Below are 57,671 nucleotides of genomic sequence, written 5' to 3' on the forward strand. Positions count from 1 at the left end.
ATAGGCGATCTCCATGACATTCAAAAAAATCAGTAAATAAGTGCTCAATATAATCGAGCGTTGTCGGTCGTTCTGCATGACGAGCAATTTGCACACGGTCCCATACTTTCATATTGCCGTATATATCTTCCTCTAAATTTTCTAGCTTGTCTTCCAAAATACGAATCTCCTCACTGAAGTCCATCTGGCTGTTTTTCGTATAGTCTTTCAGTTCACGGATCTTATTTCTTAGCTCAACAACTGGTTTTTCAAATTCTAGCTCTGCCATACAGCCATTTCCCCTCCTTGATGAACTTCTAAAATCTTACGAAGTGATTCTTTCATATCATCACGATGCACAACCGCATCTAATTGACCATGGTCTAGTAAAAATTCTGCCGTTTGGAAATCTTCCGGTAGTTTCTCACGCACTGTTTGTTCAATTACACGTCTACCAGCAAATCCGATAAGTGCACCTGGCTCTGCAAGATTATAATCACCAAGTGAAGCAAAACTCGCTGAAACCCCGCCCGTCGTTGGGTGAGTCATAACAGAAATAAATAACCCTCCTGCATTACTATGCTTTTTCAAAGCTACGCTTGTTTTTGCCATTTGCATTAAACTTAATATACCTTCTTGCATACGGGCACCACCCGAAGCAGTAAAGATAATAAATGGAACTTGTAAGTCGTATGCCTTTTCAACCGCACGGGCAATTTTTTCTCCTACAACAGAGCCCATGCTCCCCATTCGAAAACGAGAATCCATTACTGCAACAACAACAAGCATGTCATCAATTGTTCCTTCACCAGTTACAACCGCTTCATTCAATTCAGTCTTCTTACGATCGTTCTCTAATTTCTCTTCATATCCCGGAAACTCGAGTGGATTTAATGAAACCATTTCTTTGTCATACTCACGGAATGACCCTTCGTCCAATATACTATCAAGGCGCTCCCATGCATTCATAGGATGATGATATCCACAGTTCACACATACTTTTAAATTTTTCAGAAGTTCTTTCGTATACATGATTTTTTTACATTTCGGACATTTTGTCATAACGCCATCTGGTACATCTTTTCGTACTTGTTCTGAAGGTATTGCAGCATACTTTTTCTTTTTCACGAATAAATCTCTTAGCACAATTTGACCCCCTTCGTTGAGAGCTAAGGTTAGCGTAAGAAGAAAATGGGGCTAACACCAATGTTTGATGTTAGCCTTATCTTCTCAATCTGTCTAATAACCTCTCTCTTTACGTTTAACTTTAACCGCTATGCGGTAGAATGTTTGTCATAACGTGTCATGGTCATTTCGACAAATTTTATACATTACGAGTGAAACTGTATATTCTCTACTAATTCATCGTAAATTTTTAGTGCATCATTTTCTTGTTTTTCTTCCAAAGTAGCATAAAGCTTTCTATACATATCGATAGAATCTCCTGAAACTTTACAAGAAAGAGTTGCTACGTAATCATTTACGATCATCCAAATGCGATATAGTAAATAATTATCGACTTGTTCAATTAGTGTTTTAAAGAACGTTTGGTGAAGCATTGGAATCGAACTTTCATTTTCTTCAAGCACTTTCTGTAATCTACTTAGCACTTTAGAAAATGTTTCTTTCGGTAAATTACATACAATTCGAATCATATCTTTCTCAAGCAATCGTTTTGTTTGTAATAAATCACGAATTGTTTTCTCATCTTGCAATAGAAACGGAGCAATTAGTTGTACAAGACCGTTATCGTAAAAGTTTCGAATAAACGTCCCTTCACCACGTCTCGTTTCAATTAACCCTACCAGTTCTAAAGCACGCAATGCTTCTCTTACAGATGAGCGTCCTACGTTTAAGCGTGAACTTAGCTCCCGCTCAGACGGCAAACGATCCCCTGCTACCAATCCATCCTCTTCCATAATGGAACGGATTTTTTTTACAATTTCGAGATATACTTTTGTATTTGATGATGTCAATGGAAATTCCTCGCTTATTCTTTACCAATCAGCGCTAATTGTTTTGTTTTCTCAGCAACTTCATTTGGATCTACTTGACGACGAGCTACTCCTGTCTCCATTGCTGCTTTCGCAACGTAAGCTGCCACTCGAGGCGCTACACGCGCGTCAAACGGTGCCGGAATGATATAGTCTGCATTCAACTCATCTTCTGCTACAAGCTCAGCAATAGCCTGTACAGCTGCCATCTTCATTTCTTCGTTAATTTGTGTCGCATGTACGTCAAGTGCACCGCGGAAAATACCAGGGAACGCTAGTACATTATTTACTTGGTTCGGGAAGTCAGAACGACCTGTTCCAACAACAGCTGCGCCCGCTGCTTTTGCCAATTCTGGCATAATTTCCGGAACCGGATTCGCCATTGCAAAAATAATCGCATTGTCATTCATAGTACGAACCATCTCTTCTGTTAATGCACCTTCTGCAGATACACCAATGAATACGTCCGCACCTTGTACAACATCAGCTAAAGAACCTTCTATACGATTCTTATTTGTATATTTTGCAACTTCATCTTTCACTGGATTCATACCAGTAGGACGACCATCATAGATTGCACCTTTACGGTCACACATAATAATGTCGCGTACTCCATAGCGATATAAAAGTTTAATAATTGCAATACCTGCTGCACCTGCGCCATTTGCGACAACTTTAATGTCAGACATTTTCTTTCCAACTAATTTCAGCGCATTCACAAGGCCCGCTACTGTTACGATAGCTGTTCCGTGTTGATCATCATGGAAGATAGGAATATTTGTTTCTTTCTTCAAACGTTCTTCAATAATGAAGCAGTTTGGTGCTGCGATATCTTCTAAGTTAACGCCGCCAAAAGTTGGCTCCATTAATTTTACAGTTTCAACAATTTTATCTACATCGTTTGTATTTAAGGCGATTGGGAATGCATCTACACCAGCAAAGCTCTTGAATAATACAGCTTTACCTTCCATTACTGGAAGAGATGCTTCAGGTCCAATGTTACCAAGACCGAGTACAGCCGTTCCATCCGTCACAACTGCTACCATATTTCCCTTCATCGTATATTCATATACCTTACTTTTATCGTCATAAATTTCTTTACAAGGCTCTGCAACCCCTGGAGAATATGCAAGACTTAAATCTTTTGCATTTTCTACTTTTACTTTTGATACAGTTTCTAATTTTCCTTGATGCACTTTATGCATGTGAAGTGCTTCTTCACGAAGTGTTGACAAACTATCCACTCTCCTCAAATTATTCTAGCTGGTATCAATTTCTCCAAGTGGTCTGACCACGAACACTACTACTATAATAATCGAAGTGTAGGGAAATTGTCCATTATATTTTCACAACTACATTCTCTTCCCCGACAATTTCACGAAGTGTTCCTAAGCATTTTTCACTTGGATGAATCGATAAACTTCGAGATAATTGTACCATTTTATGTTCCTTTTCATAATAAATTAGTACTTTCGCAAAACCCGAATAGTCAAACAATATTTTTGTAACCTGATTCAAAAGCTTTTTTTCATACTGAGACGGCAATTTCACGTAAACAGATGCATCTTTCTTTTCTTCATAAACATCCATTTCTTCTAACGGATATAGTCCGTTTACAATCCATTGCAGCTTATGATTTCTTAGCTCAATCGTACCGTCAACTAAAACAATTGCCCCTTCTTGTAACTTGTCTGAGAAATGTATATACGTGTCCGGGAAAACAACCGCTTCCATTTCATCATTTTGATCACAGAATGTAATAAACGCCATCTTTTGCAATTTTTTCGTACGAATGACTCTCACACTTGTTATATACACGATAGCCCTTTGTACTTTTTTCTTATTTCGCATCGCCTGAGCGAGAGATGGAATTTCTAATTCTTTTGCTAACTTCACATACTGCGCTGTCGGATAGCTTGATAAATAAAAGCCAAGTGCTTCCTTCTCTTTATTTAACTGTTCAATAAAAGAGAGCTCTTCTCCTTGTACATATTTTGATTTTGGAACAGCATCCCCTAAATCACGGGCAAGATTTGCGTACTCTAACGCTCCTTTAAGGCTTTTCCATAAATTCGTTCTCGAAATACCAAAATCGTCAAAACATCCCGACCAGACGAACGCCTCTAAATTTCGTTCTGTTACAAACTTCGCTGGCATACGAAGACAAAATTCAAATAAATCCTCAAACATTTTGCTCTCTCGTTCTTCTAACAATGCCGTCACTGTAGCCATTCCGATATTTCGAATTGAAAGTAAGCTGTAACGTATCGCATTCCCTTCTATTTGGAAGTTGTAACCACTCTTCTGAAGTGACGGTGGCAAAACGTGGAAACCTTTCCGCTTCGTTTCTCGTATATACTGCACAATCTTATCTTCATTTCCAATTGCACTTGATAATAATGCTGTCATAAATTCCAACGTATAATTCGCTTTTAAGTAGGCAAGCTGATATCCGATCATACTGTAAGCTACAGCGTGACTTCGGTTAAAACCGTAATTCGCAAATCTTACAATTAAATCGTAAATTTTATCTGCTGATGTCTCATCGTATCCGTTTCGCAAACAACCTTGCACGAAATGCTGACGTTCCTGATCTAAAATATCACGATTTTTTTTACTCACTGCTCGGCGTAATAAATCCGCTTCTCCGAGCGAAAACCCTGCTAACTTCGATGCAATTTGCATAATTTGTTCTTGGTATACAATTACACCGTATGTTCTTTCTAAAATCGGCTTTAAATCCGGATGTAAATATTCAATTTTTCTTTTTCCGTGCTTCGATTCAATAAAGGTTGGGATTTGCTCCATCGGTCCTGGTCTGTATAACGAGTTAACAGCGACAATGTCTTCAAACTCATTCGGTTTTAATCCGCGAAGTACATTTCGCATACCACCTGATTCAAGCTGGAATACCCCCGTTGTATCCCCTCTCCCTAGCAATTGGAACGTCTTTTCATCTTGGAGAGGTAAATTCCTTATATCAATTTCTTTCCCCGTTTTTTTCACAATAAACTTTATAATATTTTCAAGTAACGTTAAATTACGTAAGCCTAAAAAGTCCATCTTGAGCAACCCGAGTTCTTCTAATGCATCAGCAGGATATTGCGTAACATAAACATCGTTATGTCCTTCTTGAATTGCTACACTACCTGTTAACGGTTCTTGACTCATAATAACGCCAGCGGCATGAATAGACGTATGACGAGGTAAGCCTTCTACACGTTTTGCAATTTCAAACACACGCTCATGAAGAAGATTCCCTTGTATAAACTCACGGAGTGATTGTGATTCTTCATATGCATCTTTTAACGTTATACCAAGCTTTGATGGAATAAGTTTTGAAAATATGTCAATGTCTCGCGGCGGAAGCCCCATTACACGAGCAATATCTCTAATTGCTGCTTTCGCTGCAAGCGTCCCAAACGTTACAATTTGCGCCACGCGGAGCTGACCATACTTATCTTTCACATATCGGATCATCTCATCACGTCTTATATCTGGAAAATCGATATCAATGTCCGGAAGGGTCACACGTTCGGGATTTAAAAATCTTTCAAATAACAAATCGTATTCAATCGGATCAATATCTGTAATTTCTAATACGTACGAAACGAGTGAGCCAGCTGCCGATCCACGGCCTGGTCCTGTTAAAATATGATTTTCATGTGCATACTTCATAAAGTCCCATACGATGAGAAAATAATCACTAAATCCCATACTAGAAATGACGTTTAGTTCATGATTCAAACGCTTTATATGCACTTCTTTTGGCGTACCATAACGTTTATGCAAGCCTTCTTCACAAACACGGCGTAAGTAAATATCATTCGTCTCGTTAGATGGAACAGGAAATTTCGGTAATTGATTTACATGAAACGGTATTTCTACTTTACAACGTTCTGCAATTTTTACAGTGTTGTAAATCGCCTCTTCCGTGTGAGAAAATAGTGCTTCCATTTCATCCGATGACTTTAAATAATATTGATCCGTTTTGAGCCTCGGCCTGTCTGGATCAGTCATTTTCGTTCCACTTTCAACTGATAGTAAACATTCGTGAACGAGCGCGTCACTTTGATTAATATAGCGCACATCATTTGTTGCAACGACTGGAATATTAACCCTACTAATAAATTCAGGTAGTTTCTCTTGTAAAAGCAACTCATCTTGAATCGCATGATGCTGCAAACTCATATAAAAATGGCCGAACATATTTTGATATGTGCGAGCTACTTCTTCAGCCTGACTCTCATTGTCTTCTAGTAATAATTGCTCAATTTCGCCATCTTTACCTGGTGAAATAGCAATTAATCCTTTCGCATAATGCGCAAGCCACTTCTTCGGAATACCCTCTTTTGACTTCGTCATAATGCTACTAGAAATCTTTAATAAATTTTGATAGCCTATTTCATCTTCAGCAAGTAAGACGAGCGGATAAGACTTTTCTTCTTCTTCACTAAAAATAGAAGCTGTTAAGCCGATAATAGGCTGTATACCATGTTTCTTACATGCTTTATAAAACGGAATAACGCCATACATAACATTTTCATCCGTAATAGCCAACGATGAAAAACCAAGCTCTTTCGCCCTGACTACAAGCTCATCAATTTTACAAGCACTTTTTAATAAACTAAAAACGGTTTGACATTGTAAATGCACAAACTTCACTGTTGTACCCTCTCTTTACCTATTTGACTACTTTCATTATAGGTGATGAGGAAAGCGGAAATCAAAACATACTTCTCATACTTTGTCCATATATATGAAGAAGAAAGGGGAATGACGATGGATGTAAGAGAACATACTTTTTTCTCTCTGCTTATTATTAGTTATTTTATTGCCTTTGGGGTTATACTTGGCGGTTCATTAATTGGTGGATTTGGTGCGTTTCTTATCGGAAAACCAGCTCTAACTTACATTAATCAATTCGCCCAAAATTTAAGAATTTGGGCACTCGTTGCAGCAATCGGCGGAACATTCGATACCTTTTATAGCTTTGAAAGAAGTTTCTTTGGCGGAGATATGAAAGATATCGTAAAACAAATTCTCCTTATTTTTTTCGCAACTGGCGGTATGCAAACAGGTCTTATTATTATTAAATGGCTAACGCAGGAACATGTATGAGAGTGCCAAGTGCCAATACAGCAAAAAGATGGTACTTAGTTTTAGCTGGTGCTGCTGTTGGAGGCGTGTTGAGCTGGTTTATTTTTTTGTACATATACGGTGTTTTTCAAGAAGAACAAGCTAGTAAAATAGCAGAACAAAGAGAAATTATAGAAAAACAAGAAGCAAAGCTCCACGTCCTTCTCGAAGATCAAGAAAAGTTGAACACAGAAAATAAACGTCTCTTAACAATTCAAGAGATTAAAATAAAAATAATAAATCGAGAAAAATATGATTTAGACAATCTAACACTCGAAAATATGACCACTTCTATCCATAATGACCTCCAGCATCTTTTAACGAAAAACATTCAAAGTATCGCAAAAAATAAAGACCTACTCAAAAAAGCAATCGAAAACAAAACGTACAAACATTACGATCGTATATACCGCTTTAAAGTCGATACAATTTCTTTTGATACTGTACTTGAAATTAGTATTGATATAGAGAAAGAAAAATAAAGAAGGAGGGCTTAAGCGCCGCTCCTTCTTTTCGTTTTAACATATACTCTCTTATTTACAAATATCACGTAAATCAGCAAACAGACGATCCGCTTCTTCCCAAGAAGATGCTTTTGCACCAGAAGCCATCGGATGTCCTCCGCCGTTATATTGCATTGCTAATTTATTTATAACTGGCCCTTTTGAACGAAGGCGAACACGAATTACATCGTCTTCCTCTAAAAATAGAACCCATGCCTTTAATCCGTCAATATTACCAAGAGCTCCAACAACACCAGATGCTTCAGAAGGAAGTACATCAAATTCTTCTAATACTTCTTTCGTTAATTTAATGTAAGCTGCTCCTTCTTCTACCATCGTAAAGTTTTGTAAAATATAGCCATTTAAACGAGCGATTTTTTCTTTTGTCTTATACATTTCATTGTATAAATCTGTGAATTTCACACCCATATCAACAAGCTCACTTACGTAAAGGAGTGTTTTTGCTGTTGTATTCGGGAATAAGAAACGACCTGTATCCCCAACAATCCCTGCTAAAATAAGGCGAGCTGCTTCTTTTGTTATTTTTAATCCTTTATCTTTTCCATAGTTATAAAACTCATAAATCATTTCACTTGTAGAACTTGCTGTCGTATCTACCCACGTAATATCTCCGTACGGATCTTCATTTGGATGATGATCAATTTTGATTAATATCTTCCCTTTTGTATAGCGTTGATCGTCAACACGTTCTTGGTTCGCAGTATCACAAACGATAACAAGTGCATTTTCGTATACGCTATCTTCAATATTATCCATTACTCGTAAGTATGCTAGTGACGGTTCATTGTACCCAACCGTATAAATATTTTTCTCTGGAAACGATTCTTGCAAAATCGTACCAAGACCGCCTTGTGAACCTAACGCATCTGGATCCGGACGCACATGACGATGAATAATAATTGTCTCAAATTCTTTAATTGCTCCTAAAATTTGCTCATGCATATGTATAATCTCCTTTTTATTCAACTTCTTCACTTTATCCTCCATTATAACGGAAAGTATTTCATACATGCGAACAATTGCTTTATAATAAAAATTAGAAAGTTTAGATATTTCTTTTTTCTTCACTATAATTTTTCACAAAGCGATGGGAGTGTGCATTATGCCAGTATTAGTCTTCTGTATTATCGTCTCATTTATGTTGTACCTCTTCTACAAAACAAAATACTTTCGTACAAACCGCCCAATGGAAAAAGGTTGGCTCTCAGGAAAATCCGCAATGGCACTCGGTTCATTCGTCTTATTCTTCGGGATAAACCAATTCTTTTTAGAACTTTCAACCGCTCGTATGATCGTCGGTGTTTTATTCGTTCTATTTGGTAGTGCGAGTGCATTTAATGGATTTCGCCAATATAAACATTTCTTTCCATTAGCAGTTAAAGAAGCAGAAGCTTATGAAGCAACGTAAAAAAGCATCACCATTGTGATGCTTTTTTACGTCCTCTACTTTTTAAAATCATATATGCAACAAACGCAGAAGGTATATTAAATAGGTTGCCTTGCACATGAAAATGTAATTGTTCCTCTTCAAAAGACATTTTTTCATATAGTTCTCGCTGAGATAATCCTGTACGTTTCCTTTTTTCATGTAAACCTTGTAAATATAAATATTGGATCGGTATCATTACAAGAAAGTAAAATAGTGCGATACCACCAAAGAAGATTATTTCTGATGACATATTGCATACCGCCTCCTCAAAATCCATTTTCTTACAATATAATTGTAACATAGTCTACCATCTAAATAAATTAATATTCTGTCATTTAATATTATATAAATCACTCTCTACATAAAAAAAGATGGAACAAATCAAAACGATTTGTTCCATCTTTTTATTTATCAATCAATTGCACCATAAGTAATGCTTTTCCAACAACATTACCTTCATGGTGTACTTCTACATCAACCTTACCAAATTTACGGCCAATTTCTAATACTTTCGGATGAACGGATACAACATTATCAATCTGAACCGGCTTTACAAAATAAATTGTTAAGTTCTCAACAATTGAATCACTCTTCTTCTGAGCACGAATGACACGGTTTGTTGCTTCTGTCACAATTGTTGTAAATACACCGTAAGATAATGTTCCGATTGAATTCGTCATTTGTGGTGTCACTGAAAATTGATACAAATGCTCATTTTTTGCTTCTTTCGGCGTCATAAATTGATTCGTTACAATATCATCAATCGTTTCACCAACTTGTGGTTGACGCTGAATCATCTGTAATGCCTGAAGTACATCTTGACGACTAATGATACCTTGCAATTTATTTCCATCTTCCACAACAGGAAGTAATTCAATACCTTCCCATACCATCATACGCGCTGCAGCTGCGACAGACATCTTTCCATTTACCGTAATAGGGTGTTTCGTCATCACTTTATCAATTGGTGTATCTTTCGCAACACCAATCATATCTTTCGAAGTTACGATACCTAACACCTTTTTATTTTCATCCACAATTGGATAACGTCCATGCATCGTCTCTTCATTGTACTCATGCCATTTCTGCACGATATCACTAGGCTTTAAATATAGTGTTTCTTCAATCGGTGTTAAAATATCTTCAACGAGTACAATTTCTTTCTTAATAAGTTGATCATAAATTGCGCGGTTAATTAACGTTGCGACCGTAAATGTATCATAGCTACTCGAAATAATTGGCAACTTCAATTCGTCTGCTAACTTTTTCACATGCTCTTCTGTATCAAATCCACCTGTAATTAATACAGCGGCCCCTGTTTCTAATGCTAATTGATGTGCATTCGTACGGTTCCCGATGATAAGCAAGTTCCCCGCTTCTGTATAGCGCATCATCGCTTCTAATTTCATAGCCCCGATTACGAATTTATTTAATGTTTTATGTAGTCCTTCTCTGCCTCCAAGTACTTGACCATCGACAATGTTAACGACTTCTGCATATGTTAGTTTTTCGATATTTTCTTTCTTCTTTTGTTCAATTCGAATTGTTCCGACACGTTCAATTGTACTAACATATCCTTTATTTTCTGCATCTTTAATCGCACGGTAAGCTGTCCCTTCACTTACACTCAAATCTTTCGCAATTTGCCTTACAGAAATTTTATGCCCTACCGGTAGGCTATTAATATGTTCTAAAATTTGATTATGTTTGGTAGCCAAATGGTTTCACCATACTTTCTTTTCCCTAAATTCTTCATGTGTTGTATTCCCAGTATACTATATTTTCAAAACTGTTACACTCTCTCTTTGTATATCTGTACTATTTTTTTTATAACAAAATGACCCTTACATTCCACTAGTCATTCCATTACAACAATGTAATGCTATTGTCATCTCGTTCGATAGTTCGTCCACACACTTCCATATACAATTATGACAAGAAATGAAACAAAGGAGCGAATACATGATGAAAAAAATTTTAGAGGTTATAGGCGCAGTATTTTTAGCTTGTGTAGATGGGAAAAAAGTTGCAATGGATTTGAATGAAACTCCTGAACAGCCGCGTTCAAAAAGAGAAGAGTCAACTAAACAAATACAGACTTTAAAAGCTGTACTACACGCATAAAAAGCCCTTCACTTGTCTTTTCAAATGAAGGGTATCTGTTTTATAGCGTAATACTTTCTCCAACTTCTAATACTTTCCCTGTACAATTTTGTAGTTTTTCTACAAATTGATATGGATCCTGTTCAATAACTGGGAACGTATTGTAATGCATCGGTACAACAGTTTTCGCATGAATCCATTTTGCTGCTAAAACAGCATCTTCTGGTCCCATTGTGAAATTATCACCAATTGGTAAAAACGCTATATCTATATCATTCAGTTCCCCAATTAACTTCATATCAGAGAATAGAGCCGTATCCCCTGCATGGTAAACCGTTTTCTCTTCTGCTGTAAATAAAATACCCGCTGGCATACCTGTATATGTAATCGTCTTATTTTCTTCATCAATATAACTAGAGCCGTGGAATGCTTGTGTAAACTTCACTTTTCCGAAGTCAAATTCATGTGAACCACCAATATGCATCGGATGTGTTTCTACACCTTGCCAACTTAAAAATGTCGCTAGTTCAAATGGCGCCACAACAACTGCATTATTTTTCTTCGCAAGCTCTACTGTATCTCCAACATGATCACCATGACCGTGCGATAAAAGAATTGCATCTACTTTTACATCTTCAGCCTTTAAATCTGTTTTCGGATTTCCCGTTAAATATGGATCAATTAAAATCACTTTTCCATTCGTTTCAATCTTTACAACTGAATGCCCATGATAAGATACTTTCATTATTACATTCCTCCCCTATTCACATTCTCACTTTTTATTCTACATGATTTTTCAATTCCCTGTCTTTTCTAACATCTATTTACTTGTCATAACGCTTTCTTCCGAGGTAAAGTTATATTTGTAATTAAATATCTCGGGGGTGCCAATCGATGAATGCTAGATTAGAAAATTTAATGCAATGGCTAAAAGAAAAAAACGTAGAAGCCGCGTTCTTAACTTCTACACCAAACGTTTTCTACATGACAAACTTCCACTGTGAACCACACGAAAGACTACTTGGTATGTTTGTATTCCAAGAAAAAGAGCCTATTTTAATTTGCCCTAAAATGGAAGAAGGCCAAGCACGTAACGCTGGATGGGCACATGAAATTATCGGATTTACTGATACTGACAGACCATGGGATATGATTGCAAAAGCAATTAAAGACCGTGGCATCAATGCAAATGCAGTTGCAATTGAAAAAGAACATTTAAACGTAGAACGTTACGAAGAATTAACAAAATTATTCCCAAGTGCAGCTTTCAAATCAGCAGAGGAAAAAGTTCGCGAGCTTCGTTTAATTAAGGATGAAAAAGAACTTTCTATTTTACGTGAAGCAGCTAAAATGGCAGACTATGCTGTTGAAGTTGGGGTAAATGCAATTAAAGAAAACCGCAGCGAACTAGAAGTATTAGCAATTATTGAACACGAATTAAAAACAAAAGGCATACATAAAATGTCATTTGATACGATGGTATTAGCAGGTGCTAACTCTGCTCTTCCACACGGTATTCCAGGTGCTAACAAAATGAAGCGCGGCGATTTCGTACTATTTGATTTAGGCGTAATTATTGACGGTTATTGCTCTGATATTACACGTACAGTAGCATTCGGTGAACTTTCTGAAGAACAAACTCGCATTTACAACACTGTACTTGCTGGACAACTACAAGCAGTTGAAGCATGTAAACCAGGCGTTACACTTGGCGCAATTGATAATGCTGCTCGTTCTGTTATCGCGGATGCAGGTTACGGAGACTTCTTCCCACACCGACTTGGTCACGGACTTGGAATTAGCGTTCACGAATATCCAGATGTAAAAGAAGGCAACGATTCTCTATTAAAAGAAGGTATGGTCTTCACAATCGAACCAGGTATTTACGTACCAAACGTAGGTGGCGTTCGTATTGAAGATGATATTTACATCACAAAAGACGGATCAGAAATTTTAACGAAATTCCCGAAAGAATTACAATTTGTAAAATAAGAAAAAGGCAGCTTAATTGCTGCCTTTTTCTATTTTTCTACTACTTTAAATTTCTCTACAATCATTTGTCCTGGGTAACTTTCAAGTATGTGAGAAGACCATACTTTTATTTTATCTCCTGTTTTTAATTGATTAGATGCGTTTTTCTCCTTAAAGCTCAACACTATATCTGATGGATGTTCTTTATTCATTTGTTGTTCTATATAATGTTGCAACTCTACTTTTGTATTAAACGTTTTATCACCGACAAAAAATACCGCATCATTTCTTACTATGACATACCCTTCTTCAGGTACTTTTTTTACCTCTACTTGTTTTGTAGTACACGCTGATAATATGATTAGAAATACACTAAAAAATATATACATAGAAACTCTCATATTCCTACTCATTTTTATCCCTCACTCTATGTTTGCTATTTCCGCTTTAAAACCATCTTCTCTTCATACTTATCATCCCATTTAATCACAATCTCTATCGGTTCATCTTTAGATAGAGGCGCACAACTTACACAAGAAGATTTCATTTCAATCCTTGCTCCTTTATGAACTTCTGACGTTTCTGTCATTGTACTAAAGGTCCCATGAATAGAAATCTCCAAATTTTTAAATTCTGTATTTCCATCTCCGCCCTTATACTGAAACGTAAATATTCCATCTTCACTGTCATCCTTAATATGCCCTTTATATTGCCCCGTCCAACTTTTGCTCTCGCTAGAAAAAGTAACATACGAAATCGAACAACTTCCTAAAAAGAAAATACTTATAAAAAAGAATAATGCTCTCTTCATAATGCCCTCCATTCAAAAGCACTTATTTATCCCGCATTAACGGGCAGTAAGACTCCCTACCTCAAAATTCGGTGAAAGCAAAGAAGTTAGGTGGGGGATGAATACCCCCTACTGATTAAAGCTTCACTTTATTTTCTATTTCTTCCTTTTATTACATTATTAAAATGCAGAATTTTCTAAAATAGGAGGTTTATATGTTACAACAACAGTTAGAAGAAATTCGTAATAATAATTACATACTGGACAACACAATTCATATCAATTCTTTAAGTTCCAATATGCTTGAACATATCGGTGTTACTGATAGTTATTTAAGGGATAAACTTATTTACTCTACTTTTTATCATCTCATCAAGAAGGGCTATATTTCACACTCACACTTGCAGAAACTATTATTAGAAAGCATCAGTGATAAATATTTATTGTATAAGATTCATTCGGATGACGAAGATGCGGTATTTACCCGTGCATTTACGACATTATTAATTGCGCTCATTATTGATGCGGATACAAATCATAATTTCTTATCACAGACTGATATATTAAATGTAAAAGATCAATTAATTTTATATATGAACAAAGAGCACGACTTACGAGGCTATGTCCAAGAACGTGGCTGGGCGCATAGTGTCGCTCATGCTTCCGATACATTTGAAGCGCTTGTGAATAGTCCTAAACTGGAAAATTTATATTACGAAGAAATATTACAAACTTTATTAAACAAAGTTTGTGTTCATTCCATCTATTACAAATACGAAGAAGATGAGCGTCTCGTTTATCCAATTGTCGCAATGCTGCAAAATGGCCTAAAGGAAGAAGTACTCATATTAGCCCTTCGTGATTTAGCAACTCAATTACAAGTTCAAAAATCAACGCTACATATTGAATCATACGAATTTCTATACGGAAATATAAAAGCTTTCTTACGTAGCTTATTTTTCAGATTACGTACAATATCTATATGTAAGGAAACTGAATACGAAATTGAAAAATTACTACAAGGACTTCGCCAATATTACTAAAAAAGAAGGCCCTTTAAAAAGTGCCTTCTTCTATTTCACTAATATTTAATTGAAATTTTACGATCCAAACTGAGAAAAGGTGGACAAGAAGCGCAAACGCCATACATGCTCCGCTTAAAAAAGTTAGTATAGGATGCGAATACACGTGCCCCAATCCATAGGATATCGCCACGAAAAACATTGTTATGTAAATATAAATTGCTCCATGTATTTGCCTCATATAAACCTCCTTTTCCCATATTATAACATAAATTTTCTGATTATTCACATTAATTACTTGTAATCAATATTTCTCAACTGTTACACCTCTAACAGCAACCTTAATATACGGTAACCCTTGTAAACTTTGTAAATCCTCTATTTTTCCTGTTACGACTACACCGTATATTGGTAGGTCTTTTCATTATAGTTTGTCCTAAAATGCTCTTGAAATCCCCCTTTATTTTCACTGAAAAATATCTAAATACAGCTTTTCTTTTTTAAAATTTTGCATAATAAAAAGCACATCTATTTTAATGTGCTTCTCCAAAAAACACTATTCTATTATTTCATCGCTTCCTTCACAACATCTTGAATCATAACAACTTCTGTTTTCATATCAACAGACGGTGCTTCTTCATCAATACACTCATACCAAAACGCTACATGCTTTTTATCAATTTCATGATGAGAATTTTCGACAAGAGCCCCGCCTTCTCCTTGCACAGAATACCAATATAAGTACTCTTCTCCATCTCTTATTTCCCGGAAAATTGTCTCAACATACATCTTTTCGTCGTTTAATGTCAAAAGGACTTCTTTCATATTGTCATTAAGAAGCTGCATCCATTCATCTACTCGATGACTCTTACCAGGCTTAACTTTAAATCTCGTTAATTCTACATTCATTTTTATTCCCCCGTTTTCTTACGTACAAACTATATTCTATTGGATGATAAAAACTTAATTTACTAGCTAATTTTCGTGAAGGAATATTGTCTACATAACAATCCCAGCTCGGTATAATATCATTTTGCATGCAATGTTCAATGAACCGTTTTGCAACAGCTTGAGCTAATCCTTTCCCTTGATGCGCTTCATGTGTTGCAATATCTATTTCAGCAAAACCATTCCCGCTAAATATTGAGACGCATTCAGCTACAATTATCCCACCTTGTTCTATACAAAATCCAAAACCACTATTCAAAAACGTTTCTTTTGATCCCCAATATTCTTTGTAGTACTCCTCTTTAAATTCACTGCTTCGCTCTATATCTCTTCTATCAATACGCTTCACTTCATATGTATTTTTGTTACAATCTCGCTTTCTCTCTTCAAAGGTTACTCTTTGAAATTTCATTCGCGGGATTTTCCGAAGCACATTACTAAAACGCTCTTCTAACATCATTTCCCATTCTTCACTTGAAGTGAACAATGTAAATCTCTTCTCTGTTTTTTCAATGGCCGTTTTTATATACGAAAATTCATCTTCGTTATAACTTTTCTCTTGCGTATTACCAAATAAATAATAAATGCCATTAGCTGTGATAATTAGTCCTGCTGTTAACTCCTCGTTTGCAAAAACCCTACCATCTATCGTTTGATCACATACTGCATAAGCAAAAGTTGTGGTTCTTGTATTACTTTCTAAAATCGAAAGTATTTTTCTATACTGGGCTACAGATAATTCCCTCATAATTGCTCCACTATAATCGTATCAGCCTCTATATTTTCAAAACAAAGATTTACAGTTCTCTTGAATGCTCTCGTTCTATGAATCGTACATGCTGGAATTAAGATAGAATCATTTGGCTTTAAAACCGCTGTTTCTCCATCTTCAAAATCAATAAGTAATTCTCCCTCTAGCACAATAAATAATTCATCCGAATTAGAATGATAGTGCCAATCATATTCACCAGTAAATACAGCGATTCGTAAACAATGACTGTTTATATTTGAAACGACGAAGTTTTTATGTTGATCTTTTATATCTTTTGTTAAATCTATTAAATTTATCTTTTCCATAGAATCCCCCTCTTTACACCCCTTTATATACTTATCTTTAAATTAGCATAAGAGGCATTTTACTAACAAGAAAAAAATTCCATATGGAAAATTCAAATAAAAAATGACCTCCAATCTCTCCTAACTATAAGAGAAATTAAAGATCATCCTTTCTATTTTATCGGAAATGCACTATCTCCAGCAGAAAGTACACCTTCCATGTAACCTTTTGCAAAATCTGGTAATCCAATGATAAGTACTGCAGTTACAATCCCAATACCAATCCCTCTTAATTTCAGATCATTTTTCTTTTTGCCTACAACCATTGTAATAATTCCTGCTATAAGCAAACCCACTGACAAAATATCATAAATATACCCCATATTGCCCCTCCTATTTACATCTTTATTTCTTTTTATTTTAATTGTACAATGTTTTCCCCTTAAATAAAAGCCTTCCTAATAAAAGGAAGGCTCTACATATATTTCTATTATGATAAAGCAGGAGCTTTTTCAAGAAGCTCTTTTGCATCAGCGTATTGTAAGCCGTGCGCTTCTGCAACTGCTTCGAATGTTACATATCCATCTAATGTGTTAATACCTTTTAGTAATGCAGAATTGCCTAAGCAAGCGTCTTTATAGCCTTTGTTAGCAATTTGTACTGCATATGGTACTGTTACGTTTGTTAATGCAAGAGTTGATGTACGTGGAACCGCACCTGGCATATTTGCAACTGCATAATGAACAACGCCATGTTTTTCGTAAGTTGGGTTGTCATGAGTTGTAATACGGTCAGTTGTTTCGAAAATACCACCTTGGTCAATCGCAATATCTACAACGACAGAACCTGGTTCCATTGATTGAATCATTTCTTCTGTTACAAGTTTTGGCGCTTTTGCACCTGGAATTAATACCGCACCAATAACAAGATCAGATTCTCTTACTGCTTCTGCAATGTTGTAAGGATTAGACATTAACGTTTTTACTTGGTTACCGAAAATGTCATCTAATTGACGAAGACGTTCTGCACTTAAGTCGATGATTGTTACATCTGCACCTAAACCTACTGCAATCTTCGCTGCGTTTGTACCAGCTTGACCACCACCGATAACTGTTACTTTGCCGCGTTTCACCCCTGGAACGCCTGCAAGTAAAATACCTTTACCACCTTTGTTTTTCTCAAGGAACTGTGCACCGATTTGTGCAGACATACGACCAGCTACTTCACTCATAGGTGCAAGTAATGGTAAAGAACGATTGTCTAATTGTACTGTTTCGTATGCAATTGATACCACTTTGTTATCAATTAATGCTTTCGTTAATTCTGGTTCTGGAGCTAAGTGTAAGTATGTGAATAAAATTAAACCTTCGCGGAAATTACCGTATTCACTTGCAACTGGCTCTTTTACCTTCATAACCATATCTTGGTTCCATGCTTCTTCAGCAGTTTCAACAAGTTTCGCACCAGCTTGTACGTATTCTTCATCTGTAAAGCCAGATCCTAAACCTGCTCCTTTTTGAACAAAAACTTCATGACCATTTTGTACTAAATGTACTGCTCCCGCTGGCGTCATTGCCACACGGTTTTCATTGTTTTTAATTTCTGTTGGAATACCGATACGCATTATTAGTTCCCCCTTGAGTTATGAAATGACCCCTGAATCATTTTTTAAAGCGCTTTCTACGCCCTTATATTCTAACATAATATCTCAATATTTGACAAAAAAATAACACAAGTTTTCCGATAGATTTAATATTACATGAAAGGACAGTATTATCCGCATCTCTTAGTATGAAGGATAAACTGTCCAATTATTTAAAACTCCATTTTATTTTGTTCTATCGATGTCTATGAATAACATCCACTGCACCAGTCACTTCAATAATTGTACCGGTAATCATATCGGAATCGTCCTCACATAAAAACGAAATCGTTCTTGCGATATCTTCACCTGTTCCAGATCTACCAATTGGTGTGTTATGACTTTTCAGCTGGCGTGCTTCTTGAATTGTCGCCTCTTTCATTTCACCAATAATATCACCAGGACATACCATGTTCGCAGTAATACCGTATTCCGCTTCTTCGTAAGCAACTGTTTTCGTTAATGAAACAAGTCCTACTTTTGCTGCCGCGAAAGCTGAGCGATAAATCCATCCCGGTGCACTATCTGCCCCTTGAAATCCGTAATTAATAATACGGCCAAAGTTCTGTTTTCTCATGACCGGAACGACAAGTTTTAATAAATGAAATACCGCTGTTAAATTGCCGTGAATCATTTCATTCCATTCTTCTTCTTCATAATCGACTAACTTTTTCCGTTCAAATACATATGGACCAGCATTATTAATTAAAAAGTCAATTTTGCCAAAACGGCTCATCGCTTCTTCTACTATTTTATGTAAATCTTCCTTTTTCGTGACATCCGCTTGCACGAATTGTAGACGCTCTTCCATATTTTTATATGTTTCTTTCATCGTTTCCATAGCCGTTATATCGCTATGATATGTTACTGTTACTGAATAGCCTTTAGCCAATAATTTTTCTGTTACTTGCTTTCCTAAACCTTTCGTACCGGCTGTAATGAGCGCATGTCTCACAAAACTGCCCCCTTTTAAATTGCTATAGTTCATATGTAACAAGTTCTCGCACCAATTACAACTAAAATGAATTAAAACAAAGTTTTCAAAATTCTGTAACGTTTCCGACAAGCACATTACCAAAATTTGTTTTATAATAAAGTTGTAAAAGGTAATAAAAATGATTGGGAGGAATTTACTATGAATAATACATATACAAATATTTTAATCGCGGTGGACGGTTCTAAAGAAGCAGAAAAAGCCTTTAAAAAAGCAATTCAAGTCGCAAAACGAAACAATGCAACATTAACAATTGCTCATATCGTTGATGTAAAAGCATACTCAGCAGTAGAAGCTTATAGCCGCGCAATTGCTGAACGTGCAAATCTATTTGCAGAAGACTTATTAGAAGACTACAAAAAAACTGCGCTTGAAGCTGGCCTTGAAAAAATTGAAACTGTATTAGAATTTGGTAATCCTAAATCTAAAATTTCAAAAGAAATCGCTCCAAACCATAAAGTAGATTTAATTATGTGTGGTGCGACTGGTTTAAATGCTGTTGAGCGTTTCTTAATCGGTAGCGTCTCTGAACATATTATTCGCTATGCGAAATGCGATGTCCTTGTTGTTCGTGGTGATGAGGAGCAAGGTGATCTTTAATGTATAAATAAAACACCAAGTCCAGATGGGCTTGGTGTTTTTCATTTCATATATTTTACTATAAATACAAGACAAGCCACAATAACAACAGTAATTGCTAATACATAAGGCGGAAGAAATTTTAAGGACCACAGCGCCATCATGATCGTAGCTACCGTTAAATAAGATTGCTTTGCATCTTCTGTCATTTTTTTACGAAGAAAGAAAACATACAAATAACCGATTGGCGGCGTAATGAAACAAAAAACATATATGATTTTTGATTTCAAATACCATTTTTGTTCTCCGAGTTTTTGTATATCTTCTTCTATTCTCTTATACTCGCGTTCTCTCGCTTCTTCTACAAGAGGATCTTCCTCTCCTCCTCGCTTCTCTTTCATATAAGGAAGAAAATGCATGAAAAAATAGTATGCAAATACGAACGCTCCAAAACCAATATTTAATCTTTCTAATGGAATATACTCACTAAAAAAGGCAGCAGTAAATACTAAAGACAAACAGTACGTCATCATCCAAAATGAACGTTTTCTCTTTTTCCGTTCCATTTCTTTTTTATCTTGTACATGTTTTCTTTTCGAAAGCCATATAGAAATAAAGCAATCTACTACAAATAGAGCAAAAATAAATATCGCAACGTGTACTGTTTCTACATCCTCAAATGAAAAGATATTTGGGAATGCAACATGTAATACAATTAATGTGTACAAAATTAGCCCTATAAAATAAATACGTCTCATTTTTCATCCCTTTCTTATTTCCTAACTTTAGGTTAACATACATTTTTTAGAAATAGACGGACAAAATATATATGTGTAAAAAAGGAGGATGCTACATGGATGATTCTGAACGTATTATTTTAGATGTGAATGGAAAAGAAATTGAAATGTTAGAGACGATTCGTGCACATTTTAAAGAGACACACGGAATTGAACTAAGTAATGGTGCATTACTACGAGATTTAATGGATATTGAGTATATTCGAATTACGGAAGATCGACATAAGTATGATTAATCGATACATTGTAGGCCTAGAGCAAATTGCTCTAGGCCTACTTACATCCACACGAAAAATGCTATAATTAGGAAAAATGTGGAGGGTGTCAAAATATGAAATCTGAAAATATCTCAAAACATTTTCATACATTACATGTACAAAGGAACGAATTCCTTCCTCATCTCCATTCACTATCTCAAGAACAACTGTGGTATCAGCAAAAGAATGGAAAATGGTCTATTGGAGAGCATTTTTATCACCTATATTTAATTGCAAAAATGCTAAAAGTAGCGATTAAATTCTCTTTCACTCTTATCCCTTATGCCAAGCTCAGAAGAAACACCCCATTTGCAACTGACATACATGACATTTATGCCGAATATAAAGAAAAGCATGGCAAAGGAATGAAAGCACCTTGGATTTTAACCCCTTCAAAAAAAGTCTATCAATCTATGAATGTAACTCAATTAGAAGAATTACTTACACGTGAAACAAATGAAATAAAAAAACTCATTCAAAATATAGAAGAAAATATTGCAGGGCATATCGTATTTTTAGATCCAATTGCTCACTATCCTAATTTGATTCAATCTATTCAACTATTAGCCATACATGAGAAACATCATTTTATGATTATGGAATGATAAATACTCCTGTAAAAATCTAAATACAAAAAGGTAAGGTACTTTCTATAAAAAGCACCTTACCTTCTATCTCATACATCATTTAATTCCTACAAACTCTCCAACTAACCCTTTCGCCTTCTCCAAAGCTTTTTCAATTTGCTCAAACCCTGTCCCGCCAGCACTGTTACGACGCTTTACAGCGGCATATGGCGAAAGAACTTCATACAAATCTTCTTCAAACAACGAGCTCATTTCTTTATACGTTGCAAGTGGTACATCTACTAAATAAATTCCTTTTTGTGTGCAGTGTAGCACTAGCTTTCCAACAATTTCATGAGCTTGACGAAATGGTAATCCTTTGTTCGCTAAGTAGTCAGCAATTTCTGTTGCATTAGAGAAATCTTGCGTTACAGCTTGCCCCATTTTTTCTTTGTTTACAGTCATCGTTTCCAGCATGCCTGCCATAATGTGAAGGCAGCCTTCTACTGTTTTTACTGTATCAAACATTCCTTCTTTATCTTCTTGTAAATCTTTATTGTAAGCGAGCGGTAATCCTTTCATGACTGTAAGTAAACTAAATAAATTACCGTATACTCTGCCTGTTTTACCGCGGATTAGTTCCGCCATATCTGGATTTTTCTTTTGCGGCATAATGCTGCTTCCCGTTGCGTATTGATCGCTCATTTCAATAAATTGAAACTCTTGGCTACTCCATAAAATAAGTTCTTCGCAGAAGCGTGATAAGTGCATCATGAGCATAGATGAGTTACTTAGGAACTCCAGTATGAAATCACGATCGCTTACTGCATCTAAACTATTTTCATAGATTCCATTAAATCCAAGAAGCTCCGCACTATATTCTCGGTCAATCGGGAATGTTGTCCCAGCTAATGCTCCTGCTCCTAATGGTGAAATGTTAATACGCTTTAATGAATCTTCATAACGATTCACATCACGCTCTAACATCCAAAAGTACGCGAGAATATGATGTGCAAATGAAATTGGCTGGGCACGCTGCAAATGCGTATAGCCAGGCATAATCGTTTCAATATTATTTTCCGCTTGATGAACGAGAACAGTCTGCAATTGTTTTGTAGCTTTAATAATATGTTCTACTTTTTCTTTTAAATATAAATGCATATCAGTCGCTACTTGATCGTTACGGCTTCGGCCTGTATGAAGTTTCCCTCCTACTTCGCCAATTTGTTCAATTAACATTTTTTCAATGTTTAAGTGAATATCTTCTGCTTCTACTGAGAATTGAAGCTTATTCTCTTTTGCTTCTTTTAATAAATACTGAAGACCTACCTTTATTTTCTCTGCTTCTTCTTTCGTAATGATGCCTTGCTTTGCTAGCATCGTTACATGTGCAATACTTCCCTTTATATCTTGATTTACTAATTGTTGATCGAAGGAGATGGATGCTCCAAACTCTTCAACCCATGCTTCCGCTTCTTCTGTAAAACGTCCGCCCCAAAGTTTGCTCACGCTTCCACCTTCTTTTGATTCACTTGACTGTATACTTTCGTCGGTAAACCGAATAATGAAATGAATCCAACTGCTGCATCATGATTAAATTCATCCTGGGCAGTATACGTAGCTAATTTCTCATCATATAACGAGTATTCAGATTTACGCCCTTCTACAATCGCATGACCTTTAAATAATTTCACACGCACTGTACCTGTTACATTCTTTTGCGTTTCTTGTAAGAAAGCATGAAGCGCTTGTTTTAAAGGAGAGAACCATAAACCGTTATAAATAAGTTCTGTTATTTTCTGCTCAATCACCGGTTTAAAATGAGCTACTTCTTTTACGTGCGTTAAATCTTCCAGCTCTTTATGCGCCGTGATTAACGTCATTGCTGCTGGACATTCGTATACTTCACGCGATTTAATACCAACAAGGCGATTTTCTACGTGATCGATACGTCCAACGCCATGTTTTCCAGCAAGCGCATTTAACGCTTTAATTAATTCTGAAAGTGAATATGCAGTACCATTTAAAGTCGTCGGTACGCCTGCTTCAAAGCCAATTTCTACAAACTCTGGTTTATTCGGTGTATCTTCTAATGCTAATGTCATTTCGTATGCATCTTCTGGCGGCGCTGCCCATGGATCTTCTAAAATTCCACATTCGTTGCTGCGTCCCCATAAGTTTTGATCGATTGAGAATGGGCTATCTAAATTAATTGGAATTGGTACATCGTTTTCTTTTGCATATGCAATTTCTTCTTCACGTGACCACTTCCATTCACGTACAGGCGCAATCACTTCTAAATATGGATTCAATGCTTGAATAGAAACTTCAAAACGAACTTGGTCATTCCCTTTCCCTGTACATCCGTGTGCAACTGCAGTTGCGCCTTCTTGTTCTGCGATTTCTACTAATTTTTTCGCAATAAGTGGACGAGATAATGCAGAGACAAGAGGATATTTCCCTTCGTATAACGTGTGTGCTTGCATCGCCATCAATGCATATTCATTCGCGAATTCTTCTTGAACATCAATCATATACGATTTAATTGCACCTACTGAAAGTGCTTTTTCTTTTACAAACGCTAAGTCTTTTCCTTCCCCTAAATCTAAACAAAGCGCGATAATATCATAATTCTTCTCTTGTAACCATTTAATTGCAACGGAAGTATCAAGACCTCCGGAATATGCTAATACAACTTTTTTCTTCTCCATTTTACATCCCCCTAAAGAATAAATATTCATTATTTATTATAATAATTCAAACTTTAACACCTTTCATAAAATGAATCAAGGGGAATTCATAATTTTTTTTCAAACAATTTCGTCGAATTTCTTTCTTTTTTTATGTAAAATAGAGGCAGGAAATTGGAGGTGTATCTATGAAAAAGTATTTTATATACAATGAACATCTAGGAATTGCAGTGCCAAACATACAAGAAGAATGGGAAGACATCTCTGAAAAAACACAGCATGGTATTTTATTAAAATGGGAGCAAATTCGCGGAAAAATACCTGATCGTATAAAAGAGCTTGAACATTACATTAATCAAAAACAACATCGTTTAAATAACGAAGATAATTTTGAAATTTCCTGTAGGCTTAATTCTGAAATAGCTGATTTAGCCTCTATTATTAACGACCTTTGGCTTTGGTATCGCCTCACTCAAAATGTATCTGAGGGAAAAGCACACCAATGAAAAAAGCATGCCCCTCATTCACTTTGGGTCATGCTTTTTTGTCGTAACAAGCTTTGCAATATATTTCTTGCGCCGTTTTTGCTAAACATACATCAAACGGACCTACTAATATACTTCTTTCTTTCGGCAACTTCACAAAAGCAACTAGCTCTTCTTCATATTCAATCTTTTTCTGACATGAAACGCATTTTAATTCTCTTCTTTTAAACATGTCTTTTAGCATATCTCCACTCTCCCTTTCATCTATCTATATTAATATAATATGTAAAAAAATGACACATTACAAAGTAAGATATTCATATACTATGTACAAAAGGAGGCCTCAAAATGATGCGAGCTTTCATTATTATCGCTTTAACATTTTTAAGTGTGATTAGCTGGGATGCATTTTTTAAAGATAAAGGTGACGAAAACAATACAACTGAATAAAAAACCATCTTTGCTTACTTATTGGACAAACTTCTAAAAACTGTCCAATCCTACAAAATAACTTAGGCTTTTCTACAAAAATATTTAAACATAACAATTTTTGTAGATTCCCTCCGTTTATTGTCGGTTTCCATCCGCATACATTTTTTGAAAGTATGATATAATAATATAAATCTTGAAGGAAGGGATTTTGATATCATGATCGCTCGAAGGAGCATGTGGCATCGTATTGACGAATCATACACGTAGCGTATTTTTCAGCTCAGATACTTTAGTCTAGCGAAAAAAATACGAGAGTGGGGAAATTATGATTGCCCGAAGGATAATTTGGCAAAAAAAAGACTCTTCTTACACGTAGCGTTTTGTTTAGGACTTAATTGTTATTAGCTAAACAAAACAAAGAAGAGCAGGATTGCTAAATGACGAATCCTACTCCACGTTTTGTTTAGTCGTTTTAAGACTTAAACTAAAACGAAGGTAGGGAGAATTGATGGACGAGAGGATTATTCGTTATTTCTTCAGCGACATATAGCGTAGTTAGTTTTTTCGTAAACTAACTGAAAGCTACATGTGAGCTCGTAGTTAGTTTACAACACAAAAAGGACTACTAACTACGGAAAGAAGGAATAACGATGAGGAACATCCAAAGTCGACAAATTATTAAAGAAGTTTTTATGGTTTTAATCGGTTCATTTATTTTAGCGGCAGCGCTATATCACATTCACTTCCAAAACCACTTAACAGAAGGTGGATTTGTAGGTATTGCACTATTCATCCAAAATTTTTATGATATTTCACCATCTATTTCAACTGTAATAATGGATATCCCAATTATTTTACTGTGCGCTTCATTTTTAGGTAAAAAAATGGTTGGCTATTCATTTTTAGGTTCAATTTCATTCGGAGTATTTTATTCCCTTATGGAAAATTATTCTCCATTTACGGTAGATTTATCAAACAATTTATTTATAGCTGCAATAGTTGGCGGTGCTTTAGCTGGTATTGGACTCGGTTTTATATTGCGATTTGGCGGTGCAACCGGTGGAGACGATATTTTAACAATTGTATTAAGTAAACGAACTCGTTTTACAATTGGGCAAATTTTCTTCGTCTTTGACGCGATTGTTCTTGCGCTTTCATTATATTATTTAAATTGGACAGAAATTGCTTTTACTATTCTTTCAATTGCCGTACAGGCAAAAACATTGGATTTAATTTATTATCCAAAAGCAGAAAAAGCAGCAGAAAAGCAACCAGTATCTATTCCAATGACCAAAAAACATGCAACAAATTAAAAAAGCGAAAGGCTTCGGCCTCTCGCTTTTTTTATGATTTTTTTTCTTTCTCCATTATGTGGCGCACTTGATAAAATCGATTGGAAAATTCAGTAACATTTCTTGTTAAACGATAATTTACTGTAGATCCGATTGCCATTCCGATGACTGGGATACCTTGGAATAATTTACGACGAAGAGCATAAATTGAAAATGTTTTCAAAATTTGCTTTAACAAAACTTCGGTAGAGGCTGTTTGTAACACTGCTTCGTCTCCTTCATAAAAGAACGAATCTTCTTGCTCCAGCTCTCGTAGCAAGTTGTACCAAGCGTATTGCTGAAGTCTTCCTGGCAATAATGACGCATGAAACACCTTTAACGCCAGCATCATTTCATAAGGCTTGTTCACATCATGCCCAAACGATGTTGCAATAAGTTGGACAGCCTTCACATTTAACGCAATCATAACCGGAAAATCAGCTGTCAATAATAATAATCCTCCAGCACCCGTTGCTCCGCCTTGCACGAATGAATATAGACGATGACGTGCTGTTTGTTGCTCTGCTATGTATGTTAACTGATCAATAGATAATGCTTTCAAATCTTCAAGTTGTTCAATTGATTCATTAAATAATCTTGATGTTCCTAAAATACGATTACGTGCATCTAATTGTGATTGTGAACTTTGAATCAGTGCATGCAAATGAAAAAGCCATCCATCTGCTTTCGTAAAGAATTCTTTTCGTTTTTTCTCAGGTAATTTCGCAACTGTAGTATGTAACCATTTATCAAACACTTTTTGAAAATCGGTCGCTTCTTGCTCAACTAATTGCGCTTCCCATTCCTTTATATTGTCTAAAATGGCTTGTTCTCGCTTCGATCGCATCGTAACAACCACCTCGTTCGATTTTTTTCTATTGTAACATATTTCTGCTTATTCTTTGCAAATATGCTTGTCTATCTCCATTCACATACCATTTTTTAATGACATAAAATATTAGCAAAAAGGATGAGATGAATCACATGAATCTATCCAATATAAAACAAAAGTATAATGCTGTATTTAGCTTAGGACAAAACTGCTGGCCTGCTTGGGCTTTATATCAACTAGGATTATCCCCATTTTTTGGCGTTATTGATTTTATGCTAAGTCCTTCATTAGAGAAAGTAAATTTATTATTACAAAATCGCTTTCACCGTTTTTTAGAATTAGAAAATTTGTCCTTCATCTCATTTTGGGATGATGATGCGAAATTAAGACTACGAGACAACATTTATGAAATTGACTCCTGCCATGACTTTAAAACAGATGTAAATACACCAACTTCTTGGCCTTCTTATACAGATATTAAATTAAATTATGAGCATCGGATTAATCGTTTTCTAACTACAGTAGAAATGGAAGAATCCATATTGTTTATTCGAACCGGGGGAACATATGAAGAAGCACTTTTTCTTGAACAAATTTTATCTCAAATGGTCAAGTATAACTTCTCCGTCCTTTTATTACTTCCTGCCGATGTACCAACTATCACTGAAGAAGATTGGGGATTACAAAACATTTGCGTTATAAAATGCCCAGTGATGGATATATACCAGTACAATGAAGCATTTTGGAAAGAACTATTAGACGGTATTACAATTAGCTCAACAACGTGAATAAAAAGGTGATTTTCTCTATATTTCAACTTATAATTATCCACATATAAATGAATAAGGAGCGATCATATTCATGTACCCACGTGCAAAATCCTTTGGTATTGTTATACATCACAATCGACTTCTACTACAAGAATATAATATAGACAATGAAACCTATTACCGTCCTCTTGGTGGATCAATTGAACTCGGAGAAAAATCAGATGAAACAGTTATTCGAGAGTTTAATGAAGAGCTTCATACAGAAGTAGAAATTATCGATTATTTAGGTTGCTTAGAAAACATCTTTCATCTAGATGAGGAAATTGGTCATGAGATTATTCAACTATATTCTTTGCGTTTATTAGACAGATCACTATATGAAATGGAAATAGTGAATATACAAGATGAGCAAACAGCGTCATATGCAAAATGGGTTCCCATTACTGCATTCATTCAGAAGGAAAAATTATTATATCCAGATGGAATTTTAAAATATATTAAAAAGAAAAAAGACGAAATCCTATAGGATCTCGTCTTTCTTTTCATATATTAACCAATATCTCCAAGACGTAGTACGTCACGAGCAATCATAACTTCTTCGTCAGTTGGAATTACGATAATTTTTACTGGAGAGTGAGGGAAGCTGATGAATGCTTCTTCACCGAATACGTTATTGCGTTTTGCGTCGAAGTATACGCCCATGTACTCAAGGCCTTCTAATACGCGCTCACGAATAATTGCACTGTTTTCACCTACACCAGCTGTAAAGATGATAGCGTCAACGCCTTTCATACGAGCTGTGTAAGAACCAATGTATTTATGGATACGGCTTACGAACACGTCAAGTGCTACTTTCGCACGGTGGTCGCCTTCTTCTTCTTTCGCAATGATGTCACGTAGGTCACTAGAGTAACCAGTAAGACCTAACATACCACTCTTCTTGTTTAATACGTTAACTACTTCTTCTACAGTTTGGCCTGTTTTTTCCATGATGTATGGAATTAACGCAGGGTCAATGTTACCAGAACGTGTACCCATTGTTACACCAGCAAGTGGAGTGAAGCCCATAGAAGTATCGATAGACTTACCGCCTTCTACTGCTGCGATACTTGCACCGTTACCTAAGTGACAAGAAAGTAGGCTTAAGCTTTCAATTGGACGACCTAATAATTCAGCCGCACGCTCAGTTACGTATTTATGAGAAGTTCCGTGGAAACCGTATTTACGGATACCAAATTTCTCATAGTACTCATACGGTAAGCTGTATAGGAATGCAGATTCCGGCATTGTTTGGTGGAATGCTGTATCGAATACTGCTACTGCTGGTACGTTTGGTAATACTTCTTGGAATGCTTTAATACCAACAAGGTTTGCTGGGTTGTGAAGTGGTGCTAAATCGCTTAATTCTTCGATTTCCGCTAATACTTCATCAGTAATTAAAACAGAATCCGCAAATTTTTCGCCGCCGTGTACAACACGGTGACCGATACCGCCAATCTCATCAAGAGATTTTACGATTCCATTTTCAGTTAATTTGCTAAGAAGCATGTTAACTGCTACTGCGTGATCTGGGATGTTTGTAATTTCTTTTTGTTTTTCGCCATCTACAGTAATAGTGAAGATACTATCTTCTAAACCGATACGTTCTACTAAACCTTTTGTTAATACTGTTTCACTTGGCATTTCAAATAATTGGAATTTTAAGGAAGAGCTTCCTGCGTTAATCGCGATGATTTTTGACATCTAGTCTTTCGCCCCTTTTTCTCTTGGTAGTTGTGTGGATCATTCCACAAACCGCTCGATTTTATCTAATTAAATTCACTCACTATGAAAACGTTTCATCATCAGTAAATTTTATACTCACGATTTTAATTTAAACATCGTCCGACATATATTTCAAGTGAAAAAATTGTAACACCAAGAAAAAAAATATATTACAGATTTCAAAAAAATTCAGTTAAATCTTGTATATATTAAAAAATATGACATATTCTATACAACTGTACTACACTAATCACTAACCCTGTTACATATATATCGTGTTACTTTTGTGTTGCAAACCAAGTATTTAATTGATCCATAATGTTCTCCATAGCCTTCATATTAGAGAATTTAGGTAATTCCACTAGTAGTGCCTGTTTCGGCATTGTTACACCTTGGCCTTTCTTTTGGAGAACAAATATACTTTTTGCATTTTTCTCGTTTTTAAACATGGAAACAGGTAGCTGTAACAAACCTTGAATAAAGCATGTTTCTTTAATAAATGCATGTAGTGTCGGCGCTTGATCACTTTCAAAAATAAAGTTTGGTACTAAGAAGAATAAATACCCGCCTTCTTTCGTATGTTTCACACTTTGTTCAATAAATAAGTGATGCGCATATGACATTCCTTCATCTGCTTTTAACTTATATTCACTCGCACTGATTTCATTTGGATAATAACCAATTGGTAAATCTGAAACGACTGCATCAACTGGATCAATATAAAGTGGTGCTAGTCCATCTTGATGGAAGAATTCGATTCCATGCTTTTGTAAATTTGCATTTACTAAAGCAAGTTTAATTAGCACTTCATCCACTTCTACACCAAATCCACTCATTGCTAGCTCTTCTTTAGCGCTATTAAATACTGTAGTCATTAAATTACCTGTTCCAATTGCAGGATCTAAAACAGTAATTTCTGTTTTGCCTTGCATAAATTTATGGAATAAGTAGCTCATGAACATTCCAACTGCATCTGGCGTCATTTCGTGATTTGCTTGTACGCCCTCTTTCATTCCTTTTAAAATGGCTAGCTGAAATGCTTTACGAATTTCTTCACCTTTATATGTTTCTTCATTAAACGTACTATATTCACGATTCAACCTTTCAATTGTTGATTCGGATAATTCCTCTTGTAAAATCGCACCTTCAAACAAGTTATCACCTGTTTCTACAAGCGCCTCTAAATATGTTACATCTAATTCTTTACGTAAAACTACCGTAGAAGAATCAAAAATAGAAAATAATGTTTCCACTGTCTGACTCACGTACATTCCTCCTTCTCTCTTTTACACATAACTTATATCATACCACAAAGTGATTTTTTCCAAAAAGAAAAAGCGACCTCCTGTAAAGAGCTCCCTTTCAAGTTATGTATGATATAACATTTTTTCTCATCTATCGTTACCATTCGCAGCAATAGATGAGAAAAAACGACCTCTTTATAAGAGGTCATTTCCTTCCTATTACTTTGCAGATTTAGCTGCTTCTAATGCTGCTTCATAGTTTGGATGGCTTGTACCTTCGCTTACATATTCTGCGTAAACTACTTTGTCATTGCTATCTACTACGAATACTGCACGAGCAAGTAAACGAAGTTCTTTCATTACTAAGCCGTAAGCTTCACCGAATGAAAGGTCACGGTGATCAGAAAGTGTTACAACATTTTCTAAACCGTTTGCTGCACACCAGCGTTTTTGAGCGAATGGTAAGTCAGCGCTAATTGTTAATACTTTCGCGTTTTCAATACCTGCTGCATCTTGGTTAAAACGACGTGTTTGTGCATCACATACACCTGTGTCGATTGAAGGTACAACACTAATTAATTTTACTTCGCCCTTGTATGTTTCTAAACTTACTGAAGATAAGTCGTTTGCTAATACTTGGAAGTTTGGCGCTTGATCGCCAACTTTAACTTCTGTTCCAACTAAAGTCATTGGATTACCTTTAAAAGTTACGTTTGCCACTTGAAAATCCTCCCTTATTTAAAACAAAATATGTACAATGTAAATGATAGTTTGTCCCCATCGATAATGCAAATAAAATCGCTTTATTTACAAAAAAATTAAAGAAGCTAATCCATTGATTAGCTTCTTTATTCGTTAAATTTGAAATTCAGGATCATCTTCTTTTCGTTTATCCATCATTTCTTTCACTTTATCAACAGCTTGTGGTGCTAATTCAATTATTTTATCAATGACGTGTGTCTGCTTATCTAAGTGTAATACTTTCACACCATCTCCATTTATAACAAGAAAGGCAACAGGATTAATAGAAACTCCTCCACCACTTCCCCCGCCAAATGGATGACGACCTGAATGTTCTACTTTACCAAATTCACTTCCACCAGCAGCAAAACCAAAGCTTACTTTCGAAACAGTAAGAATTACACTTCCATCTGCTGCTTTAATTGGATCACCAACAATTGTATTTACATCAGTCATTTGTTTTAAATGCTGCATTGCGGTTGTCATTAAACCTTGAATTGGATGGTCCACTCTATATCCCCCCTATGCTTGAACAGATTTTTCTGTCATACCAGATTTTTGCTTTCTCATAAACATGAGTAATTTGAGTCCTGTTTTTATAGCACGAAATATACGAAAAGATGCTGTTAACTCGCACCTTGATGCAAATCCCTTCCCTTGAAAAACAGGGATAATTTCAAATTCTGGTACATCGACAATATGCATATATTGTCCTATAACTCCAGCAGCCATTCCTTTTGTCCCCCATGCATATCCAGTGACAATTCCAGTACTAGCTGCGTCGCCTGCTCCAATTTGCGTATGCCATTTCCAACCATTGATTTTCACTCGTTTGAGAAAATCTTTAACGATAGTATGAACTTTTTGAAGCCTTTTTATCAGTTCCCCGATGCTGTCAAGTTGCGCCATAATTTTATTATCTATTCCGCCGTCCTTTTCAGCTTTTTCGATTTTCTGCCCTGTCTTTTTCTGCTGTTTTTCAATTCTTTCCAACACATCAAATGTATATCGAATCATCCATATTTTCACTTGAAACAAACATTGCTTTTCCATTTCTGAATATAAAAATGTCACTTTAAGCTTTATTTTCGACAATAGTATAAGCAAAATAAAAAGGAGAAGAATTATTATTCCAATTACGAGCCACTTCATACGTATCATCCTTTCACTCCGTACCCATTATCGACAAGTTTATTCATCATTAAACAGAGTTCCATAAGATTGAATATAAAAATTTTTCTAATAATAAAAAGGTATTTTGACAATTTATATCGAAATATATTATTTGAACATATCATCAGGGAACGGACTCTAATGATATGTAGCACGAAAAACAGAAAATTTAACTGCAGTGGAGGGATACATAATGGCAGATCGTCGCAATTTATTTTTCTTTTATGGTGATGACAAAGCAACGCTCGTTGAAAAGATGAAACCAATCTATCGTATTTTAGAAGAGAATGGATTTACCATATTAGATCAACCAAAAAATGCAAACGCTATCGTCAGTGTTGGAGATGATGCAACTTTCTTACAAGCCGTTCGTAAAACTGGTTTTAGAGAAGATTGCTTATACGCAGGGATTTCTACGAAAGATGAAATTTCTTTCTACTGTGATTTCCACATTGATCACGTTGATACAGCCCTTCAAGAAATTACAAAAAATGAAATTGAAGTGCGAAAATATCCAACAATTCAGGTAGATGTAGATCACGGTACATCTTTCCATTGTTTAAATGAATTCTCATTACGTTCTAGCATTATTAAAACGTTCGTTGTAGATGTTCACGTTGATGATTTATATTTCGAAACATTTAGAGGTGACGGTTTAGTTGTTTCTACCCCAACAGGAAGTACAGCTTACAACAAATCATTACATGGTGCCGTTGTCGATCCGCTTATCCCATGTTTCCAAGTAAGCGAACTAGCATCTTTAAATAACAACACATACCGTACGCTCGGTTCACCGTTCATCTTAAACCACGAACGTACACTAACTTTAAAACTTAAACCAGACGGTAACGATTATCCTGTTATCGGCATGGATAACGAAGCGCTTAGCATTAAACAAGTTGAAAAAGCTGTTGTACGCTTAAGCGATAAACAAATTAAAACAGTAAAATTAAAAAACAATTCCTTCTGGGAAAAAGTACAGAGAACATTTTTATAGTATTAAAATAACCGCAGAATTATGGGGATCCCATAATTCTGCGGTTATTTATTTATCCCGATTGGCACGGCCAACAATCTCTCGCTATCCGGTCGCTATTCTTGTCAGTTTTTGTCGGTAAGTCGATATATTTTAATAATCGCTGATATATTTTACGCATCTTTTCTATAGACAACCTGGCCATCAATGACGGTCATTTCGGCTTGTACTTCTTTTATTTCTTCTGCCTCTATTTCAAATATGTTTCGATCTAATATCGTAAAGTCTGCTTCATATCCTTTTATAATTTGTCCTCGCTTCGCTTCTTTTCCTATTGCATAAGCACTTCCTGTCGTAAATAAAGAAACAGCCTCATATACCGTTAATCTTTCCTCAGGCATATAGCATACACCGTCAATAAAACTTCTACGTGTAACAGCGCTATATATGCCTAAAAACGGATTCACTTGTTCAATAGGAGCATCTGAACCACCGTTGCAATGTAAGCCTGCGTCCAGTAACGTCTTCCAAGCATACGCGTAACGAAGACGACGCTCGCCTAGTTTTTCAATGACTGATGGAAAATCTGATGAAACAAAGACCGGTTGAATATCAATAATAGCTGGCAAGTGTTTCATTCTTTCAATCAACTCTTCACGAGCTAGCTGACAATGAATAATACGGTCACGCACCCCTTCTGCTGGTGGATGTAATTCAAGCGCATCAATGACATATTCAAGCGATAAGTCACCGATTGTATGAATGGCAACTGACATATGTAAATCTCGTGCTTTTTTCACTAAACTTGCAAGCTCTTCACGTGAGAAAATCGCAACTCCATTTGTTTCCTGCGCATCTTCATACGATTCACTTAATAAAGCAGTTCTTCCGCCAAAAGAACCGTCAGAAAAAATTTTCATCGCACCAAATTCAATATAGTGCTCATTTTCATATTCTTTTCTTTCATGTGCTACTTCATGATGAACGAGTAAATGCGCTTTAAATGGCATTTCTTTTATAACGTAAGAAAACGCATTATACGTTTTTCTAAAACCACCGTAATAATTTAAATCTTCCGTATGCCCACCAACGATTCCGTATTGCCAGCAGTCTTTAATCGCTGTTTGCAAAGCTCTTTGTAAATAAGCTTTATCAATTTCAGGCTGAACGTGTTTCATTAATTCTTGTCCTTGTTCATATAAAAGCCCTGTTAACTTATTTGATGCATCCCGGCCAATTTTCCCGCCTTTCGGATCTTGCGTCTCTTCTGTTATGTTCGCTTCTTGCAGTATGTATGAATTCACCCATGTAACGTGACGACAAACTCGTTTTAATAAAATGGGATGTTCTTTCGAAATTGCATCTAAATCACGTGCGTGAACATCTTTCGTATCTGTAAAGTTATTTTCATTCCAGCCTTCTCCGATAATCCAACAACCTTTTGGCGCGTCTTCTACTTGCTTCTGAACAAGAGTAAGTACTTCGCCATAAGATGTACAATTTGATAAATCTAGACGGAGTAACCTCTCTCCATGCCCAATAAGATGCATATGACTATCAACGAGACCTGGAATCATCGTTTTGCCTTCTAAATCGTGCAATTTAACCGTAGTAGCATATCGGTCTTCTAACTCTTCTTTACTCCCGACATCAACGATCACACCGTTTTCAACATAAACAGCGTCTACTTTTTCATTCTCTTCTCGCATCGTGTAAATGGTGCCGCCATACCAAATTTCTCCCATATGCTCATCCCCTTTTTCCCTTTAGTCTACGAGATTAATCCGTATAAAAAAAGCACCATTTGAATTAAAAATGGTGCTTTCCCAAAATTATTTTTGTTCAGTAGTAGACGTTGTAATTTGCCATTCAATGCTAAATTTATCTTTTAGTTGTCCGTATGCTGGGCTCCAGAACGTTTCTTGAAGTGGCATAATAACTTCTCCACCCTCTTGTAACTTTTCGAATACTTCTTTTGCTTTTTCTGCATTACTAATTTGAATTGCGATTGTTACTTGAGATCCGATTGCATGCCCTTGACCTGGGAATGTATCAGAAATCATAAGGTCCGTATTACCAACTTTTAAAGTAGCATGTAAAACGCGCTCTTTCGCTTCAGCTGGAATCGGGTATTCTGGATTTTCAGGCATGTCACCAAAAGTTTGCATTACTTCTACTTTTGCGTCTAATGCCTCTTTGTAAAACTGTACAGCTTCTTGCCCACTACCATCTAAAACTAAGTACGGATTAATACCTAAAATCATACGGACACCTCTTTTTTTAGTTTATAAAATCGAACTTGTGTTCGTTTTTATAATATCATCGTTTTACATTTCATTCAACTATTTACTTCTCTATTTTCAAAATTATTTGGAAGGGAGCTCCATCTCTTGTTTTCTAAGTTCAATACGACGAATTTTTCCGGAAATCGTTTTTGGTAGTTCATCTACAAATTCAATTTTGCGAGGATATTTATATGGTGCAGTGAGTTCTTTCACGTGTTGTTGGAGCACTGGAATTAATGTTTCTTCGTTCTTTTCTATATTCTCTCTTAATACGATAAATGCCTTCACGACACTCCCTCGAATTTCATCCGGACTTGCGACAACCGCACATTCTCTTACGTAAGGATGTTTTACAAGTGCATCTTCAACTTCGAACGGCCCGATTGTGTAACCAGAGCTAATGATAATATCATCTCCGCGCCCTTCAAACCAGAAATAGCCGTCTTCATCTTTTTTCGCTTTATCACCCGTAATATAATAATCACCACGGAATTGCATCGCTGTGCGTTCATCATCTTTATAATATTGCTTAAAGAGGGCTGGTGTTTCAATATGAACTGCAATATCGCCAACTTCTCCTACCTGCACTGGGATTCCTTCTTCATTAACGATATCAACATGGTTTCCTGGCGTTGGTTTCCCCATTGATCCCGGTCTAATATCCATCCCTTTCATTACGCCAACAAGTAATGTATTTTCCGTTTGCCCATAGCCATCTCTTACTGTAATATCAAAGTGCTTTTGGAACGTTTCAATGACTTCTCTATTTAACGGCTCACCTGCGGATACAGCGCTATGTAACGCTTCTAAATTGTACTCAGTCAAGTCTTCTACCTTTGCCATTAATCTATACTCAGTCGGTGTACAACAAAGCACATTCACCTTATTATCGTCTAATAAATTTAAATACGTTTTCGGTTCAAACTTACCGTTGTATACAAATCCTGTTGCCCCTGAACCGAGAGTGGCTAAAAACGGGCTCCAAATCCACTTTTGCCACCCTGGGCTAGCCGTTGCCCATACAACATCATTCTCTTCAATTCCGAGCCAATTTGGGGCGCTCGTACGTAAATGAGCGTATGCCCACGCATGCGTATGAACAACTCCTTTCGGGTTTCCTGTCGTCCCTGACGTATAAGATAAAAAGACCATATCTTCTTTATCTGTTTTCGCCATTTCTAACATGTCACTTTCTGTTTCTAATGCTGTTTTTAAATTGATCCATCCGTCTACTGACTGCTCGCTCAGAACGAACTTTTGAAGAGATTCCATCGCCCCTATGTTATCAAACTGTCCGATATATGGTTCATAACTTACAATCGCTTTTACTTCTCCGTGTCCAATGCGGTATTCAATATCTTTTTTACGCAACATTTCCGAACTCGGAATTACGACAAATCCTGCTTTAATCGCAGCGATATACGTCATGTAAGCTTCAATTAAACGCGGCATCATAATAAGGAGCTTGTCCCCTTTTTGTAAGCCACTTTTTATAAAAGCGTTTCCAATTTTATTTGCACCTTGCATTAATTCAAAATATGTAACTTCTCGTCTATTCCCTTTATCATCTTGCCAAATTAAAGCAAGCTTCTCTTTATCGTCTGTATATTTCTCTATTTCTGAAACTAAATTATAAGATGGTGGTGCCAACAATTCCTCTCTCTTCATAAACATCCTCCTTTTTCTTTATGCCTCCCTTATATAATAAAGAATTTTCAGTAAATTTTGAACCCTCTTCTTTTGACAATTTTTTTATGCTTTTGTCGAAATGAATTTATACTAATACGAACAACAAAAAGAAAGAGCGGGGAGAACCCGCTCTTTCTAAGCCATTGTATATGGAATTATTTTTGGAAACCGCCTAATTGTTGCTCAGCTAGTGAAACTAGACGTTTCGTAATTTCGCCACCAACAGAACCGTTAGCGCGAGATGTTGCATCCGCTCCAAGTTGAACACCAAACTCTTGAGCGATTTCGTATTTCATTTGGTCTAATGCTGATTCAGCACCAGGAACCGCTAATTTATTTGTGCTACGTGCCATGTTATATCACCTCCTTGTGAGTATAGAGTGTGATAAATAACATGACTTCATACACATTTTAGATATGGTAATTTATGGTTTTAGAAAAGTTCTTCGAATTTTTCTTCTTCCGCTACTACTTCTACCGTTTGTAATACCATTGTTTCTTTGTTTGCTACAGCTTCTTCGATTAATGGTGTGAAATCATATTTCGCTTCAAAACGATTCGCTTTTTCACGCTTCGGCTTCGTCGCTGGGCTTGCTGGTGTGAATACTGTACAGCAATCTTCGTATGGACGAATTGAGATATCATATGTGCCGATTTCTTCAGCGATTTTAATAATTTCTAATTTATCCATCGTAATAAGCGGACGAATAACAGGATAGTTTGTCACTTCATTAATCGTATGCATACTATCTAACGTTTGGCTCGCTACTTGTCCAAGACTTTCACCAGTCGTAATTGCAAGTGCATTACGCTCCTCTGCAATCTGCTCTGTAATACGCATCATCATACGACGCATTACTGTCATAGAATAACTAGATGGAATTTCTTTATTAATCGTTTTTTGCACTTCAGTAAATGGAACAAGGTGAAGTGTTACACGTTTACAGTATTTCGTTAACTCTTGTGCTAAATCGATTACTTTTTGTTTCGCACGCTCACTTGTGAAAGGTGGACTATGGAAGTGAACTGCCTCCACAGATACGCCGCGTTTCATCGTTAAGTACGCTGCTACTGGGCTATCAATACCACCAGAAAGAAGTACCATTACTTTTCCGCCAACGCCAACTGGTAAACCGCCAGCTCCCATGTGCTCACCACACATAATATAGCTGTAACCACTGCGAATTTCTACACGTACATTCACATCTGGATTATGGACGTCTACTGTGATATCCTCTGTATTTTCTAAAATGTGCCCGCCGATTTCTGGAAGTAACTCCATCGTCTTCATTGGGAAACGTTTATCAGAACGGTGCACTGTAATTTTAAATGTTTTCACATCATCTTTTACTTGTAAGAAAGCTGCTAATGCACCTTTTTTAATATCTTCTAATTCTGATGGTACTTTCATCGCTAAATTAAACTTATGAATACCAAATACATCTTTCAATCTTTCAGCAATCGCTTCATGGTCTTCGCCATTTAACTGAATGTACATACGGTCATGTGTTGCATCGATTTTAATGTTTGGGAATTTTTTCAGTTTGAACTTAACGTTATCTTTTAATGTGCTTACAAATTTAGAACGGTTCTTACCTTTTGTCGTCATTTCTCCGTAACGTACTAAAATATATTCATATGTCATCATATTTCTTTACCTCATCACTTCATATAATTTTGGCATTGTCTCTTTTACAATACCTTCAAATTGTTTTACTTCTTCCATCGTGTTGTCTGGTGCTAGACTAATACGAATAGCGCTTGCAGCAGCTGCATGCGGTACTCCCATTGACACTAACACTCTGCTCACTTCATTTGCTTTTGAAGAACAAGCAGACTTCGTTGATACATATACACCGTGTTCTTCTAAAGCATGAACGACCACTTCCGGTTTTAAACCGACAAACGACACATTTAAAATGTGTGGTGCTGCATATGCAAGCGACGTATTAATTGTTACATCTTCCATTTCTTTAAAGAAACGTACAAGCTCTGTTTGTAAACTTTGCAAATGAGCTATCTTTTCTTTCACTTGTTCCATTGTCATGCGAAGTGCTTTCACCATCGCTACAATGCCAGGTAAGTTCTCTGTACCAGAGCGATACTTAAGCTCTTGTTGACCACCTGATAAAATCGGATCTAATCTTACGCCATCACGCACGTAAAGAAGACCTGTTCCTTTTACACTATGGAATTTATGTCCAGATATTGAGCAAAGGTCAATATGCGAAGCATATAAATTAAGCGGTACTTTTCCTATCCCTTGTACATGGTCCACATGGAATCTTATTTTCGGATAATTCGATAATAACGTTCCAATTTCAGCAACGGGCTGAATTGCTCCAGTTTCGTTGTTCACATGAATAATTGAAACAAGAATTGTATCTTCACGAAGCACTCGCTTCACATCCTCTACCGATACAACACCATGCTCGTTAACCGGTAAATATGTTACATCAAACCCGAGTTCTTCTAATTGCTTATATGCCTCAAACACAGACGCGTGTTCAATATTTGTTGTAATGATATGTTTGCCGCGCGAACGATTCCTCATCGCTATCCCTTTAATCGCAAGGTTATTCCCTTCCGTTCCACCCGATGTGAAAATAATTTCAGAAGGTTTTACGTGAAGAAGCTGCGCTGCAATCGTTCTTGATTGTGTTAATAGACGCTCTGCCTCTCCTCCAAGCGAATGAATAGAAGAAGGATTTCCAAAATATTTCCCAGCAACCGTTACGTACGATTGAAGGGCTTCTGGATATGGCTTCGTCGTCGCACTATTATCAAAATAGATCATCGTTCTTCCCCTTTCAGCGCTATCACATCATATAATCATATCATAAATACGTGTAATTACGCTAAGACTACACAAAGGTTCCGTTTTATCCCGATTGGTGAAGGCTAGTAATCATTGGGGATGAATCCCCCCCACTGATTACAGTTTCACTTTATTTTGAAACGAATAACCTTACTGTATTCCGCTATTCATTATAGCAACATCGCCTTCAAAATTACACAAAAAAACAAACCCTTTATGAAAGGGTTTGTTCATTGTCTACATATTCAGCTATTTTTTGAACAACGCCAGGTTCAAGTTGCTCTAGTACAGAAGCCGCTTGTTCTAAAGCTGCATCGTATTGATATTCACGGAATAATTTCTCTGCATAATTTAAGCTTTCTGCAAGATTTTCATCATGACTGCGGTAACGGTTTCCGTATTGAATTAATTTTTCAACTAAATACGCTTGTCCAATTAACTCTTCTGTCATTTCAGCTACACCGTTAACAGTTGTGTATGCTTCTTCTAAACTGCTATTTACAGCATGCATATTTAGCGGTTTTATTTCTAATTGCTCATATACAGCTTGCATTGCCATTTGCCCTCTTTGTAAATCTTCCATAATACTCTCTGGAAGACCTGGCAAATTCGACTTTTGCATAAAGCGTTTCGTTTCAAAAATTGTATTGCGCATTTCCTGCAACTTCTCACGCGCTTCAAATTCTTCTTTACGCATCGTTTGTAGCATTTCTTTATATTCTGCATGAAGTACTTTTAAAGTTTCACATTGCTCATAAACCTCTTCTAGTTCCTCACGAATTATAGAGAATGCAATATCTTGTTCAGCAACGCGTAATTGCATCACTTCAAAACGTTTCATTAAAATGTGCATTTGCTTTTCAATTACTTTTTGAGACTCAATATCCTTATCTTGTAACTGATAGCTTTGTTTCACAAGTTGCGTTTCTGCTTTCGTTTCAATTGTTTCTTCACGAAGTTCTTCTAAATCTTCATAAACAGAAAGTGTTTTTTGCTCTACATAATGTCTCGCATGCACTTCTTGTTCTAGTTGATCATAAAAACCGTCTAAACGAGTTTTTAATTTTTCTACTTTTTCAGCCGCTTCCGTTATATGAAGCTCCTGTATATCCATTAAACATGTTTGTAGTTGTGTCGTCATATCGCGAACTTCTTTAGGGATTTCCAGGTAATCTAATACATAACCTTGTCTTACCATATCATTATGTCCGTGTAATAAATCTTCCAGTTGAACTGGTAACGTTGCTTGACACTCTACCAATAAATCTGGAATTTGGTGAATAATGATTTCTAAATTAGCTAAACCTTCTTCCAAACTAATAACAATTTCTCTCGCTTTTAAATAGTCGCCATTATTTGTTGCTTCTTCAAAACTATTAAATTTATTAGATTCGGCATCTAGCATCTCTTCAATTCTCTGCTCAGCTGCTCCATACATGTGTCGATGAGCAAGAACACTCTTTTTCATACTACGATATGTATCACGTAACCCTTCAATTTCCGAGCTATTTTTTTCATGGCTTTCTAACAGTTGCTGTAATTCATTTAAAATGTCTGTAATACGATTATCAGCGTCATCTAAACCACTTATGGATTCGTTCATCGCATGCTTTGCTTTGCGGAAGGAGAATTGCGAGGCGAATTTTCGCGCTTGCCCTAAATCTTTTTCAGCTTTTGGAAGAGTTGTTGATACGATTTCATCCCACTCTTCACGCCATTTACCAAACAGTTCTTCTGTTTGACCTGTCATGTTCAAATCTTTTACTCGCTTTAGTTCATCTGCCACAGGTTTATCTTTTATTTCTTGTTTCCACTGCTCCAGTGCTTCAATATCTTTATATGAACGATTTCTTATCACAAGCTCTATCATGAGCAGCACTAGAATAGAGCTTACTACAATGATAACGATCGTCAGGATAGAATCCATGCAAAAAAGCCTCCTAGTTATATCTCTTTTTTTGTCCGTTCCGTTTATGAAATGGAAGGCATTATGTATAAAAAGGGAATTCCCCTATATTTAACAACTAACAATGTACTAATCATACCATGTAATGACGTGTTTTTGACCTAGTTTTTTTTAAAATTTCATGTTTCTTTAAATGCAATTGTAATCTTTCTTAATCTTCCGCCCGCTTCACTACCTATCCTCAAATGATTGCCATAACGGGCACTCTTTCATATGAGATACGAAATAGATTTTGCGCATGAGTGGAGGTTCAACAGAAATCACATGCACATTCCCCTGCTTTACCGCTTGCTCCACTGACATTTCTGGAAGTAAAGTGATGCCAAGTCCAGCTCCGACCATCGCAAGCATCGGTTCTGCATAAGAAGTTTCAAACGCAATGATTGGTTTCGCACCTATACCTTGAAACATGTTCATAATCATTTTCCTTACATCACATATTTCTGGGTACACAATTAATTTCTCATGTTCCAAACCTTCCATTCGGATTATTGTTTTCTCTTTATAAGGATGATCATTTGAAACTACACAAACAATTTTTTCCTCCCGCATTTCTTTTATATATGTAGCGCCTTCTACTACTGAATCAATGAACATCGCTTCAATCTTCCGCTCTTTAAACAATTCCATTAATACTTTCGTATGCTCAATTTTCCATTCTATTTCGAATCCATCACCTAATATATCTTTGCATTTCGATATGTAATACGCCGCTAAACTTGGCAATATACCTATCGAAATTCTCCGTTTCTCTTGATACTTCTTCATCTCCGTTTTCACTTCATGTATTTGTTCCAAAATCGGTAACATTCTTGCTATAAATATCTCACCAGCCTCTGTTAACTCCACTCCTTGAGCAGAACGCTTGAGTAAAGTAACCTCTAAATCCGCTTCTAATCTTTGAATTTGTTTACTAAGCGCTGGTTGTGAAATATGTAAAAGCTTACTTGCCTTTGATAAACTGCGCGTATGCTTTACTTCCATAAACGATCGTACTGCCTCTAAATCCATCATATACACCTCTAACAAAAAGTTATAACTGTTATAAAAAATCGATATTTCCTTCTATAAATCATTACTCTTTATACTTATTTCATCAACTTACTATAACGAAATGTAAAGGAGAATGGTACTCTTGAACAAAAAACAAATGCTCTTCGGATCCCTCCTATGCTTACTTGCCGTAACTGCCTGGGGATTTATGTTTCCTGTAATGGCAAATGCCTTACAATTTATCGATCCGTTCTTTTTCACAACTATCCGCTACGGATCTGCAGCTATTATTTTTCTTATTTTGCTATTAATCACTGAAGGGACACATTCGCTCCGCTTAGAAAAACGAACACTTTCTTTATTTTTTTACGGAACAGTCGGTTTCGCTGGATATGGTTTTCTCGTTTTCTACGGACAACAACTTGCCGGACCTTCTGGAGCAATCCATGCAGCGATGATTCAGTCTCTCATGCCACTAATTGCCTTATCATTACAATGGATAACAAAAAATAAGCGTCCACAAAACTACACTTTTCTTTGTATGTTCGTTGCATTACTCGGTGTTATGCTTGTCATTTCAAAAGGAAATATTCACTTATTATTTGGAGCTGCAAGTCACTTATCTACGAATATATTGATGTTATGCGGCGTTACTTGCTGGGTCATTTATACAAATGGCGGTGCTCGTTTTCAATCTTGGTCACCACTTCGATATACAACGTTAACTTGTTTGTTCGGTTCAATGTCACTCATCGTTATTGTCACTTTATTAACTTACACAAACGTCATTACTGTACCATCATTACGCACAATTGTGAGCGTTCGTTTTGAACTCTTTTATATGTCGATTATTGCAGGTGTTATCGCTGTGTTTTGCTGGAATATGGGGAATCGCTATATTTCATCTATTAACGGCATATTATTTATGAATTTAGTTCCTGTCCTTGCACTTATCGGTTCCATATTTCGAGGTTATACGGTCGACAAAATCGAACTTGCCGGAGCCTCATTAACAATTATTGCGCTATTATGTAACAATTTATGGCAAAGAAAAGAAACTACAAAAATCCCCACCTCGGTTCGTTAGGTGGGGATTTTTCACATATGAACAGCTCTTGGCCATTCCTGATACATATTCGTTTTACCTAATGCTTGTTCCATCCATTGCTCAATTTCCTTCGTATACATTTCTAAGAAAAATGTTTCGGATGGAAATGAATGTAATACTTCTGATATATACTGTGGATATAAAAACGGCATATTTATCATGCCTTTTAATTGCGTCATAAACATTGTAAAAGATACCTTTCTAAACTCTTTCTTCATTTGTCCTTCTCTAATGATTTGTTCGATATAATATCTTTCTTTAGAAAAATAAACGGTCATCACTTCACGAATTAATGTCGTATCAAGCGAAAGCTCTCTATAAAAAAAACGTGTCAGTTCCCTATTTTCAAATTGATATCGTAAAATCCTGCGCACCATTTGCACCATCACATCTTTAGCCGACAAATACTCTCTCTGTTCAAAGGACGTTTCAATCACATGAATATATCCTTCTAAAAAATCAGTAATAAGCTGCTCTAATAGGCCTTGCTTTCCAGCAAAATAGTATGAAATATTCGCTACATTCACATCCGCTCGCTTTGCAATGTCTCGCACTGATGTCCCGTCATAACCTTTCGTATTAAACAACGATATTGCCGCATCAATTACTTTTTGTTTCGTCTGCTTCATGCGCTCACTTCCTCTCACTGAACAGCTATAGTTTAAATTTCTTGACTTTTAAGACAAATTCCTTTAATTTTCTATCGACAAAGTCATGTGAAATACATCGTATTTTGCTAATATTTTACACATCTCGATAAAAAGGGAGTTGTTTCCATGTTTACAAAAGAAAGTTATGCAGGTTCTCGTGAAAAGCAGTATGAGACAGTAATTAAACAACTGGATGCATTATTAACTGGCGAATTAAACGTAGTCGCAAACTTATCAAATGCGTCCGCATTATTAAACCAATTTTTAGATCGCGTTAATTGGGTTGGCTTTTATGTAACAGAAGGAAATCAGCTCGTTCTCGGGCCATTCCAAGGAATGCCAGCATGCGTACGTATTCCATTTGGGCGCGGCGTTTGCGGCGTAGCAGCTGAAATGAAAACAACGCAACTTGTAGCGGACGTTCACCAATTCCCAGGACATATCGCTTGCGATAGTGCCTCTAATTCGGAAATCGTTGTACCGATTATAAAAGACGGAAATGTCATTGGTGTACTGGATATTGATAGTCCTGAAAAAAATCGTTTCGATGAAGTAGATCAGCACTATTTAGAAAAGTTTGTGGAAACACTGTTAAAACATATATAAGAAAAAGAGTGAGTTATCGATTAAGTACGTCATGTACGAAACCGATAGCTCACTCTTTTTTATTGATTACTAACAGTAGATATTTTCTTTAACGCTTGCTCCAAATCAGAAACGATATCCTCCCACGATTCTAAACCGACAGATAAACGTATTAAATTATCGAAAATACCCATTTCTTTTCTTAGTTCCGCTGGAATCCCAGCATGCGTCATCGTTGCTGGATGCTGAATTAACGTTTCTGTATCACCTAAACTTACCGCGATCGTAATAAAGTGAAGGTCATTGATAAACGCTTGCGTTTCCTCTTTCCCGCCTTTGACAGAAAAAGAAATAACGCCACCGCCCCGTTTCATTTGGCGAGATGCTAACTCCCCTTCTGGGTACCAAACCCCTTCTACTACATCATGATTTTTTAGGAACGATACAATTTTTTCTGCATTATCACAATGACGATCCATTCTTACTGCTAACGTCTTTAATCCGCGTAATAATAACCACGCATCAAACGGTGCCATAATACCACCGATATCTTTTCGCATCGGACGAATTTTTTCAGCTAACACTTTCGTTTTACAAATCGTTACACCCGCCACAACATCACCATGGCCACCAATATATTTTGTCGCACTATGCACAACTGCGTCACAACCAAGCTCAAGCGGTCTTTGTAAATAAGGTGAACAAAACGTATTATCAACAATGACGAGTAGGCCATTTCGCTTCGCAACTCGAATCACTTGTTTTAAATCGATTAATTTCATCGTTGGATTAATCGGTGTTTCAACGAAAATGAGCTTTGTATTTGGGCGAATCTTATTTTCAATATCAGTCTCTGTCTCCATATCACAAAACGAATGTGTAATCATAAATTTCTCTTCTAACACTTCTAAAAATCCGTACGTGCACCCATATAATCCGTTTGAACAAATAATATGATCTCCAGCTTTTAGAAAGCCAATTAACGTTGCTGAAATAGCTGCCATTCCGGATCCGAAAGCAAGTGCTTCTTCTCCCCCTTCTAACACAGCCATGCGCTCTTCAAATAATTTTACAGTTGGATTTCCAAGTCTTGAGTAAATATAAGACGGATCTACTCCCGCAAAACTCGCTTCTCCTTGCTGCGCAGTCTCAAATGTAAATGTAGATGTTTGAAATAACGGTGGTGTTAAACTTCCTTTATGTTCCTCAGATGTATAACCGTGATGAATTAACGCTGTCTCCATATGCTTCTTTTTCATAAAAACATCCCCTTTATGTTTTTATCCCGCATATTCACCATTAAAAAACTGATGAATGTTTTTACTACATTTTATGTAAGCGTTTTATTTGTGTTTCTATCTCTTCTTTTATATTGTTTTAAATTCCTTCTTATATTAGTTTCCAAAATTTATATGCATAAAACAAAAACGTACTCGCTTGACGAAACTCTGGGTAAAAGATATAATAGCGTTTGTGTAAAATAAAAAGGCAGCCTTGTAATGTGAGTTTATCGTTTGTATTTTGTTCCTCTACGGAGGTGTATCTCGTAACTCCCTGCTGCTGGAGCGAAGGTACATGAAAACAAAATGCCCGTAAATATCGATTACGTCTGTTTTTATTTTACGTAAATAAAAACATTTTTAAAGGAGGAGTCAACTATGGCTCGTTATACAGGTCCAGCTTGGAAACTGTCTCGTCGTCTTGGAATCTCTCTAAGCGGCACAGGAAAAGAATTAGAAAAACGCCCTTACGCACCAGGTCCTCACGGTCCTAACCAACGTAAGAAACTTTCAGAATACGGTTTACAATTACAAGAGAAACAAAAACTTCGTCACATGTACGGCATGACTGAGCGTCAATTCCGTCGCACATTTGACCAAGCAGGTAAAATGCCTGGTAAGCACGGCGAAAACTTCATGATCCTTCTTGAAGCTCGTCTTGACAACTTAGTTTACCGTATGGGCTTAGCTCGCACTCGTCGTGCAGCTCGCCAATTAGTAAACCACGGTCACATCATGGTTGATGGCGCTCGCGTAGATATCCCATCTTACCGCGTTAAACCTGGTCAAACTATCAGCGTTCGCGAAAAATCTAACAGCCTTGTTGTTGTTAAAGAAGCGATCGAAGTTAACAACTTCGTACCAGAATACTTAACTTTCGATGCTGATAAATTAGAAGCTACTTACACTCGTCACGCTGAGCGTTCTGAGTTAGCAGCTGAAATCAACGAAGCATTAATCGTAGAGTTCTACTCTCGTTAATCTCGGTACTCTGCAAAGAGTATTATTAAAAGCCTTAGGAACCTTGTTTATCAAGGGGCCTGGGCTTTTTTTATTTATCATTAATAATGCAAAATAAAGCATTAAAAAGTATGCACTTGGGGCTAATTGAGGCTAGTTTGGGACAAAAAATATAATGGCTGGCGTGTGTATAGAAATGGATAAGTGCAAAAAACAGATGATAAAAGGAGTTAATTGTTTTGAAAGAAAAATTCACCGAGATCCCTCTTCATGTACAAGACTTTCAAAAATTAAAAATGTTACTAGAAGCATTAGTACAAGACGAAATAGTCTTGATTAAAGGTCTTTCTAAATATGCCTTAAATATTTCTTCTAAAGAACATAAGGTCACCATTAACCTTAGAAGTGAATTTTCCACCAATTCATACTTGGCGATCACTGCTATAAGTATTACCCCAAGCAATCAAGGTAAAGGAAGTATTGTTCTGGAATGGTTTAAAACATTCGCTAAAGAAAAAGGATTTGAACGATTAGTATTACAAGAAGTTATAACTGAAGAAGGTTACCATTTTGCATTAAAAAATGGATTTTCAAAAAAAGTTGGTCCATTCGAGGAAATTTTTAGAAAGCCTGATAGTACTGACGGAAATTATGAGCTACATTTATAAAGAGTAAAATAAAAGTGAACGAGTATTTTCGTAATCGTTCACTTTTTTACTTGGCTAATTATCTAATATGATCGATTCTTTCCACATTCAATTGCATACACATCCAATACATAATAAAGAGCCACACTCGATTAAATGTAACTACATTAATTCTTCTATTAACTTATTTTCTTCTTCAATATACCTATCAATTAACTGCAAAATAAAATTAAAATTTTTATTTGCATTATCCAAATAAGATAACTGTTCTTCTCTATTAGGTACCTCCAAACTCGAAGCACAAAAATTAATATAAATATTACATTGTTCTCTTAAATCTTCGTGAACACAATTATTTCTATCTAAATTAATCCAAATAAATATTTTATGATTTAACAATTCAAATTTCATTTTTGGTTTATTGTTTTCATCAGTTTCTACCCTACATCTTCTACCCAAATCAAGAACCTTCGTAATATGATTCATTAATTCATTTTGCACTCTTCTTTTCTCAGATAATTCTACAGCAATCCTACGATCTTTTTCTTTGTTTTCATTTAAAGTTCTCGCATTATAAATTGATACAATTAATGTAGCTAATAAAAGAATTGATGTAATAATTAGTGCTATATTCACTTTGTTCCCTCCTTATGTTCTAATTAAAACATTATTACATACAACAATTAGACCTTTCCATCCCATTTCACTTACCTCTTCTCCTAACAAATGAAGAACGAATGTCTTTATGAAAAATCCATCCATTTTCAATACCCTTTCATTCAGAATATAGATAAGTATTACTTTGACCATTTATAGACCATTTTTATTTCTTAAAATCACATCATAACTCAAGATATTATCTTCAAATATTAACTACTTTTCGTTCTTTCATGTAAAATACCAATTTCCAAACTTAACCCCTTCAAACATCAACAATGGTAAAATATCCTATATAACCATATTTTATTATGGCAGTAAACTTTGTTTATTAGGAGGGAGCAAAATGGCAATAAAAATGAAAAAAGCTTACTCAACAATTAAAAATGATGAAGTATCAGCTAAATACGTTGAAGAGTACAAAGAATTAAAAAAAGGATTAGAATGCCATATCTGCAGCATATCCGTGTCTCATAAAATCGGCCACCCTAGGGTTGGAAGATGGGTCCCAGCTCATTTTACGAGAAAACCAGGGAAAGATCATAAAGAAGGATGTAGATATAATACGGTTGGACAAGTTACTACAATCGCCAAGGATTCCGATGATAAAATTTTAGAGAGTGTTAAGAGCAATAAATTTACGTTTAGATTAACAATGATTCATGAGCCATTAAAAGAATTAGGTGGACAAAATGCAAATTCTACAAACAATAATAGGACTACAACACCTAGGAAAGATCGAAAATACATATCTAAAGGGAGGTTAAACTCTTACTTAACAACAATGAAAAAGATTCTTGAATTGAGAAAGGCTGTAGAAAATGATGAATCAAATGAGTTAGAGTCTATAGTTGAAATTCAAATGCACGGAAAAAAAGTAAAATGGTCTAACTTCTATTATGATCAAACAAAATATCTAGATGCTTATAATTATTTACAAACTCTCAAGGATAAAAGACACCCTATTTGCATTGAAGGAGTAGTAAGAGATATAAGACCTCTTAAACAAGGGGATCGTTATGCTGTAAATTTTCAGTTTGGTAAGAAGGATAAGGATATAGAATATATTCCTGCTGTTTCTATCTTTATTAATAAGGATGTTATCTCATCTGAAATTTTCGAACCTGGTCAACATATTGTTGTATGTGCATTATGTACAACAAATGAAGGTGAACAGAAAGACGACAACGGAAAAGTTATAAATAAATACTCCAATATTCGCGCGTCATTGTATCATGAAAATCAGTTGGTTATATTTAAAGACAACGAAGAACTTTGATAAAATTAAAAATCAGCCAGCATGTAGGTTAATGAACATTTAAGCACTCTATTTTCCAGCTGCTCTGCCCAATAAAAAAGCTTACTGAATCGCATACTTAGTAAGCTTTTTTGAATTTGGATAAGTTCGCTTTGATTTACATCAATACCTTTAAAAACAAAAATCATTTTTATTTAATCTATACCCCCTATGTAATTTGTACATAATAAAAAACACTCCATATGGAATGCTATTTACTTAATTATTTTTCGAATTTTTTTACCTTATCAGGATACAGTTGTTTAGCTAATATTTCCCCTACATCTGTTTCACATTCTTTTATCTCTGTATAGCCATTTGTGTAAATTGTAGATGAATAATTTATAAACATTTCTAACAAACGAATATCATTACCACTTTTAAAATTTTTTATACTTCCCGATATCAGATGCTCGTATCTTTTCATTGTTTGTATAAACTTTTCTAATACTACTTGCTCTTCCACAGAAAAATATACATTAATTATTTCGTAAGCTTTTGATAAGTTTAAAAAACTTTCTTCCAGTAATTTAGCTTTTTCTGTTGTTAATTGTATAAAATTATCTCTTGAATCTTCTGTCACATATCCTAAAGTATAATCTTGCTTAGGAGGTTGATGATTGGGATCTTTCTCTTTTAAATTTAAAGTTTTAATTAATTCAAATCTACCTTTTTCAGAACAAAAATACTCAATATTTTTTACTGCTGTTGTTGATTTCACTCGAAAGTCATTAAGTGCTTCTATTTTCGTTTTTATAAAAAATTCAGCATACCAACGATCCTGTTGTTTTTTGTTATTAAAATACATAACTACAAAAGCTGTAATACTAGATAAAAATGCAACCACAATCGATGCTTCCCCCGGTGTAATATTAGTCAAATAAATCTCTCCTTCCTTAATCACTTATATTAATCATTTTATGTTATTAATCAAGTTAATTCTATAATATTAAGATATATAACATATACCCTCATATCCATTCCTTCTTTTTATACAATAAAGAAAATACACTTCATTTAAAACTGACTACAACTATTTTAATAAAAAGAGCAAACATGCATCGGTTGTCCTTTCGTCAATTTCTTATGTTATTACCTCCTTTTAAAAATAAAAAAGCCTGCTATAAGCACGCTTTGATTTGTTGTAAAATCCATATTTTGTTTGAAAATAAAACCGAGAGACATTGTCTCTCTTAATTAAGAACTATATCTTGCGGGGTTTTTCCGTCTCTCTTTAAAACCCCATACATCGCGTGCAATATCTTTACAACCAACAGCTATCTGGTCATCTGCCCATACCAAATCACCAAACTGGAATATTGCCTGCATTCTTATATCATTTTGATACAAAAACACATCCCCGTCTTTATATAATCCATTTTCATACCCCATCAAAACTTCGTAAAGCTTCATTCAGATCACCCTTTACTTTGTATTTGACACATAAGGCATTGTGAGTTTTAATCCTATTAGTATTCTCTTATGTTTTTAAATCACCTTCTTTCTAAAGCAACAAGTTCAATTAATAAAACATATCCTCACTATATGGTGTTATAATTTATTCATATGATTTTAAGGAGTGGTTTTTTATTATGAACGTTTTAGATGAAAAAAAACTATTACCACTTTTGGTAATAGGATTTTTTTCTATCCTATTTTTATTTATTTATCTTGATAAGGCACTAATCTTATTAGCAATACTTCTTTTTCTTTGTTTGGATTTTATGCTATCTAAACTAGTAAAAGTAAGACTTGAGATCAGAATGGTTTTTTATCTATTGCTATTATTTATAGTACTTGAACAAACTGCTGGTCTAGATGAATCACATTATGAATTGAAATCCTTATTAAATAATATACAAAAAATAGGATTGTTAGCTGCGTTACTTATTACAGTTGTGAAAAATAGACTTCCTGGCGTTAAAGAAGTTAGGATTTTCACTGTATTAGCAGTATGTTTCATTACGATTAATTTTATCTCTACCATGACAACGTATCATGATCTAAAAATATTCATTAGCACTACTTTAGATTATTGTAAGTATTTCACTTTAGTATTTATTGTCCTATACTCACGATTCGATGATGAGGATATGTTAAAATTACTAAAATTATATTCACCTATAATTATAATCGGCTTTATATTTGCGTTACTTCAATTCATGGGTATAGAACGATTTTTTGACATGTTTAGAGGTATATATAACATCCAAATCCGAAGCGGCATCTATAGATCAATTGGTTTTTTCCCATATCCTATAGAATTCGCTAACTATTCATGCGTTCTTTTTTGCTTATACTATTATTTAAACAAGTATAAATTTCAAAATAAATTTTTATTCTTTATATCTGTAATTCTAGTTTTAAATATTCTTCTTACTGGTACGAGGATAACATTACTTGCTTTAATTGCGACTCTTATATTAAATAGCTTCAAATCCATTAAGCAAGCTATTAAGATTTCATTCTTCTTATTAATACTTGTATTAATTATGAATAGCTTTTTCAATCTAAAAGAAGTAATTAGCGATACTAAAATGGAATACAGTTCATCAACTTTATCGCCGCGAGAATATTACATTACAAAAGGTTTTGATGTATTTGCTGATTATCCTTTATTCGGAATAGGTTTCAATACATATGGAACTCGTTATTATCGCGACATTACTGGTGACATGATTTTTAACAAATACGAAGTTCATGCATTTGATTGGTTCAAGCTCTCTACAACTGATACATTTGTAGCACAAATACTACCTGAGTTTGGTTTGATCGGTGTAACCCTTATAATATTAAGTTGTATTTTTGTATATCGAAGGTATAGATATCTCAACAAAGTTGATATGAGCAATAGGGCTTACATGTATATAATAATTTCATGTCTTATCTTGTCTTTAAATTCCTCACAAGTTCTCTTTAATCCACATGTAGGTTCTCTATTTTGGATTAGTATTGGTATGATTTTAAGTAACTATATAAGCCTTAAATTATTAGAAAAAAATAATTTATCCAAAACGAAAACTGCATCAATTTGATAAGAGAAAAACCATCTATACAATTTGGAGATGGTTTTTTCTCTGCTTATGGTCACCATACCATTTCCCCAGAATGATATAGTGACCCCTATATGTCTTTATCTTGTGATTAGCCAATTTATACCTAAACTGTTTGCAGGCAGTTGTCCTCCAACTGCCTCAATATAGATGTCAAAACCATCAACTGTCTTGTTGTTAATTGCGTAAGCAATAGGGATAGTTGAACCATCAACAGGGATTTGTATATGATAATTTGTATCTCGTTCTTGAAGAAAGAAGTTAATAGTCCTAAATTTAACACCAGTGGCCATAGTAGCACGACCTGATAAGTTATTGGAAGGCTGAGTAGCGTTAACTCCCGAAATACCTCGAACTTGAAGTCTGTCCAGATTAAAATCAGTCCCTGTAGAGTCTTTGAAACCGCGCATCTTCCTATTTGGGTCAACTATCTTCATCCAGTTAACATTAGAACTAACTGACTTTCCTAGTCCGGGATATGCAAATCCCGTAAATGTTGTCCCGATTTGTAAGAATACATTCGCATCCGCAATAGAAACGAGAGGATTGTATTTAATTTCTTCAAATGTCAGATAACCATCTTTTTGTTTTATATCTATATCCGTCGGTGTTGTACTGAATGAACAACCAATAAATGCTGTATTGTTCTTAATACTATGAGAGGTCTTAAAACTTGTTTCACTATTATTTTCAAAATGACTACCTACGAAAGTAGCATTCTGATAGCCTGTCTCAGGTACGAATCCATTCTTACCAAACTGGAATGCGCAGTTTAGGAACGTTAAGTCTTGCCCCATATTACCACCACTAGTCTCTGTCTGGAAACATATAGCCTTACCGCCTTGGGTAGTATCAGGAGAACTCCATTCTGGTTCGAATCGACAAGTATCGTAACTCATATTACCAATGAAATCTTCTTGATAAAAAGCGCCTTCACCACAGTATTCAATAATCACGTTGCGGAAGGAACCTTGCTGCATTGTCATTTTAGCTGTATTTGCATTATATTCTGGTGAGATATGAATACCCCAACTAGAACAATATCGTATTTGAATATCCTCAAATAATGGGCAATCTAGACCCCAATATGGGTGAATTTGTAACCCTACAATATCCTTAATAGTATCATTACCTTTATGCCCTTCTACTGTGAACCCTTTATAACGCGTTCTGAAGTACCATGACGGTGCAGATCGTCTCCATGATAAGATTGCACCAGATTTACCATCTAGCTTACGGATAATTGTAGACCTTGAACCATCGCCTTTAATATTAATATTTTGAGGGATGTAAATTGTATCCACCATATAGATACCTTTTGGGAATATGACCTCATTCCCAGTAGCAGAACTATTTACAGTATAAGTATTGTACGCATAATCAATTGCTGCTTGTACTGCTACAGTATCATCGGTGATTCCGTCACCTTTCGCCCCAAAATCTTTAACATTAATACCTCGTTCACTTAAGCTTTTAGATAAACTTCTTTGTTGTGTACCAAGAAGTGATAAATCTCCAATTTTATTTTGTTCTGCACCGATCCTTTCTTTTAACGTGTTATACGCTATCCCTTTTTCATCCACACGAGCTTGCTTTGTCTCTGGATCAATAGACCCTTTTATAACAATTTGATTCAATTGTTCTTGTACACTTTCGGAAATCAATTTAGTTTGTTCAGAAAATGCTTTTGCATCATGCGCTTCTTGATATGCTGCGCTGTTCAATAAATCTAATTGTATTTGTTCTAGTTGCCAAATCAATTCTTCTAATTGAGAAATGTAAGTTTTCGAAGGGATTCTATTAGTCAATGCATCTGGCAACGAAACGATAAAAAAGTCTTGAGTTGTAGCTTTTACAGTCGAATTCTTCTCCACAGTGAAATATGCTTGTTTAGATTTCCCCACAGATGCAAATGTTTGTGTTGGGAATGTGTATTCGAAATGGCCTTTAGCTGCATCTATCATAGTGATTCCGTTCTTGTCTCTTACAGAAGTATTATCAGGCTGATAATTCCATTGAAAACAGGAATCTAGTTAAAATTGATACAACAAATACTATACCTCCTACCTCTAAAGAAACTACTAATGACTTAAAGAAAGCTGCTAGGGACTTAACTGGTGAATTATCAGGTGAATACGATGTGAGGCGAGTTATAGAAGGTGTTGATCCTGACACCGAAAAAAAACTTTCCTGGTTGGAACGTACTGGAGCTGGTGTCATGGTTTTTGCAGGTCTTACACCAGTTGGAAAAGGGATTAAATTACTTAAAGGCGGAAAAAAGGTTTTTACTGCTACAAAAAATTTACTTCGATCAGACGATTATTTACGTTCTATTAAGAATGCAATGGGAATTAAAAAATCATATATTAACGAATCAGGAAATCTAGTTCCAGCTAATAAAGAAGGCATGTACAAAGGTAGACAAGTTACAGTTACTGAACATATATTAGGAGGATATAGGAAAGGTGCAAAAAATAATAGTCCCTATACAAGTTTTTCTCCTAATAACGGTGCAACAGTAAAGTATGAAGATAACTCAATTGAACTAGACTTTAATGCATTACGAACAGCAATCCGTAATGGAGATGTAAAAGATGTAGCAATCTTAAAACCAAAACAAATCGAACGTTTAATTGAGCAGGATAGACTAACAGCACCTCATTGGAAAAAACTCGCTCTAAAGTGGACAAAAAGAGATAATGAGTATTTGATAAAAGGCGAGATACCAAAAGACTATTTCAGAATTCATGAATAAGAGGGTGCAAATATGAAATTATACTTTAAAGATAATGAAATAGGTGAAATCAGAGACATTTTTGTAGAAACACCATGGATGTATGGAACAATACATTTAAATGATAATAGTAAACCCTATCAAGAATATTTTCGTGAAATGGTAGACGAAGACAGTATTTTTGACTTTGAAAGTATTGATCCTGAATTTCTAGACGATGAAAATTGGTCCGTTTTCGATGAGAACGAAGGGAAATATTTAGGAATCGACATTCCAGCAATCCACATTGAAGATACAACGATTGCATGGCGATGGAGATAAAAATCACACAAAGAAGAACACCTGATTAATATTTAAACTAACGTTTACGCTAGCTTTCTCCTTTGTTTCGAATCAAATATCATGGAAAAGGAATAATTGATGGCATATGATTTAGAACTTGAAATAAAAGAGGTACTTGAGAAAATAGACTTTGTAGAAAAATATAAAGCCTTATCAGAAAAATTTTCCGATAGAACCAATACATTTGAAAACTATGAAAATGAAAAAGCTATTGAAGTATTCGAGTCTCTTGACTATAAAGCTCGTTACAATAAAAAAGAAGACTTTTTTATTGTAGGAGAAGTAAAAAACAAAGATGTCTACGCCTTTAGATTCAACATCAGCTTAAAATATGGTGTTGCTGAATTGATTTGGGAAGCATGTCATAATGGTGAAGTTA

65 protein-coding genes and 1 pseudogene (2 of these 66 cut by a window edge) are annotated in these 57,671 nt (G+C 35.6%); 23 read left to right on the forward strand and 43 right to left on the reverse strand.

Translation table 11 applies throughout. The features are described from left to right. The 5 genes from accA to dnaE form a co-directional block, all read right to left on the reverse strand. Positions 1-268: the 5' portion of an acetyl-CoA carboxylase carboxyl transferase subunit alpha gene (gene accA, locus JDS98_RS09780; RefSeq protein WP_000818790.1), read on the reverse strand. The gene continues 707 nt to the left of window position 1, outside the view; the window shows 268 of its 975 coding nt (coding positions 1-268); the start codon lies at positions 266-268; the stop codon falls past the left edge of the window. Beyond that, a complete protein-coding gene (accD, locus tag JDS98_RS09785; protein ID WP_000942864.1) occupies positions 256-1,125 on the reverse strand; it encodes an acetyl-CoA carboxylase, carboxyltransferase subunit beta in 870 nt (289 codons plus the stop codon). The genes accA and accD overlap by 13 nt, the downstream gene beginning before the upstream one ends. 185 nt (positions 1,126-1,310) lie before the next feature. Continuing rightward, positions 1,311-1,955 (reverse strand): FadR/GntR family transcriptional regulator, encoded by a 645-nt coding sequence (locus JDS98_RS09790; RefSeq protein WP_000204451.1) that lies wholly within the window; start codon positions 1,953-1,955, stop codon positions 1,311-1,313. A gap of 14 nt (positions 1,956-1,969) precedes the next feature. Next, positions 1,970-3,178: an NADP-dependent malic enzyme gene (gene ystJ / locus JDS98_RS09795; protein WP_162148121.1), complete on the reverse strand. Its 1,209-nt coding sequence runs from the start codon at positions 3,176-3,178 to the stop codon at positions 1,970-1,972. 133 nt (positions 3,179-3,311) lie between these two features. Beyond that, the gene (gene dnaE / locus JDS98_RS09800) at positions 3,312-6,638 is read right to left on the reverse strand and encodes a DNA polymerase III subunit alpha (RefSeq protein ID WP_098711753.1); all 3,327 of its coding nucleotides are present in this window, start codon (positions 6,636-6,638) and stop codon (positions 3,312-3,314) included. A 42-nt stretch (positions 6,639-6,680) separates the two neighbouring features. Between dnaE and JDS98_RS09805 the strand changes: the two genes are divergently transcribed. Beyond that, the gene (locus JDS98_RS09805; protein WP_002034291.1) at positions 6,681-7,094 is read left to right on the forward strand and encodes a YtrH family sporulation protein; all 414 of its coding nucleotides are present in this window, start codon (positions 6,681-6,683) and stop codon (positions 7,092-7,094) included. Continuing rightward, positions 7,091-7,594, forward strand: a complete 504-nt coding sequence (ytrI, locus tag JDS98_RS09810; protein WP_001265733.1) for a sporulation membrane protein YtrI — start codon at positions 7,091-7,093, stop codon at positions 7,592-7,594. Before JDS98_RS09805 ends, ytrI begins: the two co-directional genes overlap by 4 nt. A gap of 51 nt (positions 7,595-7,645) precedes the next feature. Here ytrI and JDS98_RS09815 read toward each other — a convergent pair whose 3' ends face one another. Beyond that, positions 7,646-8,578, reverse strand: coding sequence for a DHH family phosphoesterase (locus JDS98_RS09815; protein ID WP_199633839.1), 933 nt, complete (start codon positions 8,576-8,578; stop codon positions 7,646-7,648). Between the two features lie 160 nt (positions 8,579-8,738). Here JDS98_RS09815 and JDS98_RS09820 point away from each other — a divergent pair, with 160 nt between their 5' ends. Further along, positions 8,739-9,044 carry a YtpI family protein gene (locus tag JDS98_RS09820; RefSeq protein ID WP_001144779.1) on the forward strand — a complete coding sequence of 102 codons (306 nt, stop codon included), beginning with the start codon at positions 8,739-8,741 and terminating at the stop codon, positions 9,042-9,044. Between the two features lie 7 nt (positions 9,045-9,051). On the opposite strand, the gene JDS98_RS09825 is transcribed toward JDS98_RS09820, so the two are convergent. Both JDS98_RS09825 and JDS98_RS09830 read right to left on the reverse strand, forming a co-directional pair. Continuing rightward, positions 9,052-9,315 carry a DUF3949 domain-containing protein gene (locus JDS98_RS09825; protein WP_000093555.1) on the reverse strand — a complete coding sequence of 88 codons (264 nt, stop codon included), beginning with the start codon at positions 9,313-9,315 and terminating at the stop codon, positions 9,052-9,054. Between the two features lie 154 nt (positions 9,316-9,469). Further along, positions 9,470-10,783: a DRTGG domain-containing protein gene (locus JDS98_RS09830; RefSeq protein ID WP_000201581.1), complete on the reverse strand. Its 1,314-nt coding sequence runs from the start codon at positions 10,781-10,783 to the stop codon at positions 9,470-9,472. 244 nt (positions 10,784-11,027) lie between these two features. Here JDS98_RS09830 and JDS98_RS09835 point away from each other — a divergent pair, with 244 nt between their 5' ends. Further along, positions 11,028-11,189 (forward strand): hypothetical protein, encoded by a 162-nt coding sequence (locus JDS98_RS09835; RefSeq protein WP_000976100.1) that lies wholly within the window; start codon positions 11,028-11,030, stop codon positions 11,187-11,189. A 40-nt stretch (positions 11,190-11,229) separates the two neighbouring features. Here the strand turns inward: JDS98_RS09835 and JDS98_RS09840 are convergent, their stop codons facing one another. After that, positions 11,230-11,913 carry a metal-dependent hydrolase gene (locus JDS98_RS09840; protein WP_199633841.1) on the reverse strand — a complete coding sequence of 228 codons (684 nt, stop codon included), beginning with the start codon at positions 11,911-11,913 and terminating at the stop codon, positions 11,230-11,232. A 149-nt stretch (positions 11,914-12,062) separates the two neighbouring features. Here JDS98_RS09840 and pepQ point away from each other — a divergent pair, with 149 nt between their 5' ends. Further along, positions 12,063-13,160: a Xaa-Pro dipeptidase gene (gene pepQ, locus JDS98_RS09845; RefSeq protein WP_199633842.1), complete on the forward strand. Its 1,098-nt coding sequence runs from the start codon at positions 12,063-12,065 to the stop codon at positions 13,158-13,160. 29 nt (positions 13,161-13,189) lie between these two features. Here the strand turns inward: pepQ and JDS98_RS09850 are convergent, their stop codons facing one another. Both JDS98_RS09850 and JDS98_RS09855 read right to left on the reverse strand, forming a co-directional pair. Then, positions 13,190-13,552, reverse strand: a complete 363-nt coding sequence (locus tag JDS98_RS09850; protein ID WP_016109182.1) for a DUF3221 domain-containing protein — start codon at positions 13,550-13,552, stop codon at positions 13,190-13,192. 23 nt (positions 13,553-13,575) lie between these two features. Next, positions 13,576-13,950, reverse strand: coding sequence for a hypothetical protein (locus JDS98_RS09855; RefSeq protein ID WP_000816705.1), 375 nt, complete (start codon positions 13,948-13,950; stop codon positions 13,576-13,578). 194 nt (positions 13,951-14,144) lie between these two features. Between JDS98_RS09855 and JDS98_RS09860 the strand changes: the two genes are divergently transcribed. After that, positions 14,145-14,972 (forward strand): DUF2785 domain-containing protein, encoded by an 828-nt coding sequence (locus JDS98_RS09860; RefSeq protein ID WP_000941467.1) that lies wholly within the window; start codon positions 14,145-14,147, stop codon positions 14,970-14,972. 13 nt (positions 14,973-14,985) lie between these two features. On the opposite strand, the gene JDS98_RS09865 is transcribed toward JDS98_RS09860, so the two are convergent. From JDS98_RS09865 to JDS98_RS09900, 8 genes and pseudogenes are all read right to left on the reverse strand, one after another. After that, complete coding sequence (locus tag JDS98_RS09865) at positions 14,986-15,192, reverse strand: hypothetical protein (RefSeq protein WP_001248905.1); 207 nt, start codon at positions 15,190-15,192, stop codon at positions 14,986-14,988. Between the two features lie 63 nt (positions 15,193-15,255). Beyond that, positions 15,256-15,372: pseudogene (locus JDS98_RS30865) on the reverse strand (anti sigma factor C-terminal domain-containing protein); the annotation flags it as partial. 143 nt (positions 15,373-15,515) lie between these two features. Continuing rightward, positions 15,516-15,860 carry a DUF6176 family protein gene (locus tag JDS98_RS09875; RefSeq protein ID WP_052943344.1) on the reverse strand — a complete coding sequence of 115 codons (345 nt, stop codon included), beginning with the start codon at positions 15,858-15,860 and terminating at the stop codon, positions 15,516-15,518. Beyond that, the gene (locus JDS98_RS09880; RefSeq protein ID WP_199633844.1) at positions 15,835-16,647 is read right to left on the reverse strand and encodes a GNAT family N-acetyltransferase; all 813 of its coding nucleotides are present in this window, start codon (positions 16,645-16,647) and stop codon (positions 15,835-15,837) included. The genes JDS98_RS09875 and JDS98_RS09880 overlap by 26 nt, the downstream gene beginning before the upstream one ends. Then, positions 16,644-16,976, reverse strand: a complete 333-nt coding sequence (locus tag JDS98_RS09885; RefSeq protein ID WP_098911627.1) for a cupin domain-containing protein — start codon at positions 16,974-16,976, stop codon at positions 16,644-16,646. Before JDS98_RS09885 ends, JDS98_RS09880 begins: the two co-directional genes overlap by 4 nt. Before the next feature lie 152 nt (positions 16,977-17,128). Continuing rightward, complete coding sequence (locus JDS98_RS09890; RefSeq protein ID WP_000540692.1) at positions 17,129-17,338, reverse strand: hypothetical protein; 210 nt, start codon at positions 17,336-17,338, stop codon at positions 17,129-17,131. Between the two features lie 107 nt (positions 17,339-17,445). Then, entirely contained in the window at positions 17,446-18,579 is a 1,134-nt protein-coding gene (gene ald, locus JDS98_RS09895) for an alanine dehydrogenase (RefSeq protein WP_001219395.1), read from the reverse strand. 214 nt (positions 18,580-18,793) lie between these two features. After that, positions 18,794-19,585 carry an SDR family oxidoreductase gene (locus JDS98_RS09900; RefSeq protein WP_016109188.1) on the reverse strand — a complete coding sequence of 264 codons (792 nt, stop codon included), beginning with the start codon at positions 19,583-19,585 and terminating at the stop codon, positions 18,794-18,796. 147 nt (positions 19,586-19,732) lie between these two features. Here JDS98_RS09900 and JDS98_RS09905 point away from each other — a divergent pair, with 147 nt between their 5' ends. Next, entirely contained in the window at positions 19,733-20,191 is a 459-nt protein-coding gene (locus tag JDS98_RS09905; RefSeq protein WP_001066672.1) for a universal stress protein, read from the forward strand. 41 nt (positions 20,192-20,232) lie between these two features. On the opposite strand, the gene JDS98_RS09910 is transcribed toward JDS98_RS09905, so the two are convergent. Next, positions 20,233-20,928, reverse strand: a complete 696-nt coding sequence (locus JDS98_RS09910; protein ID WP_199632135.1) for a hypothetical protein — start codon at positions 20,926-20,928, stop codon at positions 20,233-20,235. 95 nt (positions 20,929-21,023) lie between these two features. Here JDS98_RS09910 and JDS98_RS09915 point away from each other — a divergent pair, with 95 nt between their 5' ends. Then, complete coding sequence (locus JDS98_RS09915; protein WP_052943339.1) at positions 21,024-21,203, forward strand: hypothetical protein; 180 nt, start codon at positions 21,024-21,026, stop codon at positions 21,201-21,203. 95 nt (positions 21,204-21,298) lie between these two features. Further along, complete coding sequence (locus tag JDS98_RS09920; protein ID WP_199632136.1) at positions 21,299-21,829, forward strand: DinB family protein; 531 nt, start codon at positions 21,299-21,301, stop codon at positions 21,827-21,829. Between the two features lie 78 nt (positions 21,830-21,907). Here JDS98_RS09920 and argH read toward each other — a convergent pair whose 3' ends face one another. Beyond that, complete coding sequence (gene argH, locus JDS98_RS09925) at positions 21,908-23,299, reverse strand: argininosuccinate lyase (RefSeq protein WP_199633846.1); 1,392 nt, start codon at positions 23,297-23,299, stop codon at positions 21,908-21,910. After that, positions 23,296-24,501: an argininosuccinate synthase gene (locus JDS98_RS09930; protein ID WP_087970565.1), complete on the reverse strand. Its 1,206-nt coding sequence runs from the start codon at positions 24,499-24,501 to the stop codon at positions 23,296-23,298. The genes argH and JDS98_RS09930 overlap by 4 nt, the downstream gene beginning before the upstream one ends. A gap of 167 nt (positions 24,502-24,668) precedes the next feature. Between JDS98_RS09930 and JDS98_RS09935 the strand changes: the two genes are divergently transcribed. After that, positions 24,669-24,986: a radical SAM protein gene (locus JDS98_RS09935; RefSeq protein WP_199633847.1), complete on the forward strand. Its 318-nt coding sequence runs from the start codon at positions 24,669-24,671 to the stop codon at positions 24,984-24,986. Between the two features lie 28 nt (positions 24,987-25,014). On the opposite strand, the gene JDS98_RS09940 is transcribed toward JDS98_RS09935, so the two are convergent. After that, positions 25,015-25,209, reverse strand: coding sequence for a hypothetical protein (locus JDS98_RS09940; RefSeq protein ID WP_000910296.1), 195 nt, complete (start codon positions 25,207-25,209; stop codon positions 25,015-25,017). A gap of 838 nt (positions 25,210-26,047) precedes the next feature. Here JDS98_RS09940 and JDS98_RS09945 point away from each other — a divergent pair. Further along, on the forward strand, positions 26,048-26,710 hold the full coding sequence (locus tag JDS98_RS09945) for a YitT family protein (protein ID WP_001244520.1): 663 nt from the start codon (positions 26,048-26,050) through the stop codon (positions 26,708-26,710). Positions 26,711-26,741: 31 nt separating this feature from the next. Here JDS98_RS09945 and JDS98_RS09950 read toward each other — a convergent pair whose 3' ends face one another. Further along, complete coding sequence (locus JDS98_RS09950) at positions 26,742-27,575, reverse strand: EcsC family protein (protein WP_097926618.1); 834 nt, start codon at positions 27,573-27,575, stop codon at positions 26,742-26,744. Positions 27,576-27,712: 137 nt separating this feature from the next. Here JDS98_RS09950 and JDS98_RS09955 point away from each other — a divergent pair, with 137 nt between their 5' ends. Then, positions 27,713-28,348, forward strand: coding sequence for a DUF1796 family putative cysteine peptidase (locus JDS98_RS09955; RefSeq protein ID WP_097959242.1), 636 nt, complete (start codon positions 27,713-27,715; stop codon positions 28,346-28,348). Between the two features lie 73 nt (positions 28,349-28,421). Then, positions 28,422-28,856, forward strand: a complete 435-nt coding sequence (locus tag JDS98_RS09960; protein WP_000283516.1) for an NUDIX hydrolase — start codon at positions 28,422-28,424, stop codon at positions 28,854-28,856. Between the two features lie 23 nt (positions 28,857-28,879). Here the strand turns inward: JDS98_RS09960 and ackA are convergent, their stop codons facing one another. The 5 genes from ackA to JDS98_RS09985 form a co-directional block, all read right to left on the reverse strand. Further along, on the reverse strand, positions 28,880-30,073 hold the full coding sequence (ackA, locus tag JDS98_RS09965) for an acetate kinase (protein WP_000034585.1): 1,194 nt from the start codon (positions 30,071-30,073) through the stop codon (positions 28,880-28,882). A 299-nt stretch (positions 30,074-30,372) separates the two neighbouring features. Further along, positions 30,373-31,359, reverse strand: a complete 987-nt coding sequence (locus tag JDS98_RS09970) for a class I SAM-dependent methyltransferase (protein WP_199633849.1) — start codon at positions 31,357-31,359, stop codon at positions 30,373-30,375. Between the two features lie 198 nt (positions 31,360-31,557). Continuing rightward, positions 31,558-32,058, reverse strand: coding sequence for a thiol peroxidase (tpx, locus tag JDS98_RS09975; RefSeq protein ID WP_097959240.1), 501 nt, complete (start codon positions 32,056-32,058; stop codon positions 31,558-31,560). Positions 32,059-32,193: 135 nt separating this feature from the next. Continuing rightward, the gene (gene ytfJ / locus JDS98_RS09980; protein WP_000350003.1) at positions 32,194-32,589 is read right to left on the reverse strand and encodes a GerW family sporulation protein; all 396 of its coding nucleotides are present in this window, start codon (positions 32,587-32,589) and stop codon (positions 32,194-32,196) included. Positions 32,590-32,601: 12 nt separating this feature from the next. Beyond that, positions 32,602-33,240: a DUF2953 domain-containing protein gene (locus JDS98_RS09985; RefSeq protein WP_199633851.1), complete on the reverse strand. Its 639-nt coding sequence runs from the start codon at positions 33,238-33,240 to the stop codon at positions 32,602-32,604. Between the two features lie 205 nt (positions 33,241-33,445). Between JDS98_RS09985 and JDS98_RS09990 the strand changes: the two genes are divergently transcribed. Next, positions 33,446-34,249, forward strand: a complete 804-nt coding sequence (locus tag JDS98_RS09990; protein WP_000785189.1) for an NAD kinase — start codon at positions 33,446-33,448, stop codon at positions 34,247-34,249. Positions 34,250-34,401: 152 nt separating this feature from the next. On the opposite strand, the gene JDS98_RS09995 is transcribed toward JDS98_RS09990, so the two are convergent. The 8 genes from JDS98_RS09995 to JDS98_RS10030 all read right to left on the reverse strand — a co-directional run bounded on the left by JDS98_RS09995 (position 34,402) and on the right by JDS98_RS10030 (position 43,997). After that, positions 34,402-35,973, reverse strand: a complete 1,572-nt coding sequence (locus tag JDS98_RS09995) for an amidohydrolase (protein ID WP_199633853.1) — start codon at positions 35,971-35,973, stop codon at positions 34,402-34,404. 87 nt (positions 35,974-36,060) lie between these two features. After that, positions 36,061-36,492 carry a VOC family protein gene (locus JDS98_RS10000; RefSeq protein ID WP_000600354.1) on the reverse strand — a complete coding sequence of 144 codons (432 nt, stop codon included), beginning with the start codon at positions 36,490-36,492 and terminating at the stop codon, positions 36,061-36,063. Positions 36,493-36,594: 102 nt separating this feature from the next. Continuing rightward, positions 36,595-38,181 carry an acyl-CoA synthetase MbcS gene (mbcS, locus tag JDS98_RS10005; RefSeq protein WP_000817731.1) on the reverse strand — a complete coding sequence of 529 codons (1,587 nt, stop codon included), beginning with the start codon at positions 38,179-38,181 and terminating at the stop codon, positions 36,595-36,597. 176 nt (positions 38,182-38,357) lie between these two features. Then, positions 38,358-38,555: an alpha/beta-type small acid-soluble spore protein gene (locus tag JDS98_RS10010; RefSeq protein ID WP_000124490.1), complete on the reverse strand. Its 198-nt coding sequence runs from the start codon at positions 38,553-38,555 to the stop codon at positions 38,358-38,360. An 80-nt stretch (positions 38,556-38,635) separates the two neighbouring features. Beyond that, complete coding sequence (gene thiI / locus JDS98_RS10015; RefSeq protein WP_000989269.1) at positions 38,636-39,850, reverse strand: tRNA uracil 4-sulfurtransferase ThiI; 1,215 nt, start codon at positions 39,848-39,850, stop codon at positions 38,636-38,638. A gap of 6 nt (positions 39,851-39,856) precedes the next feature. Further along, positions 39,857-40,999 carry a cysteine desulfurase family protein gene (locus tag JDS98_RS10020; RefSeq protein ID WP_000638978.1) on the reverse strand — a complete coding sequence of 381 codons (1,143 nt, stop codon included), beginning with the start codon at positions 40,997-40,999 and terminating at the stop codon, positions 39,857-39,859. A 235-nt stretch (positions 41,000-41,234) separates the two neighbouring features. Then, positions 41,235-42,947, reverse strand: a complete 1,713-nt coding sequence (gene ezrA / locus JDS98_RS10025; RefSeq protein WP_000377321.1) for a septation ring formation regulator EzrA — start codon at positions 42,945-42,947, stop codon at positions 41,235-41,237. A gap of 210 nt (positions 42,948-43,157) precedes the next feature. After that, the gene (locus JDS98_RS10030) at positions 43,158-43,997 is read right to left on the reverse strand and encodes a LysR family transcriptional regulator (protein WP_033668558.1); all 840 of its coding nucleotides are present in this window, start codon (positions 43,995-43,997) and stop codon (positions 43,158-43,160) included. Positions 43,998-44,121: 124 nt separating this feature from the next. Here JDS98_RS10030 and JDS98_RS10035 point away from each other — a divergent pair, with 124 nt between their 5' ends. Then, entirely contained in the window at positions 44,122-45,066 is a 945-nt protein-coding gene (locus JDS98_RS10035; protein WP_098954078.1) for a DMT family transporter, read from the forward strand. Positions 45,067-45,077: 11 nt separating this feature from the next. On the opposite strand, the gene refZ is transcribed toward JDS98_RS10035, so the two are convergent. After that, the gene (gene refZ / locus JDS98_RS10040; RefSeq protein WP_199633855.1) at positions 45,078-45,716 is read right to left on the reverse strand and encodes a forespore capture DNA-binding protein RefZ; all 639 of its coding nucleotides are present in this window, start codon (positions 45,714-45,716) and stop codon (positions 45,078-45,080) included. Positions 45,717-45,863: 147 nt separating this feature from the next. On the opposite strand from refZ, the gene JDS98_RS10045 reads away from it, so the two are divergent. Further along, positions 45,864-46,343 carry a GAF domain-containing protein gene (locus JDS98_RS10045; RefSeq protein ID WP_199633856.1) on the forward strand — a complete coding sequence of 160 codons (480 nt, stop codon included), beginning with the start codon at positions 45,864-45,866 and terminating at the stop codon, positions 46,341-46,343. A gap of 59 nt (positions 46,344-46,402) precedes the next feature. On the opposite strand, the gene megL is transcribed toward JDS98_RS10045, so the two are convergent. After that, positions 46,403-47,581, reverse strand: a complete 1,179-nt coding sequence (megL, locus tag JDS98_RS10050; protein ID WP_097959237.1) for a methionine gamma-lyase — start codon at positions 47,579-47,581, stop codon at positions 46,403-46,405. Positions 47,582-47,980: 399 nt separating this feature from the next. On the opposite strand from megL, the gene rpsD reads away from it, so the two are divergent. Next, positions 47,981-48,583 carry a 30S ribosomal protein S4 gene (gene rpsD / locus JDS98_RS10055; protein WP_000135316.1) on the forward strand — a complete coding sequence of 201 codons (603 nt, stop codon included), beginning with the start codon at positions 47,981-47,983 and terminating at the stop codon, positions 48,581-48,583. 218 nt (positions 48,584-48,801) lie between these two features. Continuing rightward, positions 48,802-49,230, forward strand: coding sequence for a GNAT family N-acetyltransferase (locus JDS98_RS10060; RefSeq protein ID WP_199633857.1), 429 nt, complete (start codon positions 48,802-48,804; stop codon positions 49,228-49,230). Positions 49,231-49,371: 141 nt separating this feature from the next. On the opposite strand, the gene JDS98_RS10065 is transcribed toward JDS98_RS10060, so the two are convergent. Further along, positions 49,372-49,845 carry a hypothetical protein gene (locus tag JDS98_RS10065; protein ID WP_199633858.1) on the reverse strand — a complete coding sequence of 158 codons (474 nt, stop codon included), beginning with the start codon at positions 49,843-49,845 and terminating at the stop codon, positions 49,372-49,374. Between the two features lie 367 nt (positions 49,846-50,212). Here JDS98_RS10065 and JDS98_RS10070 point away from each other — a divergent pair, with 367 nt between their 5' ends. After that, a complete protein-coding gene (locus JDS98_RS10070) occupies positions 50,213-51,145 on the forward strand; it encodes a hypothetical protein (RefSeq protein WP_199633859.1) in 933 nt (310 codons plus the stop codon). Positions 51,146-51,386: 241 nt separating this feature from the next. Here the strand turns inward: JDS98_RS10070 and JDS98_RS10075 are convergent, their stop codons facing one another. Then, positions 51,387-52,043, reverse strand: a complete 657-nt coding sequence (locus JDS98_RS10075; RefSeq protein WP_199633860.1) for a hypothetical protein — start codon at positions 52,041-52,043, stop codon at positions 51,387-51,389. A 317-nt stretch (positions 52,044-52,360) separates the two neighbouring features. Continuing rightward, positions 52,361-52,576 (reverse strand): hypothetical protein, encoded by a 216-nt coding sequence (locus JDS98_RS10080; protein WP_098106089.1) that lies wholly within the window; start codon positions 52,574-52,576, stop codon positions 52,361-52,363. Between the two features lie 179 nt (positions 52,577-52,755). Here JDS98_RS10080 and JDS98_RS10085 point away from each other — a divergent pair, with 179 nt between their 5' ends. Then, positions 52,756-54,198 (forward strand): O-antigen ligase family protein, encoded by a 1,443-nt coding sequence (locus JDS98_RS10085; RefSeq protein WP_199633861.1) that lies wholly within the window; start codon positions 52,756-52,758, stop codon positions 54,196-54,198. 98 nt (positions 54,199-54,296) lie between these two features. Here JDS98_RS10085 and JDS98_RS10090 read toward each other — a convergent pair whose 3' ends face one another. Then, entirely contained in the window at positions 54,297-56,180 is a 1,884-nt protein-coding gene (locus JDS98_RS10090) for a glycosyl hydrolase family 28-related protein (RefSeq protein WP_199633862.1), read from the reverse strand. A 176-nt stretch (positions 56,181-56,356) separates the two neighbouring features. Here JDS98_RS10090 and JDS98_RS10095 point away from each other — a divergent pair, with 176 nt between their 5' ends. From JDS98_RS10095 to JDS98_RS10105, 3 genes are all read left to right on the forward strand, one after another. Further along, on the forward strand, positions 56,357-56,971 hold the full coding sequence (locus JDS98_RS10095) for a pre-toxin TG domain-containing protein (RefSeq protein WP_374191397.1): 615 nt from the start codon (positions 56,357-56,359) through the stop codon (positions 56,969-56,971). A 12-nt stretch (positions 56,972-56,983) separates the two neighbouring features. Further along, entirely contained in the window at positions 56,984-57,271 is a 288-nt protein-coding gene (locus tag JDS98_RS10100) for a hypothetical protein (protein ID WP_098106094.1), read from the forward strand. Positions 57,272-57,370: 99 nt separating this feature from the next. Next, a protein-coding gene (locus JDS98_RS10105) for a hypothetical protein (RefSeq protein ID WP_199633863.1) crosses the window boundary here: on the forward strand, positions 57,371-57,671 show its 5' portion. 164 nt of this gene lie beyond the right edge of the window; only the first 301 of its 465 coding nucleotides appear in the window; the start codon lies at positions 57,371-57,373; its stop codon lies off the right edge, out of view.

The sequence above is a fragment of the Bacillus cereus group sp. N11 genome (assembly GCF_016483605.1).
In the GTDB taxonomy this organism is placed as follows: domain Bacteria; phylum Bacillota; class Bacilli; order Bacillales; family Bacillaceae_G; genus Bacillus_A; species Bacillus_A toyonensis.

Coding starts and splice junctions, on each gene's coding strand:
- ystJ (WP_162148121.1), bottom strand. CDS start 3,178: ATGCATAAAGTGCATCAAGGAAAATTAGAAACTGTATCAAAAGTAAAA.
- ytrI (WP_001265733.1), top strand. CDS start 7,091: ATGAGAGTGCCAAGTGCCAATACAGCAAAAAGATGGTACTTAGTTTTA.
- JDS98_RS09815 (WP_199633839.1), bottom strand. CDS start 8,578: ATGCATGAGCAAATTTTAGGAGCAATTAAAGAATTTGAGACAATTATT.
- JDS98_RS09820 (WP_001144779.1), top strand. CDS start 8,739: ATGCCAGTATTAGTCTTCTGTATTATCGTCTCATTTATGTTGTACCTC.
- JDS98_RS09825 (WP_000093555.1), bottom strand. CDS start 9,315: ATGTCATCAGAAATAATCTTCTTTGGTGGTATCGCACTATTTTACTTT.
- JDS98_RS09835 (WP_000976100.1), top strand. CDS start 11,028: ATGATGAAAAAAATTTTAGAGGTTATAGGCGCAGTATTTTTAGCTTGT.
- JDS98_RS09840 (WP_199633841.1), bottom strand. CDS start 11,913: ATGAAAGTATCTTATCATGGGCATTCAGTTGTAAAGATTGAAACGAAT.
- pepQ (WP_199633842.1), top strand. CDS start 12,063: ATGAATGCTAGATTAGAAAATTTAATGCAATGGCTAAAAGAAAAAAAC.
- JDS98_RS09850 (WP_016109182.1), bottom strand. CDS start 13,552: ATGAGTAGGAATATGAGAGTTTCTATGTATATATTTTTTAGTGTATTT.
- JDS98_RS09855 (WP_000816705.1), bottom strand. CDS start 13,950: ATGAAGAGAGCATTATTCTTTTTTATAAGTATTTTCTTTTTAGGAAGT.
- JDS98_RS09860 (WP_000941467.1), top strand. CDS start 14,145: ATGTTACAACAACAGTTAGAAGAAATTCGTAATAATAATTACATACTG.
- JDS98_RS09865 (WP_001248905.1), bottom strand. CDS start 15,192: ATGAGGCAAATACATGGAGCAATTTATATTTACATAACAATGTTTTTC.
- JDS98_RS09875 (WP_052943344.1), bottom strand. CDS start 15,860: ATGAATGTAGAATTAACGAGATTTAAAGTTAAGCCTGGTAAGAGTCAT.
- JDS98_RS09880 (WP_199633844.1), bottom strand. CDS start 16,647: ATGAGGGAATTATCTGTAGCCCAGTATAGAAAAATACTTTCGATTTTA.
- JDS98_RS09885 (WP_098911627.1), bottom strand. CDS start 16,976: ATGGAAAAGATAAATTTAATAGATTTAACAAAAGATATAAAAGATCAA.
- JDS98_RS09890 (WP_000540692.1), bottom strand. CDS start 17,338: ATGGGGTATATTTATGATATTTTGTCAGTGGGTTTGCTTATAGCAGGA.
- ald (WP_001219395.1), bottom strand. CDS start 18,579: ATGCGTATCGGTATTCCAACAGAAATTAAAAACAATGAAAACCGTGTG.
- JDS98_RS09900 (WP_016109188.1), bottom strand. CDS start 19,585: ATGAACTATAGCAATTTAAAAGGGGGCAGTTTTGTGAGACATGCGCTC.
- JDS98_RS09905 (WP_001066672.1), top strand. CDS start 19,733: ATGAATAATACATATACAAATATTTTAATCGCGGTGGACGGTTCTAAA.
- JDS98_RS09910 (WP_199632135.1), bottom strand. CDS start 20,928: ATGAGACGTATTTATTTTATAGGGCTAATTTTGTACACATTAATTGTA.
- JDS98_RS09915 (WP_052943339.1), top strand. CDS start 21,024: ATGGATGATTCTGAACGTATTATTTTAGATGTGAATGGAAAAGAAATT.
- JDS98_RS09920 (WP_199632136.1), top strand. CDS start 21,299: ATGAAATCTGAAAATATCTCAAAACATTTTCATACATTACATGTACAA.
- JDS98_RS09930 (WP_087970565.1), bottom strand. CDS start 24,501: ATGGAGAAGAAAAAAGTTGTATTAGCATATTCCGGAGGTCTTGATACT.
- JDS98_RS09935 (WP_199633847.1), top strand. CDS start 24,669: ATGAAAAAGTATTTTATATACAATGAACATCTAGGAATTGCAGTGCCA.
- JDS98_RS09940 (WP_000910296.1), bottom strand. CDS start 25,209: ATGCTAAAAGACATGTTTAAAAGAAGAGAATTAAAATGCGTTTCATGT.
- JDS98_RS09945 (WP_001244520.1), top strand. CDS start 26,048: ATGAGGAACATCCAAAGTCGACAAATTATTAAAGAAGTTTTTATGGTT.
- JDS98_RS09950 (WP_097926618.1), bottom strand. CDS start 27,575: ATGCGATCGAAGCGAGAACAAGCCATTTTAGACAATATAAAGGAATGG.
- JDS98_RS09955 (WP_097959242.1), top strand. CDS start 27,713: ATGAATCTATCCAATATAAAACAAAAGTATAATGCTGTATTTAGCTTA.
- JDS98_RS09960 (WP_000283516.1), top strand. CDS start 28,422: ATGTACCCACGTGCAAAATCCTTTGGTATTGTTATACATCACAATCGA.
- ackA (WP_000034585.1), bottom strand. CDS start 30,073: ATGTCAAAAATCATCGCGATTAACGCAGGAAGCTCTTCCTTAAAATTC.
- JDS98_RS09985 (WP_199633851.1), bottom strand. CDS start 33,240: ATGATACGTATGAAGTGGCTCGTAATTGGAATAATAATTCTTCTCCTT.
- JDS98_RS09990 (WP_000785189.1), top strand. CDS start 33,446: ATGGCAGATCGTCGCAATTTATTTTTCTTTTATGGTGATGACAAAGCA.
- JDS98_RS09995 (WP_199633853.1), bottom strand. CDS start 35,973: ATGGGAGAAATTTGGTATGGCGGCACCATTTACACGATGCGAGAAGAG.
- JDS98_RS10000 (WP_000600354.1), bottom strand. CDS start 36,492: ATGATTTTAGGTATTAATCCGTACTTAGTTTTAGATGGTAGTGGGCAA.
- mbcS (WP_000817731.1), bottom strand. CDS start 38,181: ATGAAGAGAGAGGAATTGTTGGCACCACCATCTTATAATTTAGTTTCA.
- JDS98_RS10010 (WP_000124490.1), bottom strand. CDS start 38,555: ATGGCACGTAGCACAAATAAATTAGCGGTTCCTGGTGCTGAATCAGCA.
- thiI (WP_000989269.1), bottom strand. CDS start 39,850: ATGATGACATATGAATATATTTTAGTACGTTACGGAGAAATGACGACA.
- JDS98_RS10020 (WP_000638978.1), bottom strand. CDS start 40,999: ATGATCTATTTTGATAATAGTGCGACGACGAAGCCATATCCAGAAGCC.
- ezrA (WP_000377321.1), bottom strand. CDS start 42,947: ATGGATTCTATCCTGACGATCGTTATCATTGTAGTAAGCTCTATTCTA.
- JDS98_RS10030 (WP_033668558.1), bottom strand. CDS start 43,997: ATGGATTTAGAGGCAGTACGATCGTTTATGGAAGTAAAGCATACGCGC.
- refZ (WP_199633855.1), bottom strand. CDS start 45,716: ATGAAGCAGACGAAACAAAAAGTAATTGATGCGGCAATATCGTTGTTT.
- JDS98_RS10045 (WP_199633856.1), top strand. CDS start 45,864: ATGTTTACAAAAGAAAGTTATGCAGGTTCTCGTGAAAAGCAGTATGAG.
- megL (WP_097959237.1), bottom strand. CDS start 47,581: ATGAAAAAGAAGCATATGGAGACAGCGTTAATTCATCACGGTTATACA.
- rpsD (WP_000135316.1), top strand. CDS start 47,981: ATGGCTCGTTATACAGGTCCAGCTTGGAAACTGTCTCGTCGTCTTGGA.
- JDS98_RS10070 (WP_199633859.1), top strand. CDS start 50,213: ATGGCAATAAAAATGAAAAAAGCTTACTCAACAATTAAAAATGATGAA.
- JDS98_RS10080 (WP_098106089.1), bottom strand. CDS start 52,576: ATGAAGCTTTACGAAGTTTTGATGGGGTATGAAAATGGATTATATAAA.
- JDS98_RS10085 (WP_199633861.1), top strand. CDS start 52,756: ATGAACGTTTTAGATGAAAAAAAACTATTACCACTTTTGGTAATAGGA.
- JDS98_RS10090 (WP_199633862.1), bottom strand. CDS start 56,180: ATGATAGATGCAGCTAAAGGCCATTTCGAATACACATTCCCAACACAA.
- JDS98_RS10100 (WP_098106094.1), top strand. CDS start 56,984: ATGAAATTATACTTTAAAGATAATGAAATAGGTGAAATCAGAGACATT.